The sequence below is a fragment of the Pseudomonas sp. P4795 genome (assembly GCF_048822895.1).
Taxonomy (GTDB): Bacteria; Pseudomonadota; Gammaproteobacteria; order Pseudomonadales; family Pseudomonadaceae; genus Aquipseudomonas.
The window spans coordinates 113485-168968 of record NZ_JBMFBT010000004.1; the positions used below are offsets into that span (position 1 = coordinate 113485).

Here is a 55484-nt window from a genome sequence, read left to right on the forward strand (position 1 = left end):
GCAGACCGCCCAACAGTACCGGATCCATGCCGCCGCCCGCAGCGACTGCACCGGCGATGAACAGCAGGGAATCACCCGGCAAGAACGGCATGACCACCAGTCCGGTTTCGCAGAAGATCACCAGAAACAGGATGGCGTAGATCCATGGCCCGTAGTTGGTTACCAGCATGTCGAGATAGACATCGAGATGCAGGATGAGATCGAGCGGGTTGAAATCCATGGAGGCACACCTGTTTGGCGGCCCGACTCAGCAGGCCTGTGCGGTTGACTTCGTGTAAGCCTACAAGCGGATGTAGTTTTTCTTACAAGCCGGAAAGATCGCGATTATACGGTTTGAGAGGTGAAACGCGCGTTGGTTTTGTAGCGGGGGATGTCGACTGTGAATAAATGTCGGGGATGAACGGTTTGCAGGAAGGGCGTCAGGTCCCTCCCTGCAGACAGCTCCCTGCGATCAGAGCTCGTCGCTGATCGGCAGCACGTAGTTCTTGAACTCGGTGTCTTCCTTGAATCCGATGGATTCGTAGGTTTTCTGCGCCACTTCGTTGTCGGCGCTGGTGGATACGCGCATGCGTACAGCCTGGGTTTCCTTGGCCATGCGCTTGGCGGTGCGGATCAGGTTGTCGGCAACCAACTGCCGGCGAGCGTCTTCGGCTACGTAGATGTCGTTGAGAATCCACACGCGCTTGAGCGACAGCGAGGAAAAGCTCGGGTAGAGCTGGCAGAAGCCCATGAGTTTCTTGTCGTCGTCATCGGCCAAAGCCAGATAGATGACTGACTCCTTGCGCCGCAGGCGTTTTTCGAGAAATGCCCGGGACGAGTCCGGATAGGGCAGGGAACCGTAGAACTCGCGATACTTAACGAACAACGGTGTCAGCAAATCCAGGTGTTCGAGGGTCGCTTGGATAATCCGCATAGTAGGTCTCGTCCTTCAAGTGGCTGTCTTCACGTGCGCTGACGGCGTTGGGAAACCTCTGGCGGCCGTGCGTCGATCCTGCCTCAAACCAGCGCAGAAACGCAATGCGGAAACGGTTCAGGTTGGGGGCGGATCGAGTAGGAAATTACTCTTCATGTCTGCTCCGCTTTCCGATTCCAGCGTGTGAAGCTGTGCCTCGTCCTTCAGATTGACCCCCGACAAGCCTCTGCGACAGGCTTCGCGCATCAGATATAGCAAGCGATGCGCCGCCATGCCGTAGCTCAAACCCTCAAGCCGCACATTCGAGATGCAGTTGCGGTAGGCATCGGTGAGGCCGATCTTGGGATTGTAGGTGAAATATAACCCCAGGCTGTCCGGCGAACTCAGGCCCGGACGCTCTCCGATCAGCATCACCAGCATTTTTGCACCAAGCAACTGGCCGACTTCATCGCCGATGGCCACACGGCCCTGTTCGACCAGAATCACCGGGGCACACGACCAGCCGTCGTCGCTCATCTGTTCTTCCAGGCGGGTGAGAAACGGCAGCGTATGCCGATGCACCGCCAGCGCTGACAAACCGTCAGCCACCACAATCGCCAGATCGACCCCGCCCGGATACGCCGCAGCGTAATCGCGCAACGTCTGCGCCGAATCATCACTCAACTTGCGGCCCAGATCCGGGCGTTGCAGGTAGCTGTTTCGATCCAGCGCCGCGCTGTGCAGCAACAGGCTGTCCCGTCCACGCTCAGTCAGTTGCGCACTGAGCGCGGCGTGATCGAACGGCAAATGCACCGCATCCCGCGCCTGTGCATGGGCGTACTGGAAATCCAGTTGCGCACTGGTCGGCAGGCTGGTGCCGGTGCGCCCCAGCGCAATGCGCGCCGGGGTCAGGCGACGCAACTCAAGCCATGGGTTTTGCGGATCGGCCGGCGGTTTATCCATATCACTCATCCCAATTGCGCCAGCGCCTGGCGGAAGGCCGGCGGCAGGTTGTTGCCGAAGCGGACCTTGCCGTCCGCCTGGGTAAAGATGCCCATGTTCGCCAGCCACGTCTCGAACTCAGGGGCCGGTTTCAGGCCCAGGGTCTGGCGCGCATAGAGCGCGTCGTGGAACGAGGTGGTCTGGTAATTGAGCATGATGTCGTCGGAGCCGGGGATGCCCATGATGAAGTTGATCCCGGCCACGCCGAGCAGGGTAAGGAGGGTGTCCATGTCGTCCTGATCGGCTTCGGCGTGGTTGGTGTAGCAGATGTCGCAGCCCATCGGCACGCCGAGCAACTTGCCGCAAAAGTGGTCTTCGAGGCCGGCGCGGATGATCTGTTTGCCGTTGTACAGGTACTCCGGGCCGATAAATCCTACGACGGTGTTCACCAGAAACGGCTTGAAATGGCGCGCCACGGCGTAGGCCCGGGTCTCGCAGGTCTGTTGATCGACGCCGTGGTGGGCGTTGGCCGACAGCGCGCTGCCCTGACCGGTCTCGAAATACATCAGATTCTGGCCGAGGGTGCCGCGATTCAGGCTCAGCCCGGCCTCGTAGCCTTCCTGAAGGATATTCAGATTGATGCCGAAACTGGCGTTGGCGGCTTCGGTTCCGGCGATCGACTGGAACACCAGATCCAGTGGCACCCCCCGGTTGATTGCTTCTATAGAGGTGGTGACGTGGGTCAGCACGCAGGCCTGGGTCGGGATGTCGTAGCGCTGGATGATCGCGTCGAGCATTTCCAGCATCGCGCAGATCGAGGCGATGCTGTCGGTGGCCGGGTTGATCCCGATCATTGCGTCGCCGTTGCCGTAGAGCAGACCGTCGAGAATGCTTGCGGCGATCCCGGCGGGTTCGTCGGTCGGGTGATTGGGTTGCAGCCTTGTGGACAAGCGTCCGCGCAGGCCGAGGGTGCCGCGAAACTTTGTGACGACACGGATCTTCTGCGCGACCAGCACCAGATCCTGCACGCGCATGATTTTCGACACGGCGGCGACCATTTCCGGGGTCAATCCCGGAGCGAGGGCGCGCAAGCTGTCTTCATCGGCAGCGTCGCTCAACAGCCAGTCACGGAAGCCGCCGACCGTGAGATGGCTAACCACCGCGAAGTCCTGTTTGTCATGGGTATCGATGATCAGTCGGGTGACTTCATCGGCTTCGTAAGGAATCAGCGCTTCCTGCAGGAAATGGCTGAGCGGAATGTCGGCCAGTGCCATTTGCGCAGCGACTCGCTCGCCGTCATTGAGCGCTGCGACGCCGGCCAGAAAGTCTCCGGAACGCGCCGGACTGGCCTTGGCCATCACGTCCTTGAGGCTGTCGAAGCGGTAGGTCTGGCTGCCGACCGTGTGAGCAAAACTCGCCATACAGAATTCTCCGTGACGGCGCAGGGCAGGCCTGCGCCGTGATTTCGGCTGTCAGTGCAGGGCTTCTTCAGCTTTCTGAATCGCCGCGAATTCTTCTTCCGGCGTGCCTGCTACCAAGTGATGTCGACTGTAAAAAGCAAAGTAAGCAATTAACACTCCATAGATCACGGCGGCGCCGATCACCACCCGTGGATCGACCAGGAACCCCGCCACCACGGCGATGCACGCCAGGACCAGCGCGACGCCGGAGGTGAAAATGCCGCCCGGCGTGCGGTATGGCCGGTCCATTTTGGGGCGACGGATGCGCAGGGTGATGTGCGCGGCCATCATCAGCACGTAGGAAATGGTCGCGCCGAACACCGCCACCAGAATCAGCAAATCCCCCTGACCGGTCAACGACAAGCCGAAACCGATGATGCCGGGAATCACCAGCGCCAGCACCGGTGCCTTGCTTTTGTTGGTTTCGGACAACTTGCGCGGCAGGTAGCCAGCGCGCGACAGGGCGAAAATCTGCCGCGAGTAGGCGTAGATGATCGAGAAGAAACTGGCGATCAACCCGGCCAGACCGACCAGATTGACGAAGCTGCCCATCCACGTCGAACCGCCGTAGGCTTTAGTCAGCGCTTCCACCAGTGGATTGCCGGATGTCAGCAGCGAATTGGCACCCGCGCCGCCGGGGCCGACGATCAGAATCAAAAGCGCAAAGGCCAGCAGCACCAGCATGGCGCCGATCAAGCCGCGCGGCAGGTCGCGTTTCGGATTCTTGGTTTCTTCAGCCGCCAGTGGCACGCCTTCGACGGCGAGGAAAAACCAGATCGCATACGGAATCGCGGCCCACACACCGACGTAACCGAACGGCAGGAAACTGCTGGCGCCCACCGCAGTGGTCACGGGAATGTCGAGCAGGTTGGCCACATCGAAGTGCGGCACCATCGCCACTAGAAACACCCCGAGTGCCAGCGCGGCGACAGCAGTGATGACGAACATCAGCTTTAACGCTTCGCCAACCCCGAAAATGTGGATGGCGATAAAAATGATGTAGAACGCCAGGTAAATCACCCAGCCGCCGATACCGAACAACGACTCGCAATAGGCGCCGATGAACACCGCGATAGCGGCGGGGGCGATGGCGTATTCGATGAGGATCGCGGTCCCGGTGAGGAAGCCGCCCCAAGGGCCGAATGCGATGCGGGCAAATCCGTAGCCGCCACCGGCGGTCGGGATCATCGAAGACAGTTCGGCCAGGGAAAAACACATGCACAGGTACATGGTGGCCATGAGCAATGTAGCGAGGAACATGCCGCCCCAGCCACCTTGCGCCAGGCCGAAGTTCCAGCCAGCGTAGTCGCCGGAGATCACATAGGCCACGCCCAGGCCCACCAGCAATATCCAGCCGGCAGCGCCTTTTTTCAATTCGCGTTGTTGGAAGTAGTCCGAGCCGACTTTTTCAAAATCGACGGACGCGCCGGTCGCCGGAGCGCCAACTGGGGATTCGCCAGGCATAAGGTTCACCATTTTTATTGTTTTTTATGGTCCCGGCTGACACTGCCGGGTTGACGCAGATCCCGCAGGACAAACTCGCTCCCCGCAAGAGAGCGAGTTGTCTCCCGGGTTTAGAAGAAGCCCAGCGGATTGATGTCGTAGCTCACCAACAGGTTTTTGGTCTGCTGATAGTGGTCGAGCATCATCTTGTGGGTTTCACGGCCGACGCCGGATTTCTTGTAGCCGCCGAACGCGGCGTGCGCCGGATACAGGTGGTAGCAGTTGGTCCACACACGGCCAGCCTTGATCGCGCGGCCCATGCGGTAGGCGCGGTTGATGTCGCGGGTCCACAGGCCGGCGCCGAGGCCGAACTCGGTGTCGTTGGCGATGGCCAGCGCTTCGGCTTCGTCCTTGAAGGTGGTGATGCTCACCACCGGGCCAAAGATTTCTTCCTGGAACACACGCATTTTGTTGGTGCCCTTGAGCAGGGTCGGCTGGATGTAATAGCCGGTCGCCAGACTGCCCTCGAGTTTTTCCACCTTGCCGCCGGTCAGCAGCTCGGCGCCTTCGCCTTTGGCGATTTCCAGATAGGACAGGATTTTGTCGAATTGCTGCTCGGACGCCTGCGCGCCGACCATAGTGTCGGTGTCCAGCGGGTCGCCACGTTTGATTTGCAGGACTTTCTTCATCACGACGGCCATGAACTCGTCGTAGATCGACTCCTGAACCAGCGCACGCGATGGGCAGGTGCAGACTTCGCCCTGGTTGAAGAATGCCAGTACCAGACCTTCGGCGGCTTTTTCGATGAAGGTCGGCTCGGCTTGCATGATGTCTTCGAAGAAGATGTTCGGCGACTTGCCGCCCAGTTCCACGGTCGACGGAATGATGTTTTCCGCAGCACATTTCATGATGTGTGAACCGACCGGAGTCGAGCCGGTGAAAGCGATTTTGGCGATGCGTTTGCTGGTAGCCAGCGCCTCGCCAGCTTCTTTACCGTAGCCCTGCACGACGTTGAGCACGCCCGGCGGCAGCAGATCGCCGATCAGTTCCATCAGCACGGTGATGCCCAGCGGCGTTTGCTCGGCAGGTTTGAGTACCACGCAGTTACCCGCCGCCAGTGCCGGGGCAAGTTTCCACGCGGCCATCAGAATCGGGAAGTTCCACGGGATGATCTGGCCGACCACGCCCAGCGGTTCATGGATGTGATAAGCCACGGTGTTGCCGTCGATTTCGGCGGCGCTGCCTTCCTGAGCGCGCAGGCACCCGGCGAAGTAGCGGAAGTGGTCAGCGGCCAGCGGAATGTCGGCGTTGAGGGTTTCGCGGATGGCTTTGCCGTTGTCCCAGGTTTCGGTAATCGCCAGCAGTTCGAGGTTCTGTTCGATGCGGTCGGCGATTTTCAGCAGGATCAGCGAACGCGCCTGCACCGAGGTCGAACCCCAGGCATCGGCAGCGGCGTGGGCGGCGTCCAGTGCCTTGTCGATGTCTTCGGCAGTGGAGCGCGGGAATTCGGCAATTGGCTGGCCGTTAACCGGCGAAGTATTGGTGAAGTACTGACCTTTGACCGGCGCGACGAACTCGCCGCCGATGTAGTTGCCGTATTTGCTCTTGAACGAGACTTTGGCGCCTTCAGTACCGGGATGAGCATAAAGCATGATTGTTCTCCTTGGCTTGTTGTACTTATAAGAGAGACGCGCATGAGCGCTTGTTATAAGCGTAGAGCAAAGGCCGGGCCAGTGCCTTGCGGCTCAGGCAAATCAAGGCGTTGCACGATTTCTGTCGGACGGGCGGATTGCGCCTGTGGCGGTTTCGGTACAGTCGGGGTGACAGTTTGTACCGCTTCTGGCACAGGCTGTGACCGGACAGTCTTGCCAGCATTGCAAAGCACCGGATGCTGGAGGATGCTCGGCACACAGCTCCTACAGGGGCCGTGTACCTTTCGGGGAATAATAAGAAATGCACGACAACCATTTGAGTCGCCATGCCCAGCAGGTTCTCACCGCCACTCAGGGCAAACCGCACTTGCACGGGCCCGGTGCCGACCCGTCGATTGCCCGCTCCTGGCTGCGCTGTCTTGAGGACTACCACCTCGACCCGGCCCTGAGCATCGCGCCAACCGTGCTTGAGCATGGGCGCGTACTCGAGAGCCGCGAACGTCTGCAACAGGTTCTGCAGATTGCCGGCAGCGAGATGAGCAGCCTGCATCAACAACTCTCCGGCGCCGGCCACGCGGTACTGCTGACCGACGCGCGCGGGGTGATCCTCAACTGCGTCACTGCCCCCGCCGAACGCAAGATTTTCGAACGCTCCGGCCTGTGGCTGGGTGCTGACTGGAGCGAAGCCTGCGAAGGCACCAACGGCATCGGCACCTGTCTGGTCGAGCGGCAGGCGCTGACCATCCACCAGGATGAACACTTTCGCGGTCGCCACACCGGCCTGACCTGTTCGGCGAGCCCGGTGTTCGACCCGCATGGCGAGCTGCTGGCGGTGCTCGACGTTTCATCTGCCCGGCATGATGTGTCGCGGCAGAGCCAGTTCCACACCATGGCGCTGGTCAATCTTTCGGCGAAGATGATCGAGAGCTGCTATTTCCTGCGTTGTTTCGATAACCAGTGGTTGCTGCGTTTTCACTTACAGGCCGAATCGGTCGGGCTGTTCAGCGAAGGGCTGCTGGCGTTCGACGGGGAAGGGCGGATCAGTGCGGTAAATCAGAGCGCATTGAATTTACTCGGGCACATTCGCGGCGGCTTGCTGGGTAAACCGGTGGAGGCGTTTTTCGATTGTTCGCTGGATGATTTGCTTGGCCGCGCGACTGCCAATGCCAGCGCCAGTTGGCCGCTGCGCACCCGCGATGGGCGGCATTTATTTGCAGTGTTGCGCGGCGAGAGCCGTCGGCCGTTGTCGGTTGCGCCCGTTCCCGTAGTCGTTGAAACACCGCGACTGTCAGGTATTTGCCTGGGCGATGCGGCGCTGCAAGCGGACTTCCGCAAAGCCTTGCGCGTGTTCGAACGCGACGTCCCGCTGCTGATCAACGGCGAAACCGGTTCCGGCAAAGAGGCATTCGCCAAAGCGGTGCATCAAGCCAGTCAGCGCTGCGGTAAAGCCTTCGTCGCGCTCAACTGCGCTGCGATCCCGGAAAGCCTGATCGAGAGTGAACTGTTCGGCTATCGCGGCGGCAGTTTCACCGGCGCACGCAAGGATGGCATGCGCGGCAAGTTGCAGCAGGCTGATGGCGGCACGTTGTTCCTCGACGAGATCGGTGACATGCCGCTGGCCTTGCAGACCCGTTTGTTGCGGGTGCTGGAAGACCGGCAAGTGGTGCCGATTGGCGGCGAACCGGAAGCGGTCAATGTGCGGATCATCAGCGCGACTCACCGCAATCTGTTGGCGCGAGTCGAGGACGGCAGTTTCCGTGAGGATCTGTATTACCGGCTCAATGGGCTGGAAGTAGCGCTGCCGGCGTTGCGTGAGCGCAGTGATAAATCCGAGCTGCTGGATTTTCTGCTGGCCGAAGAGGCCGGCGGGGAAACGGTGGTGATCGACGAGGCGGCGCGTCAGGCGTTGCTGGCGTTCAACTGGCCGGGGAATGTGCGGCAGTTGCGTAATGTGCTGCGCACGCTGGCGGCGTTGTGTGACGAGGGGCGGGTCGGGATTGAGGATTTGCCGGCGATGATTCGGCAGGTGCGCCCGCAAGTGCTGGAAGTTGCTCCCTCTGAGCAGCCGCTGGAAGATGCCGAACGCGTGGCTTTGCTTGATGCGCTCGAGCAGACGCGCTGGCACATGACCCATACGGCGCAACGGTTGGGCGTGAGTCGCAATACGCTTTATAGAAAGCTGCGTAAGCATGGAATTGAGCGGTGTGTCAGTTAGAAGCCCCTCACCCTAGCCCTCTCCCAGGGGAGAGGGGACTGACCGAGTTGTTCTCTAAATCTGCGCCGACCTGACACATCGCAGTGAACGCTGGTTTGCTGAATCCATAATCGACTCGATCATTCAGGTCGACGTATAGCGCAAGACACCTCGGTCAGCTCCCTCTACCTCTGGGAGAGGGCTGGGGTGAGGGCCGCGATCTCAAGCCGGACACAAATTCAGACCACCACCCTCAATCACCTAAAGAGTGCCATTTCCCCCTCCCTGCGCTAACCTGCGGCGATGTTTTACGAGGTCGACTATGCACATTCATATTCTGGGTATCTGCGGGACTTTCATGGGGTCGATGGCGGTTCTGGCCAAAGAGCTGGGCCATCACGTGACCGGCTCCGATGCCAACGTTTATCCGCCGATGAGCACGCAGCTCGAAGCCCAGGGCATTCAGCTGACGCAGGGTTACGACCCGGCGCAGCTTGATCCTACGCCGGATCTGGTGGTGATCGGCAACGCCATGTCCCGCGGCAACCCGGCGGTGGAATACGTGCTGAACAAAGGCCTGCCGTACGTCTCCGGCCCGCAGTGGCTGGCCGATCATGTGCTGCAAGGTCGCTGGGTGCTGGCGGTTGCCGGTACGCATGGCAAAACCACCACCAGCAGCATGCTCGCCTGGGTGCTGGAACATGCCGGCATGAGCCCGGGTTTCCTGATCGGCGGCGTGCCACAGAATTTCTCGGTGTCGGCTCGACTGGGCGGTACGCCGTTCTTCGTGATCGAAGCTGACGAATACGACAGCGCGTTCTTCGACAAACGTTCGAAATTCGTTCACTACCGTCCGCGCACCGCGATCCTCAATAATCTTGAGTTCGATCACGCCGACATCTTCCCCGATCTGCCGGCTATCGAGCGCCAGTTCCACCATTTGGTGCGTACGATTCCGAGCGAAGGTCTGGTGATTCACCCGACCACCGAGCCTGCTCTGCAGCGCGTGATCGAGATGGGTTGCTGGACCCCGGTGCAGACCACCGGTGTCGGCGGCCAGTGGCAGGTCAAGTTGCACAAAGACGACGGCTCGGCATTCGAAGTGATGTTTGAAGGCGTGTCCCAAGGCACGGTCGAGTGGGAATTGACCGGTCTGCACAACGTCGCCAACGCCTTGGCCGCGCTGGCCGCTGCACGTCATGTCGGTGTGGTGCCGTCGATGGGCATAGCCGGGTTGAGCGCGTTCAAAAACGTCAAACGCCGCATGGAAAAAGTCGCGGAAGTGCGCGGCATCACCATCTATGACGATTTTGCTCATCACCCGACCGCGATTGCCACCACCCTTGATGGCTTGCGCAAACGCATCGGCGATGCGCCGCTGATCGCGATCATCGAGCCGCGTTCCAACTCGATGAAACTCGGCGCGCACCGCGACGGTCTGCCGGACAGCGTGGTCGATGCCGATCAGGTGATCTGGTACGCCCCGGCCAACCTCGGTTGGGATCTGGCGGGCACCGCAGCGCTGTGCACCGTGCCGTCGATTGTCAGCGATTCGCTGGAAGGCATCATCGAACGCGTGAAGAGCCAGGCCCAGCCCGGCACCCACGTGGTGATCATGAGCAACGGCGGCTTCGGCGGCCTGCACGGCAAACTCGCCGAGGCGCTGAAATGAGCAACGGCCCGGAACGCATTACGCTGGCGATGACCGGCGCGTCCGGCGCGCAGTACGGTTTGCGCCTGCTCGATTGTCTGGTGCGTGAAGATCGTGAGGTGCATTTCCTCATTTCCAAGGCTGCGCAGTTGGTGATGGCTACCGAGACCGACGTTTCGCTGCCACCCAAGCCGCAGATGATGCAGGCGTTCCTCAGCGAATACACCGGAGCGGCTGCCGGGCAGATTCGTGTGTATGGCAAAGAGGACTGGATGTCGCCGGTGGCTTCCGGCTCCGGTGCGCCGGCGGCGATGGTGGTGGTGCCGTGTTCGACCGGCACGCTGTCGGCGATTGCCACCGGCGCCTGCAACAACCTGATCGAGCGCGCAGCGGATGTGACGCTCAAAGAGCGCCGCCAGTTGATTCTGGTGCCGCGTGAAGCGCCGTATTCGAGTATTCATCTGGAGCACATGCTCAAGCTGTCGAACATGGGCGTGACCATCCTGCCGGCCTCACCAGGGTTCTATCACCAGCCGCAAACCATCGATGACCTGATCGATTTCGTCGTGGCGCGGATTCTCAATCTGCTGGGGATCCCTCAGGACATGCTGCCGCGCTGGGGCGAGCATCACCTGAACAGCAATGAATAAGTGGTTGGTTTTAGTGTTGGCGCTGCAACTGACGGGATGCGCCACGGCGCGCACGCTGGACGCAGCCAAAGCGGGTGCGCCGGTGGTGTACGCCGGGACTCGCCTGGATTTGTATGCGCTGAATGGCGGGTGTTGTGCGATGGATCGCTTCGGGGCTGAGGCGCCGAGTTATCCGGGGGTGGATCTGCCGGCAAGTGCGTTGCTCGATACGCTGCTGTTACCGCTGTCGTTGCTCACCGTTCTAGGCGTGGGATTTCAGGCGACTGGCGGATTGTAAAAGTCAAAAGATCGCAGCCTGCGGCAGCTCCTACATGGGATTGATGTACACCCTGTAGGAGCTGTCGAAGGCTGCGATCTTTTGATCTTATTTACCGAGTTTCCTCAGTTCATCCGATTCAACCACGCGCACCCCATCCTGTTCTTCCAGCGCCAGCCGCCACATCGCCCGCGCCAGCTGACACGCTTCAATCCCGCGATATTTGCCCGGAATCAATTTCGAAAACGGCGCAGCCAGCTGCTCGCCCAGACGCGGCTCGGTACGTTCACCAAGCAACAACGAAGGCCGGCAAATGGTCAGTTGCGGCCAATCCTGCGCGCGCAATGCGTATTCCATCTCGCCTTTGACCCGGTTATAGAAGATCGAGGATCGGCGATCCGCCCCCAGGGCACTGATCACGATCAAATGCCGCGCACCCATTTCCCGTGCGCGCTTGGCGAACGCCACGACCATGTCCAGATCCACTGCGCGGAATGCTTCTTCCGAGCCGGCCTGTTTGATCGTGGTGCCGAGGCAGCAATAGGCGATGTCGACGCGACCGGCCAGTTGCGGCAGAAAAACCTGCGGATCACCGACCGGGTTTTCCAGATGTGGATGCTCGGCCAGTGGCCGGCGTGAAGGGGCGAGAACACGCGTGATCGTAGGCTCGTTGAGCAAGCGGTCGAGTAGATGTTCACCGGTCAAACCGGTGGCTCCGGCAAGCAATACATGCTGAGGCGTCAAGTACATAGTGTTTCTCCCTTGATACTGTTCAGCTTAGTTGCTCTTTGTCACTCCGTCGTTCAACGAAGCACTCTGCAACGCTTTTCGCGCCTGCTGTTTGCGCAGCAGTTGCCAGTGCGAAAGCACGGTTTTCGGGGCCCAGATCTGTGGCTCGGAGGCTTCGAAACTGTCCGCCAGTTCGCGCTCGGCAACAGTGGCTTTGGCCAGTTTGAAGGCTTGCTCCAGATCGTCGGTCTGGTTCAGCGCCTGGGCGAACAGCGCGTCGCCGAAGTAGGTGAAGTTGGCCTCTTCAGAGCAACCGAATGAAACCCGGTCGGCACGCGAGGCGGTCATGATCAGCGTGCGTTCGTCTTTGAGCGCCGGGATGAAACCGCCGGAGTAGCACGAGGAAATCACGATCACTTTGTCGCGGTTTTTCAGTGGCGCGAGCACGGCGGCGAGTTCGTCGGCGGGCAGATCGGCCAGTTCCATGCGCGGCTGATCGAGTACCAGTTCGTGCTCGGCGGTGCCATGGCTGGTCAGGTAGATGAACAGCAAATCTTCCGGGCCGCTGCGTTCGGCCAGGGTCTGGGCGGCACGGCGCAGGTTTTCGCGGGTGGCCATCGGCCGGTCGCCGAGGTGGTCGCGATGGTTGACCAGACGAATCTGGCCGTAGGCGCCAAAACGTGTGGCGAGCATGTTTGAGACGAAGTCAGATTCGCGCAGAAAGACGCTTTGCTTACCGTCGCCGCCCAAGGTCAGGGTGAACAACTCGACAGCCGGAGTCGAGGCCGGAACCGCGGCCAATGCGTCTTCGAGCAGGCGACCCTGGGCCAGCAATCCAAGTTCCAGGGAGTCGGGCAGCAACTTGCCGTCGGCATCGCGTACGCGCTGACCGTTAACCCATGTGCCGCTCAACACGCTACCGTCGGTCAGCACCAAAGTGCCGCGTCCCGAATAGCTGTCGTTGTCGAACTGGCCGATATAGAAGCTGCCATCAGCCAGGTTCAAGCGGCCCTGACCGCTGAAGCGCCAGTCACTGAATGAACCGACATAGTGACTGCCGTCGGCGCCGATCAGCTCGCCTTTGCCGGTCAGCGCGCCTTCCTTGAACTGACCGAGCCAGACATCGCCGTCAGCGTTTTCGTAGCGGCCCTTGCCGTGCAGTTGGTTGTTCTTGAAGCCGCCGACATAGATGTCGCCATCGGCGCTGTTGAACGTGCCGTTGCCTTCCAACTGACCGTTGACGAAATGTCCGCTGAACGTATTGCCGCTGGCATCGCCGCGCTGGCCTTCGCCGTTGGGTTTGCCGTGGGCGAACTGGCCTTGATAAGAACTGCCGTCATCCAGTTCGAGGCGACCGAGCCCGGAATATTGATCCGCCTTGAACTCACCCCGGTAAGTCATGGCGTTTTCTTTGAGGGTGCCTTCTCCGTCACGCCGGCCGAGCTTGAAGCCGCCGGTGTAACTGCTGGAACTGGTGGTCAGGCTGCCTTGACCGTTGAACAGCCCCTGCTGGAACTGGCCGCGATAAACCTCGCCGTTACTGCCGTGCCATTCGCCCTGACCGTGCCATTGGCCCTTGTCGAATTGCCCGGCGTACCAACTGCCGTTCGGGTAGTCGATGCGGCCCTGACCGTGCAGCAAGCCGTCGACCAGTTCACCGCGATAACGCCCGCCGTCGGGCAGGCGCGCATCCGGGGGCAACAGCGATTCGCCGTCGCCGCAAGCGGTGAGCATCAGGGTCAAGGCAAGCGGAACAAGAGCGGCAAGTGAGCGCATAGCGGGATCCGGGCAAGTAGGCGACGGAGTATGCCGCAGCTATGTGACCTTATACAGCCGGGAACGAGGAGGGGATGCGAAACAGCGTGCGCCGGTTCGCATCCGGAGGCTTAAACGAAGCAGAGCGACAGCGGCTCGGCGATGTAGGCCGGTTTGTCCGAGCCTTCTATCTCCAGCGTGGCGGTGGCTTTGAGCAGCCATTGGCCGGGTTTTTTCTCGGTCACTTCAACCATGTCGACCTTGAGCCGCACTTTGGAATTGACCTTGACTGGCTGGATGAAGCGCACGCTGTCCAGACCGTAGTTGACTACCATCTTCACGCCTTCAGGCAGGATCAGGATGTCTTCCATCAGTTTGGGCATCAGCGACAACGACAGGAAACCGTGAGCGATGGTGCTGCCAAATGGCGTTTGCGCGGCTTTGACCGGGTCGACGTGAATGAACTGATAATCCCCGGTGGCTTCGGCGAACAGGTTGATGCGCTCCTGATCGATGGTGAGCCATTCGGAACGTCCGAGTTCCTTGCCGACATAATCTTTGAGCTCTGCAACTGGAACATAGGGCATTGAGACTCTCCTTGGGTTCATCGTTTTATAGTTTTTCTGGTGGGGGATTTGACCGCCCTGCGAACTACTGTAGATCATCATGGCGATTTGCTCCGGTCAACCGACCATGCTTTTGGCGAATGCCGATCCATAGCGCAGGCGTGCTTATAATGCCGGGCGTTTTTTGTAGGAGATGTCAGATGTTGCTACGTGGCCTGACCATGCTGGTGCTGTTCCAATTGCTCGGCACGGCGCTCAATCATTTGCTGTTGCCGGTGCTGCCGGGGCCGATCATCGGCCTGTTGCTGCTGCTGGGGTTCCTGATCATCCGCGGTGAAGTCGGCGAGCCGGTGAGCCTGGCAGCCAGCAGTCTGCTGCGTTATCTGCCATTGCTGCTGGTGCCGCCAGCGGTTGGCGTGATGGTTTACGCCACGGCGATTGCCGCCGATTTCTGGGCGATTGTCGGCGCGCTGGTGTTGTCGCTGTTGCTGTCGATGGCTTTCGCCGGGGTGCTGATGCAGCGCCTGGTCAAGCGCCACGCGCCGCCGGTGGAGGAATCCTGATGCTGTTCGACTGGCACGGCGCCTGGACGTCGGTGATTCACCATCCGCTGTTCGGCATCGGCATCACCCTCGGTGCCTATCAACTGGTGCTGGCGGCGTTCGAGAAAACCCGCTGGATCTTTCTGCAACCGGTGCTGGTCTCGATGCTGGTGCTGATCGGCGTGCTGACGGCGTGCGGCATCACCTATGCCGAGTACCGCAAGAGCACTGAGATCCTGAGTATTCTGCTCGGTCCGGCGACGGTGGCGCTGGCGGTGCCGCTTTATCTGAATCTGCGACGCATCCGGCAATTGTTCTGGCCGATTTTTACTACGCTGGTGATAGGCGGGGTGGTTGCCACGGGTTTGGGCGTGGCGCTCGGTTGGTGGTTTGGTGCCGATCACATGATCTTGATGACCATGGCGCCGAAATCGGTGACTTCACCGATTGCCATGCTGGTGGCCGAGCAGATTGGCGGCGTGGCGGCGCTGGCGGCAGTGTTTGTGTTGATCACCGGGGTGATCGGCGCGATCTTCGGCCCGGCGCTGTTGAACCGTCTCGGCGTGCACAGCCCGGAAGCACGCGGCATGGCGCTGGGCATGACCGCGCATGCGGTCGGCACGGCGGTGGCGATGCAGGAGAGTGATGAGTGCGGCGCCTTCGCGGCGCTGGCGATGAGTCTGATGGGCGTGGCCACGGCGGTATTCCTGCCGTTGGCGGTGTCGATGGTGGTGTAAGGAAATGTCTATGAGCCTGGCGCTTTTTCCGCTGAACACAGTGCTGTTTCCCGGCTGCAATCTGGATTTGCAGATCTTCGAAGCGCGCTACCTCGACATGATCGGCCGCTGCATGAAGCAGGGCGGCGGATTTGGCGTGGTGTGCATCCTCGAAGGTCACGAGGTCGGCGCTGCGCCGGAAGGTTTCGCGATGGTCGGCTGCGAAGCGCGGATTACCGATTTCCAGCAGCAGGACAACGGCCTGCTCGGCATCCGCGTGCAGGGCGGCCGGCGCTTCACGGTGTTGCGCACTGAAGTGCAGCGCGATCAATTGATCGTCGCCGACGTCGAGTGGCTGGACGATGAGCCCGAACAGCCGTTGCAGGATGAAGACGCCGATCTGGTGGCACTGCTCAAGGCCTTGGCCGAACACCCGATGGTCGAAGCGCTGAACATGGGCATCGAAGCGCTCGGCCAGCAATCGCTGGCCAATCAATTGGCCTATCTGCTGCCGTTCGCCGAAGAAGACAAGATCGACCTGTTGCAACTCGACGATCCGCAGCAACGCCTGGATGCGATCCAGGCGCTGCTCGATGAGTTGCAGGGTGAACTCTTCGCTTAGCGACTGGTTATTCGGGCCAGACGATATCGTTGGCGAACCAGTCCTTGCCCGCTGGCAGGTGCAATATCGGCTTGCCTGCCTTGGCGACCGCATCGATCAGGTCGTCATATTCGTGCCGGTTTGAAGCGCCACTGTGGGTTCGTTCCTCGATGTCGTTGCCGATGAAGCCGTTCTGGCCTTCTGCCGCAACATCGTCGACCCTGGCCGCGCGAGTGTAGGTTGAGTCGAGCAGCCACAGACGCTCGGATTCGATCCCGTGCTTCGAAGTCGAAATCAACGCTTCGAACTCGTCGTCGGGGAACCACGCGCCGTTGTCCAGAGCCGCCAGATTGAGCATGCGGTTCTCTTCGTTAAGCACCACTTCCATTTTTCGCGTATCGATGATGTACGAGAATACGAGCTGCTGATCGTGGCGTACCGTCTCGTAGTTACGCTCTAAGTCCAATTCTACGTCCGAGACATCAGACCAGCCGTCGTCGGAGCCCGCGGAGTCATTGTCGGACTCGCCGGGTTTTTTGCCGGGGTATCTGTTTTTCTGGTTGTTGTAGCGCAGATATTCCGGGTCCGGGAATTCGATGCCTTTGCCGGAATAGACATTCTTGAGCAGCTTGAGGCTTACCGTCGCGCTGATCGGTTTGGCCGTCGTGGCGCCGCGCGGGTGTTTCAGGCGAGGCAGCATCCGCGCGTCGTTGTAGAACTCGAAGGGTGTACGCTCATCGGCCCGGAACATCGCGGGGATGTCGGTGCGATACAGGCAGTCGCTGGCGTTGCGCAAATAACCCAGTCTGGCCAGAAACCCGTCGAGATATTCGCGACTGACACTTTTGTCGAAATCCACCAGATTGCTGCGCATTGTGCCGTTCCTTACGGGCAGGAGCAGCGGCTGTATTTCCTCGTAGAGTCGATCAAAGCGGGTCGGATCGTTCGCATCCAGGGATCGCAGTCGATGCTGCTCGGCCCACTCCGGCATCACTTTCGGATTGGCCATCAAGTCGTTGTGCAGTTGCACGTGCTGCCCCGGCGAAAGATTGTAGGAGCGCAGCAGCTCGACGCGTTGGCCATGCGTCATGAGTGGATACATTGCAAGCAGTGAGTCGCCGAGCAGTTGCCTGGTCGCTTCGTGCGCGGAGAGTGGCGCTATATGCAACTGCTTGGCCGGCACCTGTATTGCACCTTCATCGCCCGCAGTGCCTGGGCGTTTTAACGAATCAGCCGACTCGACCTGACGAACCGGGCTCCAGGTGGCTTCGCCCTGGTTTCTGAACAGTGCGGGGCCAGGTGGCAGTTTTTTGTACAGGTCGGTGGCCCGATAGGCGCCAAGCCCCGCATCGAACTCGACGTGCACGGTACCGGAATCTTTGACGTCGACGAATCTGCGCCCAACGACAAAACGAAAGCCGTCAGCGTCGGCGGTTTGCATATTGCGCAGTAGCGCGGCATTCAGCAGGTAGCTGCTCAGTCCGTTGTGCGGTTCAGGCACGACGCCAGGCAGGTCGGAAATTTCGACTCTCGGTACGTCGGCGCCAGCATGGGTGCGAACACTGTTCGTCGCACCCACGTTGACTGCGGGCCGACTCGTGCCAGCCAATGGCGTCTGGTGCAGCACAGGCAGATCGGCGTCTGGCCGGAACCGGTTGGATCCCGGATCAAGCGTCGGCGAATTGACTTTCGGGATATTGGGCGACGCAGGTGGTTTGGGGCGCATGGTGTCATTCCTTGACGATTGCAGAAGTGGGTGAAAAACCATTCAGGCGAGTGCCGGCTCTTTGGCTGGGGACAATTGCTGAATGCTCAGGTGCTCGACGCTTATCAGGCGTGCCGGATCGCTGTCGATCTGCCAGCGGCCGATGTCGGCGTTGTAAAGGATCTTGCCTGGGGCCAAGTCCGCCAGTTGAATGTTCTGAACGTGGATTGCGCCACTCTCGAGTTCATCCCGGGCCTTGTGTGCCTCGATCAACGCGACGATAGCCTGGGGCGATGCGCATGCCGATGCGTTGACTGCATAGAGAGCGATGACTTCGAACAACGCATTGATCCGGTAACGATGTCCACCGGAAACGATGACATCGACACTTTCGAGTGGCAGCGAAGGATCGCTGCTGTCGGGCAAGTGGATGTGAATGCTGCCGATCTTCAACAGGTTGTTGCTGATGGCTAATTTGCTGCGATCGATCGGCTCCTGAAGGTGTTGCGTGTAGATGTCCCAGCTCGAAGAGCCGGACGTGCCAGCATCGGCCGTCGCTGTCGAGAGGCTGATGGACATGTTGCTCGCCGGATGGATTTCGTAGCGTCCCGAGCGGCCTTCCAATGCGTAGGAGGCACTGTGCGGGGCCAATTTGAAGTCGATGCGCTGCGCTGTTTGTTTCAGCGTACGTTTTTCTACCGCAGGTCTGACGAAGGTGTATTTCCCGGCGCGCTCACGCAGCGAGCCGCGACTTTGAATCACGGTGTAACCAGGCTTTTGCGCGTCGTCGCGATAGTTGTTCTGCGGGACATCGAGGTAGTAAGACACGCCATCGCGCATCACCAGGATGAAGTGATGACTGATCTGCCACGGGGACGCGAGAATCCCGGCGCCCATGTCGGTTTTCTTGCCAGGATGTTCGCGCACCCCGCCGTACAGCGAAAGCAGTCCGCCTTTCTTGAAGGTGAGCGTGAAATGCACGCCTTGATGACTCAGCGTCGTGAAAGCGCCATGGCGCGCTGAGTGCACGATATAGACGGCCCTGACCTCGTCGATCTCGCTACTGTCGAAGTCGACATACAGTGTGCTGCGGGCAATCTGCTCGCTCGCTCGCAACGTCGGGTGATGGCTGTCGCGGGAAACGTAATAGAAAGACTGCGCACTCGCCGAGACTGTCTGCACGCGGTCGTGCAACACGAACGGGGACGGTTTGCCGACACCTGCCTTGATCACCACGGCGTTCAGTACTTGTTCGGTCAGGTCGACTGTTTGTGCGGGCCAGTCCGGTTGCAGGTGATAACCGTCCTGCGTGACGAACAGCCATTTGTCGTTGCGCAGCGAGCGTTTGCCATTGATCGTCTGGTACACCGCTTCGATGATCAGCGTGCGCCCGGATGACTGCGGGTCATCGTCGCGTAGAGTTTCGATTACCAGCGCATCTGCGCGAATGCACCAGCGCTGGATGGCCTCGAGCGGCACGCCGAGGTACACGGTGCTTTGCTCCTGATCATCATCGGTGATCGACACTTCAAGGCTCTGCGGGTCGATGTGATAGGTGTCGACACCGCTGCCGCCGTCAACGATGACGTGGCTGCCACGGATCGACACCTGATCGTCGCCAGCGCCGGCACTGATGCGGTCCTGGCCATTGGCGGTAATCATGTCTGCCCGGTCCGAACCGGTCACCCGATTGGCCGCGCCCGCCAGGGTTTCGACTCTTTCGATGCCGTCGAAGGTTGAGTGCGGTTGCGGTTCGGCCGTCGCATCGGCAGTGCGCAAGCCGAGCTTGCCGGTGTTCAAGTCAATGGCATAACCGGTGTAGGGCGCGGTGCCGGGAATGTGATCCTGGCGGACATGCTTGCCTTGCAACCACAACAGATCAGTACCGTCACCGCCACTCAGGTGGCTGACTTGATCCGGCGCTGACGTCAGTGCTGCGGCTGCCGATTGAAAGAGAAAAGAGTCATCCTTGTCGCCGCCGCTCAGGCGTTTTTCACCGGCGCCGTAATTGAAATGATTCGGCTTGTCGCGCACGCCGCTGACCTGATCATTGCCGCCCCCCAGATTCCACAGCACGCCTTTGGCCGGATCAGCTTGTACGGTAATGATGTTGGAGCTGCCAGATGGCAGGCCGTTGCGGGCATCGTAGATATCGTCGGTCTCGTGGATGACCGGCGAGTTGACCGTCTTGTAGGCCGACTCGCCCTTGGTTTCGTCCCACTGGTGCTTGTAGACGCGTGTCGGTTGCAGGCGCACTTCGAAATGCCCGTTGACCACAGCGTCAACACTGTCTTTGAGTTCGTTTTTCAGCCAGCCGAGGCTTTTGCTTTTCAGCGCTTTGTCGTAGTCGCTATACGTCTTGGCGACGGTGAAACGATCCATCACAGCCGCATCCTGATCCACACCCCAAAATGCGAACCAGCCGGCGCGCCAGCGTTCGTTGATGGTCAGTTCGATGTAGTCGTCCATGTCATCGACCACCCGCGCGGCGCCATAGATGCGTGCGCCGACAATCAGGATCGCCGCAGCCGCCAGGCCCACCGGGCCAGCGGCCTGGAAGCCCATCAGCGCCGCGGCGCCGAGCATCAGCGAAAGCCCGGCGCTGAACACGCTCAAGCCGCCGGTGACATACAGATCCTGGGCCGCTTTGCCCTCGGCCTTGGCCGCGTCGCTGAAGGATTTGATCGCGGTATAGATGTCGAACGGCAGCGTCAGCACACTGGCGATCAGCCCTGCGCCGCGCGCCAGCCATTTGCCCATGCTGGTCTTGCCGAACTGCTCGAAGGTCTGCGCGCCCTGGCGCAGCATCTGCTCGCCGGTTTTGCTCAGCGCATATTCCACGCCCAGCGAGCCGATTTCCGCAACGCCGCCGCCGATATTTATCAGTGCTTCGGCTGTATCGCCTTTCTTCAGCGCGTCAATCGTGCCGATGTAGGCACTGTACAAGCCGTAGGCCTGCAATCCCGCGCCCATGCTGGTCATGCCGCGGCTCTTGACCTTGTCCACCCAGCTCGGCAAGTGGTCGGGCAGCGGGCTTCTGTGGATATCCAGGCGTTGGGTCGCGGTCAGCAGTTTGCTGATTTTCTGCATGGGCTCGACAGACGCGCCAGCAGGTATTTCGCGCAGCAGCGGCGGCGCATCGGCAGAGCGCAGCGTGACGATTTCATAAAGTAATTCCGGGACCCGTTGGCGATCTTGTGCATCGACGGATTTGATTCGCTGCTCGACCTGCGCCGAGTCGAGTTCCAGACCGTCAGTAAATGCCTGGTCGGGCTCGGAGAAGTACATGCTGGCCGCTGTAATGGCCTCTCCGTTGATGCGTGCTCCAAGTGCCTGAAGTTCCTGGCGGCTCACGGTCAGCTCGCCAAATCGCAGAGGCCCGAACAATTTGTCCAGATCTCGCAGGTCAGGTGACTTACCCGCAGCGTTGCCAGTTGCGGCAGTCGTTGAAACAGTTTCACTGTTAATGTCGGAAATCGTTATTGGCGCTGTAGGAATAGTTTCAGCGCTTACAGTAAAAAATGGCTTGGCCAAAATCAATGCTCGGTGGTGATATATCGATTTAATCTGCCATGAAGAGCTGCAAGTTTCCGTGGTTAATGTTTTGCTGATTGTATTGTTGTTTTTTGTATTGTGTTCGAAGTGGTCTGTCGGTGGTTTTTCATCTAGCGTAATTCCAGCTCGCAGGAAGCGGGTTTGATCATCAAGGAGAACAATATGACGATTTACGAAGATGAATGGGCGTTTTGGGGTGATATTGCCGGTAAGTATATTTTCAAGCATGCCGGTGTTGATATGAACACCGACATTGTTATCAAGGCCGCAGGGTTTTACGCTGATACGATGGTGCTTGAACGGCGCAAGCGCAAGCGGGTCAAGAATGTGCCGGATCTGCCGCCTTCGACCACTGGCAAGTAAAGCTGCGTCTTAACTTTGATCTGGTTGTTTGATAAACAAGAGAGTTCTTATATGTCTGATGATAAAAACATTACGTTCACAGGGCATTTGTTTGTGGGTGGACTTCCGCTGGTACTCAATTACCAGGTCATGGAACAGCGTTTAAAGCACTCGCGGATCACCACAGGGCAACGACTAAGTGCCGAGATTTCGCTGAATGATGAAATCAGCTCGCGAATTGTGACACTTGCGGATCACGACGATGTTGAACCGCTATTGATTGAGTTTTCTCCGGAAAGTCAGGGGCGTTACACACTCAAGGTCAAAACCGCCGGTCGCTACTTCAATTGGACTGTGCGGCTTGATCAAAACACCCGACATCTTCTGGTGGAAAAAAACTCCAGCAGTTACTTCGAACTGCAAACCTATGCCGGAAAACTCAAAACGCTGGACGACTTTCCGTCCAATCCCGCTTCAGTGGGATTGGTCAGTGTCGAGAAGAAAATCCGCCTGTTCCAACATGAAACCAGGGAAGGCCTGAAGTATTTTCTCGACAGGAATCCGAACGACACCAAGCACAATGCCTACAATCCCGAGCCTGTGTCGTTCATCTTGAAAACCATCCCGCCAGCGCTGACCTCCGCGGCCTAGTAGGCGTAGCGCAGCAACGTATGTGGCAAATGCCGCAACACAAAGAAGCCGAACAAAGCGACCATCGCCGGCAGCACCAGCCACCAGACTCTCTGTGGCATGGCGCCGAGCGGCGTCTGTCGCTGGCTGAGCCACAGGCCGGCGGCGCACACGCAAGCGGCGAGCATCGTGCCGGCCAGTACATCGGTCGGCCAGTGCGCGCCCAGGTACACCCGCGACAGGGCGATCGCCAGCGCTGGCATGCAGGCGATCAGCAGCCAGGTCAGGCGCATGCGCGGCGGTTGTCCGCGCCCGGCCAGTACGGCGAGGGTCAGAAACAGCGCGAACGCGCCGGACGCGTGACCGCTGGGCATGCTGTAGCTGGTCAGCGGATCGGTCAGCACTTCCGGGCGTACACGGGCGAAAAACACCTTGGTGCCCGTGTTGGCCAGCGCGGTGACCAGCAAGGTACCGCCGACGAAAATCGCCTGGCGCCACTGGCGGCACACCAGCAGCAGCACAGTGAACAAGGCGCTGAACAGCAGCATGTTGCGGAATTCACCGATCAGGGTGAGGGTGACGGCCACTTCGTCCAGCCATGAGCTGCGGTGTTCCTGCACCAGAGTCATGACGCCCTGATCGAGCGCATTCAGATGCGGATAGCCGATGAACAGGCCGATCAGGATCAACAGGCTCATGCTGCTGATCCACACCGTCGCGCGGCGATGGCGACGCAGGCTGCTATTGACGCTCAAGCCAACCATTGCCGCAATGCTGCCGGCGACAATCCCGGCTTCCAGCCAGAAACCTTCCGGCAGCGGCAGACGGAACGCCGCGCCGGTGGCCCAGCCCGGCAGCAGGTACGCCAGACTCCAGCCAGCGGCAGCCAACAGGCTGACGGCGGCGAAACGCGGGAACGGCATGTCGCACATTCCGGCGACCATTGGCAGCATCGGTCGCAGCGGCCCGATGAAGCGTCCGACCAGCAGACTGGCGATACCGTAGCGCTGGAAATACGACTCGGCGCCGGCCATCCATTCCGGGTGATGGCGCAGCCCCGGCAAACGCCGGATGTTCTGGTGGAAGTGTCTTCCAACGAAGTACGAGATCAGATCGCCGAGGATCCCGCCGAGAAACCCCAGTACCAGCGTTTCACTCAACGACAAGGCGCCACTGCCCGCGAGGACCGCGACGGCGAACAGCAACACTGTGCCGGGCACGATCAACCCGGCAATCGCCAGGCATTCAACCAAAGCCACAACAAACACCGCGGCGGCCAGCCATTGCGGGTTAGCGGCCAACCAGCCGGTTACGCTATCGAGCCATGGGCCCATACAAACCACTCCATTCCATTAATGTCCCCGGCAGGGGCTTTCATTCACAGCAAAAAATAATCGCGACCTTCGACCTGACCCCGGCGCAGCGGGTTCCGCGTGCACCATTGCGCATACGCGGCGTCGACGAAGCGGTACATCAGGTGTTCATCACGGCCAAGGGGAATCCCCAGGCGCGTGGTTTGAATAATCTGTACGGGCCTCGGCCCCGCGTCTTCCACCAGCAGCAACTCATGATCGAAACGCTTGGCATCCCACATCGGCACTTTCAGACCGAGCGCCTTGCACAGCAGCGTCTGGCCGGCGCAGAGTTTTTGCGGCGGACGTGGCCGGCCTTGGGCATCGGGGTTGTTCAGCAGCATCTGCGCCAGACTCGCCGGGCCGCTGATTTCATCGACCCACGGATACGCAGATTTGATCAAGACGGTAGCGTTTAACCTGTGATTTTTCGGGTTTCGTTTCATGGCTGGGATCATACCGGGAGTAATCGCGGCAAGAAACGCACTTAGGACTTGAAAATCGGGCACTATGCCACCACGTAGACTTGATCACTCAGTCAAGGGATACGACCAGCATGTCTAGCAGAGTTAGCGAAATTCTTGCCAAATTACTAAAGGCGAACCCGACGTCTATCAAAGACATTAATGACCAATACGATTACGAAGATACAAAGGGTGGTGGCAAGCAAGACCCCGCCCTTGTGTCATGCGGTCAATGTGGTGATTACAATGAGCTTCAATATATATACGACACTAAGCTAAAACCGCTGGTCAACAGGTTAAAAATCACCGAAGAGCAAGCACTGGTGGCCTTGGAGGCGTGCTGCTCTGAATTGAAAAATCCCCGCAAGCGTGAAGAATTCTACGAACTGCTGGGCGAAAAGCTAAATTTGGAAATCAAGTAAAAAGACACGGCCCATCTATGCAACTGATTACGTGTGGGTGGGCTCTAATCATAGGAAGAAAAGTATGGCTTACGTTCAGCTAAATCACGACTTTACAAAGTTCATTGATCCAGAATTATACGCAAGTGTTTTGGATAAAAAAGACGATGGAGATTGTGTTCTGCGACTTCAACTGATCTGCGAGCGATTTCTAAGCGTCTATTTAAAGGAACGGATTGCACCCGAAAATATTGAGTTTTTCACCAGTGGAAAAGGCAAGGGAGCTGAAATCCTCCGACATTTTAACGAAAGGCTTACCACCGCTGTCGCATCTGGACTGCCCGCTGAGCTGGCAAGACCGCTTAAACACCTGAACAAAATAAGAAACGAATTCGCCCATAATCTTGATTATGAAATCAAGGATGTGGATATGAATAAGTATTTCGAATTGGTTGATTCATTCACGGTTGACGTTGGAACACCACATGGATTTGAGGGCAATGTAAAGGATTTTCAAATCCACGGTGATGGAAAAATCACAAAAGCCAGCGATAATTTTCAAGCCGGGTTTACGGCGGCAACCTATGCCTTGATGACAAAAGCGGGGATCTGGCTAGTGAATGATTTGAATAAACGCGGGCAGTTGAACGTTGGCAGCCCACTGCAATAGCGTTTGGATCAAGACGATAGCTTTTAAGCTGTGGTTTCTTGGGGTTCGTGTCATCACTGGAATCATACCGAAAGCCCCGGTTACGTGGTGTATGGCCGCTATGCGGTGGCGTGCAGTGGCTCGCCTATTCTGGTGATCGCTTCGCTTTAAAATCACAAGCTTTTTTTAAAGGTTAAATTTGTGCTAAATCAAAAGCAGTCTTTTTTAGACCCATAACTTCATTCTCAGCATGCAACATTAAAATGTTTTTTTCATAAAAAAATCAAAACTTTTTTACAAATTTACATCAAATAATTGAGTTTTCAACTTCATCAAACCCTCTATTTATGGCTTAAATACGGCAAAAAACTCTGTCAATAGCAAAACGAAAATATAATTTATAGTCCGACTTTGTTCCGATTTACCTGTCAACCCTATTTAACTTTTACTTAATTGAGTTTTGCAACTAACTGCTCAAAAAAAGTCATCGGAAAATTTCAAAAATCGCTCCCAGTTTAATTTCAGCATTAAGCGTGTGGGGTAGCCACCCCAAAAAATGAAAATTTTCAAACCCTGCCACTCGATTTCAAAATAATTCACAACTTACAAAAACAAACATAAAACTCATTATCTCAATCAATTGATATTATGGTGGCGTAAAACACTTAACCACTCTAAAAACCTTATTTGCATGAGCTGTATTTTTAAAAACATTTCGTTGCTTTTCTAAAAGCGAAGCTACCAGATGCTTTTGACTTTATTCCCAGTTCAACCCGATAGGCAAGGAGGTTATAATTTTCAAAGTGTCATATACACGGTAGTAAAGCACTGAAAACTTCGTTTTATGATTTGCTTCGCTTCGCTATTCAGATCTACGAACTTCGTTCGCCTTTCCCAGATGCTTTTGACTTTCCGCCCCGAACGGGGCATAGCTTTGGATTTTGATTGTAAAAGTATTTAAGAGTATTTAAGAGTATTTAAGAGGTCCGTTTTGAATTGAGAGTAAGCCAAAATTTAAACCCATAGGGGGTCCGTTATATGTATATAGGGGGTCCGTTATATGCATGTAAGGGGGTTCGTTATATGCATATAGGGGGTTGGTTATATGCAGATGTGTGTGGCGTTCTATGCAGATAAGGGGTTCGTTATATGTAGCATTAAAGTGCTAAATATGTGGCGTTAAAATAATGCAGCCTAAGCATCTTAATACGAGGTGTCGGTACTTCTATTGACTTACATTAAATCCATGCTCTAATATCCTTATACAAACAATAAAAGGAATGCGATGGATTATCTATTTAAGACAGTAGAAACAGATAAAATAGTTTATGCACAGAATGGTTATATGACTATTGCGAAGTCAATTCTTCATCTTCCCATATTTCAGTCTGTGAAGAATGGTGAGCGTAGAAGAATAAACTTACAAATTGATAGCCTTTACGGGTTCAAAAATGTAGAGATGCGTTTTTATCCGTTATCAGTAGATTTTGATTTCGACGTATTTTTCTATATCCTGCAAAAGAAAATAAAGTCTGAAAATTTATCATTTACTATTAACATCAATAAGTTCATGGAGTTCCACAAAGTTCACCCAAGCAACAAGAAAGTTTATATAGAGAAACTTAAAAACTCGCTTGATAACATGCTGGATTTCTATTTGAAATTTTCGTATGGCCCCAAAACATATAAGTGCCACTTGCTTACGCATGTTGAAGAGAATGAAGCATGCAGAGAAGAGATAAAAATAACATTCAGCAGATTCTTTGAGAATTTTTACAAGCATGACCCGGACCTAATATTCAACTTTAAGCTTACTGAATTCAAAGATATTAAAGGAGATTATGCAAAAGCATTGTATATGTTCTATTTAACCAACAGGTTTAATGAGGTAGTAGAGTTCAAAGTATCCGACATTATAAAGCGTTTAAATGCTGAAAAATACAATCGCAAGGATGTGTTAAAGAGAATTGCAAAGGCCCACGGCGAACTTATCAAAATAGGATTTTTAAAAGACGTTGGAACAATTAAAAAAGGGAACGGCTTGGTTGGCTATACGGTTGAATTTGACAAAATAAGAAAATGCCCTTTGCAAGACCACGCAAGTATTCCGGTAGTAAAGCATAAGACTACTATAAAGGATTTATCTCTCTGCGATGAAGAACTGCCATTCTAAAATCTAATAAAGCCCATTAGGGGCTTTATTTGTTACGTGTGTATTTATACTCTGAACGATGTTGGAATCGCTGTTTAATGGCATAATTCATGTCGCTTGCTACATCTGGATTGATTTCTTCAAGCCTGTCTTTAAGTTGGTATATGTTCTGCCTATGCATATATTGACTTTTTTGCTCCTCGTTTAACAGCCTTGGTATATATTGTTTGTCGAATACCCTATGCTCATCAATGCTATGACTTGAATTTCCCGGCAAATGCATTTTTTTCAATGAGTTAACTTCGTGTTCAATATCGCTTATCAAAGCACTTTCTAATCTTTCAATTACAATTGCTTTAAACTCATCATCAACTTCATCAGCTTGGATTTTTTCCAAAATCAATGCATGTATGTCGTTCGGTTCTCCTTCAATTATTTCATCTAACGCCTCAATTACGCTGTCAATAATGCCTGAAACAAAGTAGCTTTCTTTATAGTCGGATATTAAATCATCAATCAAATCAGCATAGCTAGATGTATCAATGGTTTGTGGTTCCGATGATGTTAATTGTTCATTATTAAAATCTTCATTAAGGTAATCAATTAAATCGTCATGTTGATTTTCTTGTTCTTGATTTTCGAACTCATTATCACCATTTTGCCACGCTACCTGTTCAACTGGCTTTGACGTTGTAGGTTCGTCAGTGTCTTGTATCTGTGGCCCAGTATCAGCCATTTCTAGCGGTGTTGGTGCTGCTGGTGTGTCTTTGGTCGGGATAGCTGTTTCTGGTGCTTCTACGGCTTCGTGAACGGCTTCTATGACTGGTTTTTCCACCTTGGCGATAGCTAGCAAGACACCATCAGCTTCCTTGATTTCAATTTCTGTATTGCCTTTTTCACGTAGATAATCATTCAACTGTTTAATATCTTCTGCTGAAAAGTCCTTTACGTTGGACATTTGGTATTGAAAGCCTTCTTTATCAAACAAACCTAATTCCACTGATTGCTTAATGCTTTCAATACAAAAATTCTTATTCGTGGATTCCGTTTTGATTGTCTCGCAAGGTGAATTATTGATTAGCACAATTAAGGCATCACGCACCGTTGATGGAGTTACTTCATAAACAGAAACAGAATGTTTTTCTTTGTCGTATGAAAACTTATCGTATTCATAACCCTTTTTAGATACCGAATAGTAACGAATAATATTTGAATGCTCTTGTGCTTCGTATTTCTTTAATCTCCATTGCACTGTATCCTTTTTGGTTTTAATTCTTGGTTCAAAGTCAATTCGTTCGCCAATCCATGCTAGGCTGTGGGTGATTCTTTGAGGTTTGAATTCTGCCGCTTGCCTTACTATGTCTTTAAGCTGCTCATCATTAAACTCTTTGAATTTCGTCTTTAAAGACTTCATTGAAAGATTAACCTGTGATGCTTTTATTGAATTCTCGTTGCCATCAACAAATGAAAAAGCAAGATTTGCCGCATTGTCATTATTCATGCGGACACCAATATTATTGTCCTGTAAGATTTGGAAAAGCTCTTGTGGTGATTTTGATTTTTTAGCGATTGTCCTGATGAAATCATTCATCGCTGTAAGTTGGTCAACTTTATCAGCATAAGCTTCTGGGTTGTGTTTTTTAAAGCGTTGTAAGTGAGCCGTAGGAGAATATTGGAAGTCATTAAGACGTTGCTGCTCTTCCAATACACATTTTCTATTTTCAACAACTTCAAGGTTAAATTGTTTTTCTAGCTTTGCTGCAATTCTTTCTTTCTTGTCAAAGTCATTGAAAGCTTTTGTTGTGTAGCAATTCCCAAGTTTATCTTTGTTTTTAACGACGATATGATAATGAAGCTTACCATTATCAATGTGATAATCTGCTACGAATGTCCTTGAACCATAGACCTGCCTAACATATGACTTTACTACTGTAAACGCCTTCTGTTTATCTTCTAGTGTTAGATTGTCAACATCGAAGTCATCAGGTGAAAATGAAACAATATCGCATAATGCAGCGAATTTTTGCCCTTTGTTTAAATCATCCATAAAGTAATCAGCAATAAAATTGCTGTATGAATGGTTATCATTGAATTTTTTCACAAAAGGCAGGCTGCATGTATCTGGTTCGTTTTTGTGAAAAGCTTTTTTCAAGAAATAATCAATATTGAAAACTATTTCATTCTTATTGGATAGATTGGCCGATAAATCTCCTTCTGGTTTTTTGATTATCATATATCACCATTGTTGTTGTCCTTTTCTTTGTTGTAGATAATTCTACCTTGAATATTTACACCATCAAGTAAGGTGTTAACCCTGTCCATCAATTGTTCTGCTTGTGTTATTCTTTTGTTCAATGCGTCTAATATGTTATTGAAATCAACTTCTTTGCCGTTATTAAATATTGCAACCCCATTACTGTCTAATCTATCTAATGCTGATGAAATGCCGTTCAGCGTGTTGAAAAGTTTACCAGCACCACAAACCTCGTCGATAATCTTAGCTGCTTCAATTAGTTTAGGGTCTGTATATTCAATGCATGACGTAACTCGTCTTTTAATTATTTTTGTAACGAGGCTGCTCTTGTTGCCTTTAAAATTATTTGAAAATAGTTCTTTCATAAACTTTGCACTATCACCCGAAAAGCGAAGATGGAAACTTTCACCTCTTTTTGATTCGGATAGTTGTGAGTAGATTTTTTTAAACTCTTTCAACTCATTTTCATCTAGTTTGTTTTTTGACTTGCCATTGAAATTCTTACCTAGAATTTCATTTGTGATCTCACCTCTTTTGTTTATATTTGTATTTTTATCTTTTTTCATAATGATTCCTGATGTGGTTTGTTTGTTGTTCGCTCCTATATATTTCAAACGAAGTGCGAAATATCAAGCGTTCTTGGGAACCGAATAAGGAATAAAATGGGAACCATTTTGTTGCTTATTTGGGAACCAAGAACATTGCTTGCCTATATAAGTAGCCTATATATACAGTAACATACATTATAATGTTTTCAAGTGAGTCGAAACTTTAACAAAAGCTTGAAATTTAAAATGTATAGCAATAATGAAAGTGTCAACCATGCGATAGCACTTTAAAAATAAAAATCTTCATTAGGGGTTTCGGGTATGGTTCAAAATTTCGGCCAGTTCAGCATCGCGTTGAATCGGATTTGTGGTTCTATATACGTTCTGGATAGTTCCATCATTGACAAACCGCTTCACGCCATTTTTAAAGATGATGGCATAATCTACTAGCTCGAAATCAATTTGAATGGTTTTAATTATCTCATGTAGCACAAGGTTGATTTTTGCACGGGTTTCATAAGTGCCATTGTTTTTAAGTTCTTCAAGTGCGTTGTCAATGTTAGCGTTATAGACGTTTAATTGTGACATTTGGGCTTGTAGCTCAGTGCGTTCAATATCTAAGGCTTTATTATTGTTTTCTGCATTATTGGCTTCTTCAATCATGAATGATGGAAGATTGCCAGCTTCTAAAAAAGACTTGCGAAAGTTTTCAAGAAGGGTTTTGTTTTTCTCGATTTTAGTTTCAATCGCCCGAATTTGTTTGATTAGTTGTTCAAGCGGGTTATTTTCGTTTAATACGTCCGCAAGGTTGATTTCTTGAATAGCTTTCAACATGGTGGCTTCAAAGTCGTCATATCTCAAACGTTTCAAGATACATTCGCGTGTAAATTTCCCTTTTTTACACACAATGTAATTGACCGACTTGGGAACCTTTGCACGTTTATCAATACCCGGATTGAGTAAATGAACCGGGCCACCACAGTCAGCACATTTCAAAAGGCCAGTGAAAAGGTTCGTGAATAGCTTACCCTTGCGACCTTTACGGGTCGTATTTGCTTCGGTGATACGCTGACACTGTTCAAATGTTTCAACGCTCACAATCTCGGGAAAATAGTCTGGAATGGGTTCACCTGCGGGGATCAGGTCGCGTTTCCCAGTGCCTTGTTTTTTTGGTTGGTAAAAACCATGAGTTGCGGGATTTCTCAGTATTTTTGAAATTATTGAAGGTTCCCAATATTCCGCACTTTTAAAGGTTGGGATATTTCGCTCATTCAAGAAGTTTTTGATTTTCAGCGAACCATTACCATTTTGAAATAATTCGAAGATTAGCCGGACGGTTTCAGCTTTTTCGTGATTGAGAACGTAGCGACGGCGTTTAATCTGTTTACCTATGCTTTCGTCCATTACATACGATGTTTCTGTATCAAGCCAAGCGGGGGCTTGTGCAGTCATTGCTACGCCATGACTGGCGGCAAGCTCTCTTTTAAAAGCCCAGTTTTTTAGACCTTTGTCGCTTTTGTTTTTACTTTCACCGTGTGAACGTGTTGCATCAATTGATAAAGTGATAATTGTATAAGCGTCATTTATGTCTTCAATGATTTTTTGTTCATTGGTGCTAATGATCGCTAGCTTCAACCCTTTTGAAATAATCGTATTGACCTTTAAAATCGCATCAATGGGGCCGCGACGGGTCAGACGGTCGATGTTTTCCAGTGCGAACACATCACCCGGTGCAAATTTTCCGGCTTCTAAATCTTCGAAGAACCGAGCAAGCTGCTTTTGGCTGGCGTCGTCAGAAAATGCAGAATGGCCGATGTCTTCAATTGCATGACTTTCATCGAGCGAAAGCCCATTCCTTAGTGCAAAATCAGCGATTAGTTTTCGCTGACGTTCAAGCGAAAAGCCTTTTAACTGCTCGGTTGTAGACATTCGAAGGTATGAAATTAAACGTGCCATGTGCTGTCGCCTGTAAGATTCGATCTTACAGGTATTATACGCCCGTCTTGATCAGCACTGCATTGCCTGGACCCTGCGCGCTGAAGTTCAGCGAATCGCCGCCACGGGCGTAATACATATAGATGTGCCCGCCATCCAGAAACAAAGCCTTACGCTTTTCTGTGTAGCCGAGAGACGCGTGGCTGCCTTTTTCCGCGCAGTAATAGGCTTCGGTTTCGATGATCCGCGCACTCAGCCACAGATCGCCGACGCGATGGCGAATTACTTTGCCGAGCAGATCGCGCGCAAGCGTCTGGGCGTCACGGTCGAAAAATTCGTCCGTAAGCCCCACGGGCAGGCGCGCAGCTTCGGCGCGAACGGTCAGTCTGGACATGGCAAAGCATATTTTCCGGTCAGAGGAGGGCGCGATGATATCAATTGCCAGCTTAATTACGCCTGAACGTCGGCAAATCGCTGTCCATTTCGACCATCCGCCCGTCACCGCTGTTAGTCAGGGGACGCGACAGCTATAATCTGCCGCTTTCCTCTTTGCCAAGACCCCAGCAGACCATGACTGAGTCCGTTCTTGACTACATGACCCGATTGGGTCGCGCCGCCCGTGAAGCCTCCCGGGTCATCGGCCGTGCCAGCACCGCGCAGAAAAACCGCGCCTTGCAGGCTGCTGCCAATGCGCTGGACGCGGCTCGTGTGGAGCTGGCGGCAGCCAATGAACTGGATCTGGCCGCCGGTCGCGCAAATGGTCTGGAGCCAGCAATGCTGGAGCGTCTGGAGCTGACCCCGGCGCGCATCGACGGCATGATCGTCGGTTTGCGTCAGGTTGCAGCGCTGCCGGATCCGGTCGGCGCGATCCGTGACATGAGCTTCCGTCCGTCGGGGATTCAGGTCGGCAAGATGCGTGTGCCGCTGGGCGTGATCGGGATTATTTACGAATCCCGGCCGAACGTGACCATCGACGCCGCGAGCCTGTGCCTGAAGTCGGGCAATGCGACCATCCTGCGCGGCGGTTCCGAGGCGATTCATTCCAATCGCGCCATTGCTGCGTGCATCCAGCGCGGTCTGGCCGAAGCCGAACTGCCCGCCGCTGTAGTGCAAGTGGTGGAAACCACTGACCGCGCTGCGGTCGGTGCGATGATCACCATGCCGGAATACGTCGACGTGATCGTGCCGCGCGGTGGCCGTGGCCTGATCGAACGCATCAGTCGTGATGCCCGCGTGCCGGTGATCAAACACCTCGATGGCATCTGCCACGTCTACGTCAGCCAGCACGCCGATCTGGCGAAAGCCCAGCGCATCGCCTTCAATGCCAAGACCTACCGTTACGGGATCTGCGGCGCGATGGAGACTTTGCTGGTCGATCAAACTGTTGCCAGGGATTTCCTGCCGTCGATGGCTGCACAGTTCCGCGAAAAAGGCGTCGAACTGCGTGGCTGCGAGCGCACCCGGGCGATCATCGATGCAGTTGCGGCCACTGAAGAAGACTGGAACACCGAGTATCTGGCGCCGATCCTGTCGATTCGCGTGGTCGACGGTCTCGATCAGGCTATTGAACACATCAACCATTACGGCTCGCATCACACTGACTCGATCGTTAGCGAAAACCTCGCCGACACCCGCAGTTTTGTGGCGCAAGTCGACTCGGCGTCGGTGATGATCAACACCCCGACCTGCTTCGCCGATGGATTCGAATACGGATTGGGTGCCGAGATCGGCATTTCTACTGATAAGCTGCACGCCCGTGGCCCGGTGGGCCTCGAAGGACTGACCTGCGAGAAGTACATCGTGGTCGGTGATGGCCAGTTGCGCGGCCAGGCGCCGGTCTGACTTGTCCGACCTCGACCTGACAGCGCCGCACGCCGGCAGCGAGTCCCGCCCCCTGCGCATCGGCGTACTGGGCGGAACCTTCGACCCGGTGCACATCGGCCATTTGCGTGGTGCGCTGGAAGTCGCCGAAGCGCTGGCGCTCGATGAACTGCGTATGATGCCCAGCGCGCGTCCGCCGCATCGCGGTACGCCGCAAGTGTCGGCGCAGGATCGGCTGGCAATGGTCGAGTGCGCGGTGGCCGGTGTGCCGCCGCTGGTGGTGGACGCCCGTGAGTTGCAGCGGGACAAACCGTCCTGGACCATCGATACCCTGGAGTCGCTGCGTGCCGAAATGGCCGCCGAGACCCAGGTTTTTCTGCTTTTGGGCTGGGACGCATTTTGCGGCCTGCCCACTTGGCACCGCTGGGAAGAGTTGCTCCAGCATTGCCACATCCTGGTGCTACAGCGCCCGGACGCCGACAGCGAACCGCCGGATGCCTTGCGCAACCTGCTGGCAGCGCGTTCGGTGAGCGACCCGTTGGCCCTGAAAGGGCCGAGCGGACAGATTGCATTCGTCTGGCAGACACCGCTCGCGGTTTCCGCCACCCAGATCCGTCAACTGCTGGCCAGCGGTAAGTCGGTACGTTTCCTGGTGCCCGACGCGGTCCTGGCCTACATCGATGCGCACGGTCTGTACCGTGCGTCGAACTGAACAAGGCGTGCTCAAGTAACACGATCTACGTGTGACGAGCCGCCGAATACACGAGCAAAACGAGTTTTATATGACTGACAACGTAAAGAAAGTTAAGCGCAAAGGCACATTCAAGAGCGCTCCGCTGCCGGAAGTGGCCAGCACCAACGAGCCGCTGAAGGGTGACGAGCTGGTCAAGGTTGCCGTTGCAGCCCTGGAAGACGTCAAGGCGCAAGACATCCAGATCATCGATGTGCGCGAGAAGCAGAGCATCACTGACTACATGATCATCGCCACCGGTACGTCCAACCGTCAGATCGGCGCGATGCTCGACAAGGTTCGCGAAGCCGTCAAAGCTCTGGGCGTCAAGCCACTGGGCGAAGAAGGCAAGGGCGACAGCGACTGGGTTCTGCTGGATATGGACGATGTCATCGTGCACATGATGACCGCCTCGGCTCGCCAGTTCTATGACCTGGAACGCCTGTGGGCCGGTGCCGAGCAAAGCCGTTCGGCCAGCGCTGCACACCACAGCCCGGAAAACACCCACGAGCATTTCACCAAGCTCAACAAAGACCAGCTGTAAGGGATTGCTGTGCGACTGCGACTGATCGCCGTCGGTTCACGCATGCCCAAATGGGTGGAAGAAGGCTGGCATGAATATGCCAAGCGTCTTCCGTCCGAGCTGGCGCTGGAACTGGTGGAAATTCCGCTCAATACCCGCGGCAAGAACGCCGACGTGGCTCGTTTCATCCGCCAGGAAGGCGAAGCCATGCTGGCCAAGGTCGGGCCGAACGAGCGGGTTGTCACCCTCGAAGTCCACGGCAAGCCCTGGAGCACCGAGCAACTGGCGGTCGAACTGGATCGCTGGCGGCTGGACTCGCGCACGGTGAATTTCATGGTCGGTGGCCCGGAAGGGCTGGCGCCGGAAGTCTGTGCCCGCGCCGATCAGCGCTGGTCGTTATCGCCGCTGACCTTGCCGCACCCGCTGGTGCGGATCCTCATCGGCGAACAGCTGTACCGTGCCTGGACCGTGTTGTCCGGTCACCCTTACCACAAGTAAGCCTGCCCCCATGTCCCAGCCGATCCGCATCAAGGACCACGAAAAAGACGCCCGTCTGGTGCGTGGCCGCGTCGTGTTCGGTGCAATTGCGGTGGTGGCGCTGATCTGTGTGCTGATCGCGCGCCTGTATTTCCTGCAGGTGATTCAGTACGAGTACCACTCGACGCTCTCGGAAAACAATCGGGTGCATGTCCAACCGATTCCGCCGACCCGTGGCCTGATCTTCGATCGCAACGGCGTGGTGGTGGCGGATAACCGCCCGAGTTTCAGCCTGAGCATGACCCGCGAGCGCTCCGGCGACTGGCAGCAAGTGCTCGACGTGATTGTCGAAGTGCTGGAGATGACGCCCGAGGATCGGGTGATCTTCGAGAAGCGCATGCGTCAGGGGCGCCGGCCGTTCGAGCCGGTGCCGATCCTGTTCGAGCTGACCGAAGAGCAGATCGCGCGGATCGCGGTGAACCAGTTCCGGCTGCCCGGCGTTGAAGTGGTTGCGCAGTTGGTGCGTCACTACCCGCAGGGCGCGCACTTTGCGCACTCGGTGGGTTACATGGGGCGGATCAACGAGAAAGAGCTGAAGACTCTCGATCCGGTCAACTACAGCGGCACCCACCACATCGGCAAGACCGGCATCGAGCGCTTCTACGAAGCCGAGTTGCACGGTCAGGTCGGTTACGAGGAAGTCGAGACCAACGCCCGCGGCCGCGTGTTACGGGTACTCAAACGGACCGATCCGGTGCCGGGCAAGGACATCGTCCTCAGTCTCGACATCAAATTGCAGGAAGCCGCCGAAGCCGCACTCGGTGGACGCCGTGGCGCGGTGGTGGCGCTCGATCCGAAGACCGGTGAAGTGTTGGCGATGGTCAGCCAGCCGAGTTTCGACCCGAATCTGTTTGTCACCGGGATCAGCTTCAAGGCCTATGCCGAGTTGCGCGATTCCATCGACCGGCCGCTGTTCAACCGCGTGCTGCGCGGCCTGTACCCGCCGGGTTCGACGATCAAACCGGCGGTGGCCATCGCCGGTCTCGATTCGGGCGTGGTCACTGCATCGAGCCGGGTGTTCGACCCGGGCTATTACATGCTGCCCAACTACGATCACAAATATCGCAACTGGAACCGTACCGGGGACGGCTTCGTCGACCTCGACACGGCGATCATGCGTTCCAACGACACCTACTTCTATGACCTGGCGCACAAGCTCGGCATCGATCGGCTGTCGGCCTACATGAGCAAGTTCGGCATCGGCCAGAAGGTCTCGCTGGACATGTTCGAAGAATCTCCCGGCCTGATGCCGACGCGTGAATGGAAGCGCGCGACCCGGCGTCAGGCGTGGTTCCCCGGCGAAACCCTGATCCTCGGGATCGGCCAGGGCTACATGCAATCCACCCCGCTGCAACTGGCCCAGGCCACAGCGCTGGTGGCGAACAAGGGTGTTTGGAACCGGCCACATCTGGCCAAATCCCTCGAAGGCGTGAAGCCGGTGGATGAGAATCCGATTCCGGACATCATCCTGCGCGATCCGTCGGATTGGGCCAAGGTCAACCACGGCATGCAGCAGGTGATGCACGGTGCGCGCGGCACGGCGCGTAAAGCAGCCATCGGCGCCCAATACCGGATTGCCGGCAAGTCGGGTACGGCGCAGGTCGTGGCGATCAAGCAGGGTGAGAAGTACGACCGCTCGAAAGTCCAGGAACGCCACCGCGACCACGCCTTGTTCGTCGGTTTTGCCCCGGCTGACGATCCGAAAATCGTGGTGTCGGTGATGGTCGAGAACGGTGAATCCGGTTCCGGCGTCGCTGCACCCGTGGTGCGTCAGATCATGGATGCATGGTTGCTCGACCCGCAAGGTCGTTTGAAGGCCGAATACGCCAGCCCTATCAGTGCGGAGGCTACGGCCCGTGATGAATAATTTTGATCGCATGCTCTCCAGTGAGGATGTGATGCGCCGCCGTGCCACGCTGTTGCAGCGTTTGCACATTGATGGCCCGTTGTTGATTCTGCTGCTGATTCTCGCGGCCGGCAGTCTGTTCGTGCTGTATTCGGCGAGTGGCAAGAGCTGGGACCTGCTCGGCAAGCAAGCCACTTCATTTGGCATTGGTCTGGTGTCGATGATCATCATTGCCCAGTTCGAGCCGCGCTTCATGGCCCGCTGGGTGCCGCTGGGTTACGTGATCGGAGTGTTGCTGCTGCTGGTGGTGGACATCATGGGCCACAACGCCATGGGCGCGACCCGCTGGATCAACATTCCCGGGGTGATTCGCTTCCAGCCCTCGGAATTCATGAAGATCCTGATGCCGGCGACCATTGCCTGGTACCTCTCCAAGCGCACGTTGCCACCGCAACTCAAGCACGTCGGCATCAGCCTGATGCTGATTGGCGTGCCGTTCGCCTTGATCGTGCGTCAGCCGGATCTCGGTACTTCGCTGCTGATTCTCGCCGGTGGTGCGTTCGTACTGTTTATGGGCGGGCTGCGCTGGCGCTGGATTCTCAGCGTGCTGGCAGCGGCGATTCCGGTGTCGGTGGCGATGTGGTTTTTCATCATGCACGACTACCAGAAGCAGCGGATCCTGACCTTTCTCGATCCGGAGAGCGATCCGTTGGGCACCGGCTGGAACATCATTCAGTCGAAAGCCGCGATCGGCTCCGGCGGTGTGTTTGGCAAGGGCTGGCTGCTCGGCACCCAGTCGCACCTGGACTTCCTGCCGGAAAGCCACACCGACTTCATCATTGCCGTGCTCGGCGAAGAGTTCGGTCTGGTGGGCATCTGCGCACTGCTGCTGATCTATTTGCTGCTGATCGGTCGCGGGCTGGTGATCACCGCTCAGGCGCAGACGCTGTTCGGCAAATTGCTCGCCGGCGCGTTAACCATGACGTTTTTTGTTTACGTTTTCGTCAACATCGGTATGGTCAGTGGCCTGTTGCCAGTGGTGGGGGTGCCGTTGCCGTTCATTAGCTACGGAGGAACTTCGCTGGTGACATTGCTGTCAGCGTTTGGGGTTTTGATGTCGATCCATACCCATCGCAAGTGGATCGCACAGGTTTGAATAAGGTGAAGAGTTCAATGCAAGTAATGCGTGGCTGGGCGACTCGAAACGCGCCATGGGTCGGCCTGGTAGGCATCCTTGGCAGCGCGCAGGAAGCGCTGGCCGGCGATTACGAAGGCTCGCCTCAGGTGGCCGAATTCGTCGGTGAAATGACCCGCGACTACGGTTTTGCCGGCGAGCAATTGATGAGTGTGTTCCGCGAAGCCGAGCGCAAGCAGTCGATCCTCGATGCCATCTCCAAACCCGCCGAGCGGGTCAAGCAGTGGAAAGAATATCGACCGATGTTCATCACCGACGCGCGCATCGCCCGTGGTGTGGACTTCTGGCGTCAGCACGAGGCCACTTTGGCCCGCGCCGAGCAGGAATATGGCGTGCCGGCACAAGTGATCGTGTCGATCATCGGCGTCGAAACCTTTTTCGGACGCAATACCGGCAATTTCCGGGTAATCGATGCCTTGTCGACCCTCGGATTCGACTATCCTCCGCGTGCCGAATTTTTCCGCAAGGAACTGCGTGAGTTCTTGCTGTTGGCGCGTGAAGAGCAGGTCGATCCGCTGACCCTCAAAGGCTCTTACGCCGGGGCGATGGGGCTGCCGCAGTTCATGCCGAGCAGTTTCCGCGCCTATGCGGTGGATTTCGACGGCGACGGCCACATCAATATCTGGAACAACCCGGACGACGCGATCGGCAGCGTGGCCAGCTACTTCAAGCGTCATGGCTGGGTCGCTGGCGAACCGGTGGTCAGTCGCGCCGATGTGCGTGGCGATCAGGTCGACGAAGGTTTGACCACCGGTATCGAGCCGACGAAAACCGTCGGGGAGTTGCGAGCGTTGGGCTGGTCGAGTCATGATGCGCTGCGCGACGAGATGCCGGTCACCGCATTTCGTCTTGAAGGCGAGAACGGCCCGGAATACTGGATGGGCCTGAAGAATTTTTACGCGATCACGCGATATAACCGCAGCGTGATGTACGCCATGGCCGTACATCAATTGTCTGAACAGCTGGTACAAGCACGGGGCGTCAAGTAATGCAGGCATTGCCTAACAATAAACCCCTGAAGCTGGTGGCTTTCGCTGCGTTGGCAGTGCTGGTTGCCAGTTGCACCACCAGCCGTTCGCCGAGCCCGAAGTCGTCGCCCACCGTCGTCCGCACGCAGCCGAAGCTGGATATCAACCGCGCGCACAAAGATGGCGCGCCGTGGTGGGACGTCGATGTTTCACGCATTCCTGATGCCACCCCGACTCTGCACACCGGTGCCTACAAGGCCAACCCGTATACCGTGCTGGGCAAGACCTATTTCCCGTTGCAGGAATCGAAGACTTACGTCGCTTCGGGCACCGCGTCCTGGTACGGCACCAAGTTTCACGGTCAGAACACCGCCAATGGCGAAGTGTATGACCTGTACGGCATGAGCGCCGCGCACAAGACTCTGCCACTGCCAAGTTACGTGCGGGTGACCAACCTCGACAACAACCGCACGGTGATCCTGCGCGTCAACGACCGTGGCCCGTTCTATTCCGACCGGATCATCGACTTGTCCTACGCTGCCGCGAAAAAACTCGGTTATGCCGAAACCGGTACCGCGCGGGTCAAGGTTGAAGGCATCGATCCCCAGCAATGGTGGGCGGCCAAGGGCCGTCCGGCGCCGCTGATGCTCAATGAGCCGCAAATCGCGCAGAATAGCGCTCCGGTTATCACGGCCTCGGCCGGCACCGTCGAGCAATGGACGCCACCGCCGCAGCAACACGCCGCGGCCGTAGTGCCAGTGCAGATCGATGCAAAAAAAAACGCTTCTGCAACAGCGTCTGGCCAGTTTCTGCAGGTGGGCGCGTTCGCCAACCCGGACGCTGCAGAACTCCTGAGGTCGAAGCTCAGCGGGATGGTGAGCGCTCCGGTGTTCATCAGCTCGATCGTGCGCAATCAGCAGACCCTGCATCGGGTCCGTCTGGGGCCGATCGGCTCGCCGGGTGAAATTGCCCAGGTGCAGAACAGCGTGCGCTCGGCCAATCTTGGTTCGCCAAGCGTGGTCACCGAGTAAGCAATACGTAGGACCTGATTGACGATTCACCAGCGATTGGGGGGTGAATCAGGTTGTTGGCTCGTCGAAGAACAAAAGCCCGGCAAGGGTGACTGGAGTGAGCAACTGAACACGCGATGGCCCGTTAGAAAGCCATCTGATTAAATTTTGCCTTCGGGCAGTTTCCATTAGCGATTTCGAGAGACGGATGAACATCACCACCTTTGCCAAACGCCTGTGTCTGCTAGTCCCGCTGCTCCTCTCGCCAGCCGCTTTCGCGGTCGAGATGATGCCGTCGCCACCTCAACTGGCCGCCAAAGCCTACGTACTCATGGACGCCAGCAGCGGCAACGTGCTGGTCGAGAACAACGGTGACCAGCGTCTGCCGCCAGCCAGCCTGACCAAACTGATGACCGCGTACATCGCTACGCTGGAAATCCGTCGTGGCCAGATCGGTGAAAATGACCCGGTGACCGTCAGCGAAAACGCCTGGCGCACCGGCGGTTCGCGGATGTTCATCAAGGTCGGCTCGCAGGTGACTGTCAGCGATCTGTTGCACGGCATCATCATCCAGTCCGGCAACGACGCCAGCGTGGCACTGTCCGAGCACATCGCCGGCAGCGAAGACGCGTTCGCCGACATGATGAACAAAACTGTCAGCGATCTGGGCATGACCAACAGCCACTTCATGAACCCGACCGGTCTGCCGAACCCGGAGCACTACTCGTCGGCTCACGACATGGCAATCCTGGCTCGCGCGATCATCCACGAAGACCCGGCTCACTACGCGATCTACTCGCAGAAAGAGTTCTTCTGGAACGGAATCAAGCAGCCTAACCGCAACCTGCTGCTGTGGCGCGACAAGACCGTTGACGGTCTGAAAACCGGTCACACCGACGAAGCCGGCTACTGCATGGTGTCCTCGGCCGTACGTGATGGCATGCGCCTGATCGCCGTGGTGTTCGGCACCAACAGCGAAGTAGCCCGTGCTTCCGAGACCCAGAAGCTGCTGACCTACGGTTTCCGCTTCTTCGAAACCCAGACCTTCTATCAGAAGGGCACCGAACTGGCTCAGGCTCCGGTGTGGAAAGGCACCACCAATCAAGTCAAGGCCGGCCTGGCTCAAGACTTGACCATGACCCTGCCAAAAGGCCAGCTGAAGAAGCTCGCTGCGAGCATGACCATGAACCCGCAACTGACCGCGCCAATCGCCAAGGGCGACGTGATCGGTAAAGTCGAAGTCAAACTGGACGACAAGGTCGTGCACAGCGCCGACCTGATCGCCCTCGATGGCGTTGAGGAGGGTGGTATCTTCCGTCGCATGTGGGATAGCATCCGTCTATTCTTCTACGGCTTGTTCAACTGATTTGAGTGTTGACCTGCATGGCCCCGCTTCCACCCGAAGCGGGGCCATGCGCGTTGGCACGGCTCAAGAGGCCGTTACGCCATGACCGATACCGAAGTAAAGGCGCCAAAGATCGAATTCCCTGCCACTGACTACCCGGTTAAGGTGATCAGCGACACGGGTGTCGGCAACAAAGACAAGATTATCGACATCGTCAAAAAGCACGCGACCATCAATGATGAGCGCATCGACGAGCGTCAAAGCACCAACGGCAAGTACACCACCATCCAGCTGCACATCATCGCCACCGGTCAAGACCAGCTGTACGACATCAACAGCGAGCTGCGGGCTACCGGTTTCGTACACATGGTGTTGTGATGTCTGGCACGCTGGGCTTTCGCGAGCTCGGCCAGATGGCTTACGAGCCGGTCTGGCATGCTATGCAACGCTTCACCAACGAGCGTGGCAGCGACGCCGCCGACGAAATCTGGCTGGTCGAACACCCTCCGGTGTTCACCCAGGGCCAGGCCGGCAAGGCCGAACATCTGTTGCTGCCGGGAGATATCCCGGTGGTGCAGGTTGATCGCGGTGGGCAGGTGACTTATCACGGCCCCGGCCAACTGGTGGCGTATCTGCTGCTGGACGTGCGCAAACTCGGGTTTGGCGTGCGTGATCTGGTCAGTCGCATGGAGCAATGCCTGATCGAGCTGCTGGCCAGCTACGGCGTCAGCGCCGCAGCCAAACCGGATGCGCCCGGTGTCTACGTCGATGGGGCGAAAATTGCTTCGCTGGGTTTGCGGATTCGCCACGGTTGTTCTTTTCATGGCCTGGCCCTGAACGTGGACATGAATCTGGAACCGTTTCGACGGATTAATCCCTGCGGCTACGCCGGGCTGGCGATGACCCAGCTGAGCGATCACGCAGGACCGATTGAATTTGCCGAGGTAAGTGCCCGACTGCGCGCGCAGCTCGTCAAACACCTCGACTATGCTGAGCAGACGACCCTGACGGGCGGAATCGACTGATATGACTACTGATGCAGTGCAAACCATGATCCCGACGCTCGACGTGACCGAGCGCCCGGCCCCGCGTCCCAAGGTCGAAGCCGGCGTCAAGCTGCGCGGCGCCGAGAAGGTTGCACGCATCCCGGTAAAGATCATTCCGACCACCGAGCTGCCGAAGAAACCTGACTGGATTCGCGTACGCATCCCGGTTTCGCCGGAAGTCGACCGAATCAAGAGCCTGCTGCGCAAACACAAACTGCACAGCGTCTGCGAAGAAGCGTCCTGCCCGAACCTTGGCGAGTGCTTCTCCGGTGGCACCGCGACCTTCATGATCATGGGCGACATCTGCACCCGTCGCTGCCCGTTCTGCGACGTCGGCCACGGTCGTCCGAAGCCACTCGACGTAAACGAGCCGCAAAGCCTGGCCATCGCCATCGCCGACCTCAAGCTCAAGTACGTGGTGATCACCTCGGTTGACCGCGACGACCTGCGTGACGGCGGTGCCCAGCATTTTGCCGACTGCATCCGCGAAATCCGCAAACTGTCGCCGAACGTGCAGCTGGAGACGTTGGTTCCGGATTATCGTGGCCGCATGGACGTTGCCCTGGAAATCACCGCTGCCGAGCCGCCAGATGTGTTCAACCACAACCTTGAAACCGTGCCGCGCCTGTACAAGGCTGCGCGTCCGGGTTCGGATTACCAGTGGTCGCTGACCCTGCTGCAACGCTTCAAGCAGATGATGCCGCACATTCCGACCAAATCCGGCCTGATGCTGGGCCTGGGCGAGACCGACGAAGAAGTCATCGAAGTCATGAAGCGCATGCGCGAACACGACATCGACATGCTCACTCTCGGCCAGTACCTGCAACCATCGCGCAGCCACTTGCCGGTCCAGCGCTTCGTGCACCCGGACACCTTCGCCTGGTTCGCCGAGGAAGGTTACAAGATGGGCTTCAAGAACGTCGCTTCCGGCCCGCTGGTACGTTCGTCGTACCACGCCGACGAGCAGGCGAAGCTGGTCAAGGCCGAGCTGATGGGTTCTTGATCCGACGTTGATTGCTTCACAAAAATACCCGCCCAGGCGGGTATTTTCATTTGCGGAGCAATCCCTGAACCTGTGGCCTCGGTGCCTCTTTTGTTTACCCGCTTTCCTGACTACTGTGTGTGCACGACTTCACACAGGGAGATCCATGGATGACCGTTCGACCGACCCACACCCTTTGTCCACACAGGCCCGTACCGGCTCTGCCGTCTGAAGGGCTGATCGGCGTGATCGCACCGGCCGGCCCGGCCGCGCTCGACACCGACAAAGCCGTGCAATGGATGCGCGCCCGGGGTTATGGCTTACGGGTGTTTCCCGGCGTTTACGAGAAGGACGGCTATCTGGCCGGCAGCGACGAAGTACGGCTGAATGACCTGCACGCAGCGTTCGCTGATCCAGAGGTCGATGCGATCATCTGCCTGCGCGGCGGATACGGCACGCCACGCTTGCTGGACCAAATCGACTTCGATCTCCTGAGCCGCAATGCCAAGCCCTTTATCGGTTACAGCGACATCACCGCGCTGCACGTGGCGATCAGTCGTTACGCCGGATTCGTGACATTCCACGGGCCGCTGCTCAATGCCGACCTGTTGGGCGACAAGGAGCCGCCGACCGTCACTTCATTCTTCGCCATGCTGCGTGGGCAACTGACGGCGGGCAGCGTGTTGAATCATCCGGTTGCCTGGCCGTTGACCACCGTGGAGCCGGGCATTGCCCACGGGCGCTTGCTCGGCGGCAATCTGGCGATGCTCACCGCGGTCATGGGCACGCCATACGAAATGGACGCAGAAGGCGTGATTCTGTTTATCGAAGATATTAACGAGCCGCTGTATCGCATCGACCGCATGCTCACGCATTTACGGCTGGCTGGTGTGTTAGGCAAGTTACGTGGTGTGTTGGTGGGGGATGTGGCGGGGGTTGATACTGATGCGCTGAACCGCTTGCTCAAGCAGACGTTTGCGCCATTGCGGATTCCGGTGTTGTCGGGATGGCGCAGCGGACATTGCAATCCGAACCTGACGCTGCCGATGGGCGCGCTGGTTCGGCTGGATGCTGGCAAGAAGGAATTGATGTTGGAACAGGATGTAGTCACCCGATAAAGCAAAAGATCGCAGCGTGCCGCAGCTCCTACATTGGAATACGTTTCCTGTAGGAGCAGCGTGCCGCAGCTCCTACAGGGGAATGTGGTCCGTGTAGGAGCTGCGGCACGCTGCGATCTTTTGATCTTGCTATTTAACGACGGCGTTCGAGGGAGTACACAAACGGCGCAACAATTTCGATCGAGCCGTTGGTCAGCATGTCGGCCGGTGGCTTGGGCAGCGGTTGTGCGCGGCGGATCATTTCCAGGGTGGCCCGGTCCAGATCGGCGTTGCCGGAGCGGCCCACCAGTTCGAATGACAATACGTTGCCTTCAGCATCGACCACGAAACGCAGTCGGTTCAAACCTTCCTTGCCTCGTGCCTGTGCGCTTTGCGGGTACTTCTTGTACTTCTGCAAATGCGCGAGCAGGGTGCCTTGCCAACTGGCCTTGGCCGCCAACTGTGCGGGCGACGGACCGGGTGCCGGCTGCGCGGACTTCTCCGTTGGCGCCTGGGTCGGTTGAGTGTCGGCTGGCTTTTCCTCGGAAGGTTTTTCCTTCGGTGGATCGGGCAGCTTCTTCTCGACTGGCTTCGGCGGTTTAGGCTTTGGCTTGGGTTTAGGTTTCTGCACCGCGATTTCGGCTTTCGGTGCTTCGGCCAGTTTCGGAATCGGCAGTTCTTCCACCGGAGCCGGTGGCTGCGGTGGCGTGACGACTTTCGGCGGTGCCGGCGGTGGCGGGGCCGGAAGCGGTGCCAGCTCGACCATCATTGCCTGCGGCGGCAATTCGATGGGCGGGCGGGCGGTCCAGTTCAGGGCCAGCGCGATGGCCAGCGCATGCACGCCCAGCACCACGGCCAGGCTACCGCCGTAACGCGTCAGCTTATGGCGCGTTGTGATCATTTTTTGACTGCGCTCTCAAGACCGACCAGGCCAACCTTCAGATAACCGGCGGCGCGCAGACTATCCATCACGCTCATCAGGTCGCCGTAATCCACGCCTTTATCGGCCTGGAAGAAGATCGTCGTGTCCTTCTTGCCCTTGGTTTTCGCGTCGAGGGTGGCGCCGAGCGATGCGGCGGTCACTTCGTCTTCGCCGAGGAACAGGCGCTGGTCAGCTTTCACGCTGAGGAACACCGGTTTCTCTGGCCGCGGCGCCGGTTTGGCGGTCGAGGCGGGCAGGTCGACTTTGATGTCCACAGTGGCCAACGGCGCGGCCACCATGAAGATGATCAACAGCACCAGCATCACGTCGATGAACGGCGTGACGTTGATTTCGTGGTTCTCGGCCAGATCGTCGTCTGCGCCTTCTTTCAAATGCAGGCCCATGGCCGATTACCCCACTTTGACCATGTGCGGCTGCGAGCTGCTGCGCTCAGGCTGGTGGTCGAGGTCGCGGCTGACCAGCAGCAGCACTTCTGCCGACGCATCGGACACCTGCGCCTTGTAACCGGCGATGGAGCGGGCGAACACGTTGTAAATGACTACCGCAGGAATCGCGGCAACCAGCCCCAGTGCGGTGGCCAGCAGTGCTTCAGCAATGCCCGGCGCAACGACGGCGAGGTTGGTGGTCTGGGTTTTGGCGATGCCGATGAAGCTGTTCATGATGCCCCACACGGTACCGAACAAGCCTACAAACGGCGCAGTCGAACCGATGGTCGCGAGCACGCCGGTGCCGCTGCTCATGTTGCGGCCACAGGCAGCAACCAGGCGCTCGAGACGGAAGCTGACGCGTTCCTTGATGCCTTCTTTCTCGCGGGCGTTGGTCGACAGGTGCATTTCTTCCAGCGCATCGTGCACCAGCAGATTGGCCAGGGTGCCTGGCTTCGCCGCCGTGGCGCTGGCTTCTTTAAGGGTGGTGGCTTTCTTCAGTGCGGCGATTTCGCCACGCAGACGACGCTTGGCGCCCATCAGCTCGAAGCCTTTGGCAATCCAGATGGTCCAGGTGATGATCGAGGCGATGGCCAGACCGATCATCACGATTTTCACGATGATGTCGGCGTTCTGGTACATGCCCCATGGCGACAGGTCGTGGGCCATGCCCAGCGAGTTGTCGGCTTCAAGGACTTCAGGTGCGCTGGCGTCGACGGCTTGCACGGGATCGGTGGCGGCCGGCGCAGCGGCAGGAGCGGTTTGCTCCTGAGCTGGCGGAGCGGCAGGTGCCTGGGCGTCAGCGAAAGCGGCGACGGGCGTCAGCATCAAGCTGAGCAACAGGGCAGCCACGGCGCTCCAGGCGCGAGGTCGGGTGGTAGGCGAAGCGGTGTTTTGATTACGTGTCATGCTGGCCGGACCTGAGATAGAAAAACGGTAATGCTCTTCCAGGCCTCGTGAGGCCGAGAACAAAAGTGGCGTGCATTATTGCAAGTAATTCTTGTTAACAAAAGTAATAGAGTATCTTTTTTTCCTTGATTGCTAGCCGCTCGTCCTGTGCCGAGGCTAGTCTGTCGCTTTGAAATGGGAGTTTATTGATGTCCGCGCCTTCTGTTCTGATTGCCGGTTGTGGCGATGTCGGCAGCCGCCTGGCCAAGCAATTGCTGGCTGAAGGCTGGGAGGTTCATGGCCTGCGCCGTGATATTTCACGTCTGCCCGATGGCGTCATCGGTGTGGCCGGTGACTTGTTCAATGAAGACTGCCCAGCGACCTGGCCGGTCGGTGCGGTGGATTATCTGGTGTATTGCGCGGCAGCCACCGAGCACGATGAGGCCGGTTATCGCGCGGCGTATGTGCAGGGTCTGCAGAACGTTTTGAGCTGGCTGGACGATTACGGGCAAGTGCCGGATCGACTGTTGTTCGTTTCCAGCAGCAGCGTTTATGGGCAGCAGGAAGGCGAGTGGGTCGATGAGGCATCCGCAACTGTCGCTGCCGGGTATTCCGGGCAGGTGATGCTTGAGGCCGAGCAGGTGGCGCTCAAGAGCGGCATCCCCGCGAGCATCGTGCGCCTGACCGGCATCTATGGCCCAGGCCGTGAATGGCTGCTGACTCAGGTGCGGCGTGGTTATCGCGTGGCGGTCGATCCGCCGCTGTACGGCAATCGCATTCATGCGGATGACGCGGCCGGGCTGATGGCGTTTCTGCTGGAAGCGGATCGCAAAGGTGTGACGCTGGAAGATATCTACATCGGCGTCGATGATGCGCCGGCACCGTTGGCCGAGGTGGTGGGGTGGTTGCGCGAGTACTTGGGTGTTACCGAGTGGTCGGAAGACGCAAGCGTGCGTCGCACCGGCAGTAAGCGTTGCAGCAATGCACGGGCGAAAGCGCTGGGCTGGACGCCGAAATACCCAAGCTACCGCGAAGGCTACGCGGCGATCCTCGAAGGTAAATGCTGACTCCCAGACACCACAAACCACTGTGGGAGCGGGCTTGCCCGCGATGACGCCCTGGCAGTCAACACAAGTGTTGAGTCTGATGGCCTCATCGCGGGCAAGCCCGCTCCCACAGGGTTAAGTGTTGTTCTCAGGTATGGTTACTGCTTCTCAAGCAACCACTTGCGATCGCCGGGAGTAAACGCCGGCATTTCATCCGCCAGTGCCGTGTTCACGGTCTGAAAGATTTCCAGCTCCTTGCCCTTGCGCGCAAAGATCCAGGTATTGCCCTGGCCGTTGAGCTGCAGCCACATGTTGTCGTTGCCGTTGCTCATCGACGCGCAATCACCCGCCAGGCACAAGGCGTAACGATCAGCACCCGGCAGGCCGGTAACCTGGCCATCCGCCTGGAATTGCACGGTGGCGCCTTCACCCTCGCCGCTGGCGATTTTCCAGCTGCCGCCCAGGTAGGCCGAGTACAACGCGCGTTCGAAACTGGCACCAATCGGCGCACCTTCCGGAACGGGAATCTGCGCGCGGTCGAACAGCTGTTGTGGTTCGTTTTCGCTGGCAGCCTGCTGCAATTGGTCGCCATCGCGCTTCAGTTCGCTGGCGGAGCTGCCATAGAAGTCGACTTTCCAGGCACCGGACTGTTCGCCCAGCAGCCGTCCTTCGACTTTCTCAAAACCGTTGGTGTAGCGGGCCTGACTGGCCTTGGTGTTGACGTCCCATTCCAGATTCGGGCCGTAGGCCTGAAGCGCTTCGCGCAGGGGGCCGCCCTTGGATGCGGCATCGATGGCCACCTGATTGATCCAGGTGCCGCTGATGTCACGGTCGGCAGGGTCGCTGGCGCAACCGCCGAGGAAAATGGCGAGCAGCGAGAGAGCAAGCGCTTTGCGCATGGTGGAATCCTTTCAAAACCTTTTTGTTACCGCAGAGCAGTCGGCGCAGCGTTTGAAGGCTGCGCCGTGCGCATTACTCGATGACCAGAATGGCATCCATTTCAACCTGCGAACCCTTTGGCAGGGCTGCAACGCCGATGGCGGCGCGAGCCGGGTATGGCTGGTCGAAGTACTTGCCCATGATCTCGTTGACCTTGGCGAAGTGGCTCAGGTCGGTGAGGAAGATGTTCAGTTTAACGATGTCTTTGAACGAACCGCCGGCCGCTTCGGCCACGGCTTTGAGGTTTTCGAAGACCTGAACGGTCTGGGCTTCGAAGCCTTCAACCAGTTCCATGGTTTTCGGGTCCAGAGGAATCTGGCCGGACATGTACACGGTGTTGCCAGCCTTGATTGCCTGGGAGTAGGTGCCGATGGCAGCCGGGGCCTTGTCGCTGGTGATAACAGTCTTGGTCATGTATGACTCCTTGTAATGTTGAATTTATGCACGCATGCGGGTGATGCGGATCACCCCGGTCAGTGCGCGCAGTTTCTTGATCACGCGGGCCAGGTGCACACGGTCGTGGACGCTGACCACCAACTGGACAACGCTGATGCGACCATCGCGTTCGTCCATGCTGATTTTCTCGATATTGCCGTCGGCCGCATTGACGCTGCTGGCCAGCAGGGCGATCAGGCCGCGCTGGTGTTCCAGCTCGACGCGCAGTTCGACGTTGAATTCGCCGGTGACATCCTTGGCCCACGAGAGCTGGATGCATTTTTCCGGGTTGTGCCGGATTTCGCTGATGTTGCGGCAGTTGTCCAAGTGCACGACCATGCCTTTGCCCGCTGACAGGTGGCCGACAATCGGGTCGCCCGGGATCGGCGTGCAGCATTTGGCGTAGCTGAGTACCAAGCCTTCGGTGCCGCGAATCGCCAGCGGACCTTCCGGACTTGGCAACTGTTCGCCTTCGCCGAGCAGGCGTCGCGCCACAACATAGGCCATGCGGTTGCCCAGACCAATGTCTTCAAGCAAGTCTTCGATCAGTTCAAGGCGGTACTCGCTGAGCATGGCTTTGACGCGTTCGGCCGGGATGTTCTCCAGCGCGCTGTCGAAACCGTTGAGCACCTTGTTCAGCAAGCGTTCGCCGAGGCTGATGGACTCGGAGCGGCGTTGCAGCTTAAGCGCGTGGCGAATGTGCGTACGCGCCTTGCCGGTGACCACGAAGTTGAGCCACGCCGGGTTCGGCCGTGCGCCGGGGGCGCTGACGATCTCGACCGTGGAGCCACTTTGCAGCGGTTCCGACAGCGGCGCGAGACGTCGGTTGATCCGGCAGGCGATGCAGCTGTTGCCGACGTCGGTGTGCACCGCGTAGGCAAAGTCGACCGCCGTGGAGCCTTTGGGCAGCTCCATGATCCGGCCTTTGGGCGTGAATACGTAGACCTCGTCCGGGAACAGGTCGATCTTCACGCTCTCGATGAATTCCAGCGAGTTGCCGGCACGTTGCTGCATTTCCAGCACGCCTTTGACCCACTGGCGCGCGCGGGCGTGAGTGCCTTTCGGCTGCTCGTCGCCGCTGGATTTGTACAGCCAATGAGCGGCGATGCCGTTGTTGGCCATCTCTTCCATTTCACGGGTGCGGATCTGGATCTCGATCGGTACACCGTGCATGCCGAACAGCGTGGTGTGCAGCGACTGATAGCCGTTGGCCTTGGGGATTGCGATGTAATCCTTGAAGCGCCCCGGCAACGGTTTGTACAAATTATGAACAGCGCCCAGCACGCGGTAGCAGGTATCGACCTTGTCGACGATGATCCGGAACGCGTAGACGTCCATGATCTCGTTGAAGGCCCGACGCTTGCCGCGCATTTTCTTGTAGATGCCGTAGAGGTGTTTCTGGCGGCCACTGACTTCGCCCTGGATCTCGTCGATCGCCAGGCAATGGCTCAGCGACTCTTCGATCTTGTTGACGATTTCCTTGCGGTTGCCCCGGGCGCGTTTGACCGCCTGGTAGATCCGCGCGGAACGCATCGGGTGCATGGCCTTGAAGCCGAGGTCTTCGAACTCTATGCGAATGGCGTGCATGCCCAGCCGGTTGGCGATGGGGGCATAGATCTCGAGGGTTTCCTTGGCGATGCGTCGGCGTTTTTCGCCGGACAGCACTTCCAGCGTGCGCATGTTGTGCAGGCGGTCGGCAAGCTTGACCAGGATCACGCGAATGTCGCGGGCCATGGCCATGGCCATTTTCTGGAAGTTTTCGGCCTGGGCTTCGGCTTTGGTCTCGAAATTCATCTGGGTCAGTTTGCTGACCCCGTCGACCAGTTCGGCCACGGTTTCACCGAACTGCGCTTGCAGCGCTTCTTTGGCGATCCCGGTGTCTTCGATCACGTCATGCAGCATCGCAGCCATCAGGCTCTGATGGTCCATGTGCATGTCGGCAAGAATATTTGCCACGGCAAGAGGATGCGTGACATACGCCTCGCCACTGCGGCGGCGTTGGCCGTCGTGGGCTTGTTCGGCGTAGAAATACGCTCGGCGGACCAGGTTGACCTGGTCTTTGCCGAGGTAGGCCGATAAGCGATCGGCGAGGGCGTCTATGCTCGGCATGATGACTCCTGCCGTACGTTGTGACCCTGCGCCGTGCTACGTCGACCAGGCATAGGCTTAGACGGCCTCGTTGGACTCGTCCTCGAACGCTGCGAACAGCGGTTCGTCTTCGACGATTTCAGCGTTGGCGATGAACTCGTAGCTCATCAGGCCTTCAGCGATTTCACGCAGCGCTACAACGGTAGGCTTGTCGTTTTCCCACTGAACCAGTGGCTCTTTGCCGCCGGTGGCCAGTTGACGGGCACGTTTGGTGGACAGCATGACCAGCTCAAAACGGTTTTCCACGTGGTTCAGGCAGTCTTCAACGGTTACGCGGGCCATGGTATTCCTCGGAGCGAATGCAAGATGCGCGCTGCCCGGTTGGGCGAGCGGACTGAGCAGTTTAAAAAAACACCAGCGATTAGGGAAGCGCTGATTTTTTGACCAGCCTCTTCAACGCGCTGCAAGTGCCAATTTAAAGCCCTTGCAGCGGTTTTGGGAAGTGCTGTTTCAGCCGAGTAATTCGGCCAGCAGTTTGCCGAAACGCACCTGTTGGCGCTTTTGTTGCAGCTGATTGGCGCGGAAAATCGCCTTCAGGTCGTCCAGCGCATGGGCGAAATCGTCGTTGATGATCAGGTAGTCGTATTCGACGTAGTGGCTCATCTCGTTCACCGCTTCGCGCATCCGTCCGTCGATGATCTCGTCACTGTCCTGGCCGCGATTGGTCAGGCGCTGATGCAATGCTTGCAGCGACGGCGGCAGAATGAACACCGAGCGGGCCTGCGGCATCAGCTTGCGCACTTGCTTGGCGCCCTGCCAGTCGATTTCCAGAATCAGGTCGTGGCCTTCGTCCAGGGTCTGTTGCAGATGGCTTTGCGAGGTGCCGTAGAAGTTGCCGAACACTTCGGCGCGCTCGAGAAAATCACCGTGCTCGCCCATCTTTACAAAGTCTTCGCGGGTCACGAAGTGGTAGTTCACGCCGTCGACTTCACCAGGGCGCATGGCGCGCGTGGTGTGCGAGACCGAAACGCGGATCTCCGGAATGGCGTCAGTCAGGGCCTTGACCAGACTGCTCTTGCCCGCACCCGATGGGGCGGAAATGATGTACAGGGTGCCGGTGCTGTGGGTCATGTCGGGGTAGCCTTACTCAATGTTCTGCACTTGTTCGCGCATCTGTTCGATCAACACTTTGAGGTTGACCGCTGCCTGGGTGCTGCGCGGATCGAAGGCTTTGGAGCCCAGTGTGTTGGCTTCGCGGTTGAGCTCCTGCATCAGGAAGTCCAGCCGGCGACCGGCCGCACCGCCGGATTTGAGCACCCGGCGCACTTCGATGATGTGGGTGCTCAGGCGATCCAGTTCTTCGGCCACGTCGCTCTTTTGCGCGAGGATGACCATTTCCTGTTCCAGGCGCTGCGGGTCGAGCTCGGCCTTCATGTCGGCGAAGCGGTCGAGGACCTTCTGGCGCTGGGTGGCGAGCATCTGCGGTACCAGTTCGCGCAAGGTCGTCACGTCTTCTTCAATCGAGGTCAGGCGCTCGTTGATCAAGCGCGCCAGCTCCGCGCCTTCGCGCTCGCGGCCGGCCTTGAGTTCTTTCAGGCCTTGATTGAACAGCGCCAGCGCTTCGGCGTTGAGCGCTTGTGGATCAGTTGCGTCGCCCACCAGCACGCCGGGCCACGCCAGCACTTCCAGCGGATTCAGCGCGGCCGGATTCTTGATCAGGCCGGCGATGGTTTCAGCGGCAGCGACCAGTTGCGCGGCGCGTTCGCGATCCACTTGCAGGGCTTTGCCAGTGCTTTCTTCGGTGAAACGCAGGGTGCATTCGAGTTTGCCGCGCGACAAACCCTGACGCAGCGCTTCACGGACGGCGCCTTCGAGGTCGCGAAACGACTCCGGCAGACGCAGATGGGGTTCCAGGTAGCGGCTGTTGACCGAGCGCAGTTCCCAGCTCAGGGTGCCCTGGACGCCGGCTTTCTCGACGCGGGCGAAGGCGGTCATGCTGTGCACCATGGTGGTACCTCGCAATGCAGATCGGCGCAGAACCGAGGTTCTGCGGCCACGATCTCAATGAATGTAAGCCGACTGGCAGCAAAGGCGCAGGATTGTAGCGCAGTGCAGCGAATGCGCCCAAACACACGGTGTGACAAAGGGCTGCAGGCCGTCGGTAATCTGCGTTTCACGGGCTTCAACCGTCGGGCCGAATTTTTAACCCGTGCCCAGGCGCGGTGCACGGCTCTATAATGCTCGGCAGTTTTCCGTCCCCAGTACAGGTATCTCCTATGAAACGTCCAAGTGGTCGCGTTGCCGATCAGCTCCGCTCGATCCGCATTACCCGCAACTACACCAAGCACGCCGAAGGATCGGTACTGGTCGAATTCGGCGATACCAAAGTCATCTGCACCGTCAGCGTCGAAAATGGCGTGCCGCGTTTCCTCAAAGGTCAGGGCCAAGGCTGGTTGACTGCTGAATACGGCATGCTGCCGCGCGCTACTGGCGAGCGTAATCAGCGTGAAGCGAGCCGTGGCAAGCAGGGCGGCCGTACTCTGGAGATCCAGCGTCTGATCGGTCGCTCGCTGCGCGCTGCGCTGGACATGTCCAAACTGGGCGACGTGACCCTCTACGTCGATTGCGACGTGATCCAGGCTGACGGCGGCACCCGCACCGCGTCGATCACCGGCGCCATGGTTGCACTGGTTGATGCGCTGAAAGTGATCAAGAAGCGTGGCGGTCTGAAGGGCGGCGACCCGCTCAAGCAAATGATCGCCGCCGTGTCCGTGGGCATGTACCAGGGCGAGCCAGTGTTGGATCTCGACTACCTTGAAGACTCCGCAGCCGAGACCGACCTCAACGTCGTGATGACCAGCACCGGTGGCTTCATCGAAGTGCAGGGTACCGCCGAAGGCGCGCCGTTCCAGCCTGAAGAGCTGAACGCCATGCTCGAACTGGCCAAGAAAGGCATGAACGAAATCTTCGAACTGCAGACCGCCGCACTGGCTGACTGATTCGGTTCACAACCGCAAGGAGAATGCGATGAGTGATGAGCAACAGTTGCTGCCCAAGCCGAGCCAGGAGGTTCGTCAGTGGGCGATGTTTTGCCACTTGTCGGCCTTGTTGGGGTTCTGGATTCCATTCGGCAACCTGATCGGGCCGCTGATTCTCTGGCAGATGAAACGCGAGAAGGATCCGTTTATCGATGCTCAGGGCAAGGAAGCGCTGAATTTTCAGATCACCGTGGCGATTGCTTCGATGATCAGCTTCTTCCTGATGCTGTTGGTGATCGGTTTCTTCCTGCTCGGGCTGGTGGCCATTGGCGCGCTGGTGCTGACGATCATTGCCGGGGTCAAGGCTAACGAGGGTGTGCCTTATCGTTATCCGTTTACCTGGCGGGTGATCAAATAGCGATCAGTCGCCCACAAAAAACCGACATCACTGTCGGTTTTTTTGTGTCTGCGAAAAGACGCTTCAGATCGTCAGCGTCCAGTCGTAGTCCACGATCAGCGGCGCATGCTGCGAGAAGCGTGGCTGACGCGGCAGGCGCGCGCTGCGTACAAAGCGACGCAGGCCCGGGGTCAGCAGCTGGTAATCGA

53 protein-coding genes and 2 pseudogenes (2 of these 55 only partly in view) are annotated in these 55484 nt (G+C 56.9%); 28 read left to right on the forward strand and 27 right to left on the reverse strand.

Annotated elements, in window-relative coordinates; genetic code table 11:
• From ACOI8A_RS12590 to ACOI8A_RS12615, 6 genes are all read right to left on the reverse strand, one after another.
• Window positions 1-220 carry the start of a DedA family protein gene (locus tag ACOI8A_RS12590; protein ID WP_420648557.1) on the reverse strand. 431 nt of this gene lie to the left of the window's left edge, so the window shows 220 of its 651 coding nt (coding positions 1-220); the start codon lies at window positions 218-220; its stop codon lies off the left edge, out of view.
• A gap of 231 nt (window positions 221-451) precedes the next feature.
• On the reverse strand, window positions 452-913 hold the full coding sequence (locus ACOI8A_RS12595) for a GNAT family N-acetyltransferase (RefSeq protein ID WP_007968150.1): 462 nt from the start codon (window positions 911-913) through the stop codon (window positions 452-454).
• Between the two features lie 117 nt (window positions 914-1030).
• A complete protein-coding gene (gene eutC / locus ACOI8A_RS12600) occupies window positions 1031-1864 on the reverse strand; it encodes an ethanolamine ammonia-lyase subunit EutC (protein WP_420648556.1) in 834 nt (277 codons plus the stop codon).
• Window positions 1861-3255 (reverse strand): ethanolamine ammonia-lyase subunit EutB, encoded by a 1395-nt coding sequence (locus tag ACOI8A_RS12605; RefSeq protein WP_420648555.1) that lies wholly within the window; start codon window positions 3253-3255, stop codon window positions 1861-1863. Before ACOI8A_RS12605 ends, eutC begins: the two co-directional genes overlap by 4 nt.
• Before the next feature lie 51 nt (window positions 3256-3306).
• The gene (eat, locus tag ACOI8A_RS12610; protein WP_420648554.1) at window positions 3307-4758 is read right to left on the reverse strand and encodes an ethanolamine permease; all 1452 of its coding nucleotides are present in this window, start codon (window positions 4756-4758) and stop codon (window positions 3307-3309) included.
• A 110-nt stretch (window positions 4759-4868) separates the two neighbouring features.
• On the reverse strand, window positions 4869-6389 hold the full coding sequence (locus tag ACOI8A_RS12615; RefSeq protein ID WP_420648553.1) for an aldehyde dehydrogenase family protein: 1521 nt from the start codon (window positions 6387-6389) through the stop codon (window positions 4869-4871).
• A 301-nt stretch (window positions 6390-6690) separates the two neighbouring features.
• Between ACOI8A_RS12615 and ACOI8A_RS12620 the strand changes: the two genes are divergently transcribed.
• The 4 genes from ACOI8A_RS12620 to ACOI8A_RS12635 all read left to right on the forward strand — a co-directional run bounded on the left by ACOI8A_RS12620 (window position 6691) and on the right by ACOI8A_RS12635 (window position 11161).
• Window positions 6691-8604, forward strand: a complete 1914-nt coding sequence (locus ACOI8A_RS12620; RefSeq protein ID WP_420648552.1) for a sigma-54-dependent Fis family transcriptional regulator — start codon at window positions 6691-6693, stop codon at window positions 8602-8604.
• A gap of 301 nt (window positions 8605-8905) precedes the next feature.
• Entirely contained in the window at window positions 8906-10255 is a 1350-nt protein-coding gene (gene mpl, locus ACOI8A_RS12625; protein ID WP_420648551.1) for a UDP-N-acetylmuramate:L-alanyl-gamma-D-glutamyl-meso-diaminopimelate ligase, read from the forward strand.
• Window positions 10252-10884 (forward strand): flavin prenyltransferase UbiX, encoded by a 633-nt coding sequence (gene ubiX, locus ACOI8A_RS12630; protein WP_420648550.1) that lies wholly within the window; start codon window positions 10252-10254, stop codon window positions 10882-10884. The genes mpl and ubiX overlap by 4 nt, the downstream gene beginning before the upstream one ends.
• A complete protein-coding gene (locus ACOI8A_RS12635) occupies window positions 10877-11161 on the forward strand; it encodes a YceK/YidQ family lipoprotein (RefSeq protein WP_420648549.1) in 285 nt (94 codons plus the stop codon). Before ubiX ends, ACOI8A_RS12635 begins: the two co-directional genes overlap by 8 nt.
• A gap of 87 nt (window positions 11162-11248) precedes the next feature.
• On the opposite strand, the gene ACOI8A_RS12640 is transcribed toward ACOI8A_RS12635, so the two are convergent.
• The 3 genes from ACOI8A_RS12640 to ACOI8A_RS12650 form a co-directional block, all read right to left on the reverse strand.
• A complete protein-coding gene (locus ACOI8A_RS12640; protein ID WP_420648548.1) occupies window positions 11249-11890 on the reverse strand; it encodes an oxidoreductase in 642 nt (213 codons plus the stop codon).
• Window positions 11891-11917: 27 nt separating this feature from the next.
• Window positions 11918-13645 (reverse strand): C13 family peptidase, encoded by a 1728-nt coding sequence (locus ACOI8A_RS12645; RefSeq protein ID WP_420648547.1) that lies wholly within the window; start codon window positions 13643-13645, stop codon window positions 11918-11920.
• Window positions 13646-13755: 110 nt separating this feature from the next.
• Window positions 13756-14211, reverse strand: coding sequence for a MaoC family dehydratase (locus ACOI8A_RS12650; RefSeq protein WP_420648546.1), 456 nt, complete (start codon window positions 14209-14211; stop codon window positions 13756-13758).
• Between the two features lie 179 nt (window positions 14212-14390).
• Here ACOI8A_RS12650 and ACOI8A_RS12655 point away from each other — a divergent pair, with 179 nt between their 5' ends.
• From ACOI8A_RS12655 to ACOI8A_RS12665, 3 genes are read left to right on the forward strand one after another with little or no spacing between them, the layout of a single operon-like run.
• Window positions 14391-14753 (forward strand): CidA/LrgA family protein, encoded by a 363-nt coding sequence (locus ACOI8A_RS12655; protein WP_420648545.1) that lies wholly within the window; start codon window positions 14391-14393, stop codon window positions 14751-14753.
• Entirely contained in the window at window positions 14753-15469 is a 717-nt protein-coding gene (locus ACOI8A_RS12660; protein ID WP_420648544.1) for an LrgB family protein, read from the forward strand. Before ACOI8A_RS12655 ends, ACOI8A_RS12660 begins: the two co-directional genes overlap by 1 nt.
• Window positions 15470-15479: 10 nt before the next feature.
• Window positions 15480-16070 (forward strand): LON peptidase substrate-binding domain-containing protein, encoded by a 591-nt coding sequence (locus tag ACOI8A_RS12665; protein WP_420648543.1) that lies wholly within the window; start codon window positions 15480-15482, stop codon window positions 16068-16070.
• A 7-nt stretch (window positions 16071-16077) separates the two neighbouring features.
• On the opposite strand, the gene ACOI8A_RS12670 is transcribed toward ACOI8A_RS12665, so the two are convergent.
• Window positions 16078-17775 (reverse strand): hypothetical protein, encoded by a 1698-nt coding sequence (locus ACOI8A_RS12670; RefSeq protein ID WP_420648542.1) that lies wholly within the window; start codon window positions 17773-17775, stop codon window positions 16078-16080.
• Between the two features lie 42 nt (window positions 17776-17817).
• On the reverse strand, window positions 17818-21108 hold the full coding sequence (locus tag ACOI8A_RS12675) for a calcium-binding protein (protein WP_420648541.1): 3291 nt from the start codon (window positions 21106-21108) through the stop codon (window positions 17818-17820).
• Between the two features lie 363 nt (window positions 21109-21471).
• Here ACOI8A_RS12675 and ACOI8A_RS12680 point away from each other — a divergent pair, with 363 nt between their 5' ends.
• Window positions 21472-21672 carry a hypothetical protein gene (locus ACOI8A_RS12680; RefSeq protein ID WP_420657757.1) on the forward strand — a complete coding sequence of 67 codons (201 nt, stop codon included), beginning with the start codon at window positions 21472-21474 and terminating at the stop codon, window positions 21670-21672.
• Between the two features lie 51 nt (window positions 21673-21723).
• Window positions 21724-22302, forward strand: a complete 579-nt coding sequence (locus ACOI8A_RS12685; protein ID WP_420648539.1) for a hypothetical protein — start codon at window positions 21724-21726, stop codon at window positions 22300-22302.
• On the opposite strand, the gene ACOI8A_RS12690 is transcribed toward ACOI8A_RS12685, so the two are convergent.
• Window positions 22299-23615, reverse strand: a complete 1317-nt coding sequence (locus tag ACOI8A_RS12690; RefSeq protein WP_420657759.1) for a bifunctional DedA family/phosphatase PAP2 family protein — start codon at window positions 23613-23615, stop codon at window positions 22299-22301. The two genes, ACOI8A_RS12685 and ACOI8A_RS12690, sit on opposite strands and share 4 nt — an antisense overlap.
• Window positions 23616-23659: 44 nt before the next feature.
• A pseudogene (locus ACOI8A_RS12695) lies at window positions 23660-24040 on the reverse strand (DNA-3-methyladenine glycosylase); the annotation flags it as partial.
• Window positions 24041-24189: 149 nt separating this feature from the next.
• Between ACOI8A_RS12695 and ACOI8A_RS12700 the strand changes: the two are divergent.
• The 3 genes from ACOI8A_RS12700 (at window position 24190) to ACOI8A_RS12710 (ending at window position 27320) form a co-directional block, all read left to right on the forward strand.
• On the forward strand, window positions 24190-24519 hold the full coding sequence (locus ACOI8A_RS12700) for a hypothetical protein (RefSeq protein WP_420651368.1): 330 nt from the start codon (window positions 24190-24192) through the stop codon (window positions 24517-24519).
• 64 nt (window positions 24520-24583) lie between these two features.
• Entirely contained in the window at window positions 24584-25168 is a 585-nt protein-coding gene (locus ACOI8A_RS12705; RefSeq protein WP_420651369.1) for a hypothetical protein, read from the forward strand.
• A gap of 1264 nt (window positions 25169-26432) precedes the next feature.
• Window positions 26433-27320 carry a RepB family plasmid replication initiator protein gene (locus tag ACOI8A_RS12710; RefSeq protein ID WP_420651370.1) on the forward strand — a complete coding sequence of 296 codons (888 nt, stop codon included), beginning with the start codon at window positions 26433-26435 and terminating at the stop codon, window positions 27318-27320.
• 25 nt (window positions 27321-27345) lie between these two features.
• Here the strand turns inward: ACOI8A_RS12710 and ACOI8A_RS12715 are convergent, their stop codons facing one another.
• The 4 genes and pseudogenes from ACOI8A_RS12715 to ACOI8A_RS12730 form a co-directional block, all read right to left on the reverse strand.
• On the reverse strand, window positions 27346-29532 hold the full coding sequence (locus ACOI8A_RS12715) for a relaxase/mobilization nuclease domain-containing protein (RefSeq protein WP_420651371.1): 2187 nt from the start codon (window positions 29530-29532) through the stop codon (window positions 27346-27348).
• Entirely contained in the window at window positions 29529-30119 is a 591-nt protein-coding gene (locus tag ACOI8A_RS12720; RefSeq protein ID WP_420651372.1) for a hypothetical protein, read from the reverse strand. Before ACOI8A_RS12720 ends, ACOI8A_RS12715 begins: the two co-directional genes overlap by 4 nt.
• Window positions 30120-30407: 288 nt before the next feature.
• Window positions 30408-32057, reverse strand: a complete 1650-nt coding sequence (locus tag ACOI8A_RS12725; protein WP_420651373.1) for a recombinase family protein — start codon at window positions 32055-32057, stop codon at window positions 30408-30410.
• Between the two features lie 40 nt (window positions 32058-32097).
• Window positions 32098-32430 (reverse strand): annotated as a pseudogene (locus ACOI8A_RS12730) (DNA-3-methyladenine glycosylase); the annotation flags it as partial.
• 176 nt (window positions 32431-32606) lie between these two features.
• On the opposite strand from ACOI8A_RS12730, the gene ACOI8A_RS12735 reads away from it, so the two are divergent.
• The 13 genes from ACOI8A_RS12735 (at window position 32607) to ACOI8A_RS12795 (ending at window position 45157) form a co-directional block, all read left to right on the forward strand.
• Window positions 32607-33878 (forward strand): glutamate-5-semialdehyde dehydrogenase, encoded by a 1272-nt coding sequence (locus tag ACOI8A_RS12735; protein ID WP_420648536.1) that lies wholly within the window; start codon window positions 32607-32609, stop codon window positions 33876-33878.
• Window positions 33847-34569, forward strand: a complete 723-nt coding sequence (gene nadD, locus ACOI8A_RS12740; protein WP_420648535.1) for a nicotinate-nucleotide adenylyltransferase — start codon at window positions 33847-33849, stop codon at window positions 34567-34569. The genes ACOI8A_RS12735 and nadD overlap by 32 nt, the downstream gene beginning before the upstream one ends.
• Window positions 34570-34639: 70 nt before the next feature.
• A complete protein-coding gene (rsfS, locus tag ACOI8A_RS12745; RefSeq protein ID WP_420648534.1) occupies window positions 34640-35131 on the forward strand; it encodes a ribosome silencing factor in 492 nt (163 codons plus the stop codon).
• A gap of 9 nt (window positions 35132-35140) precedes the next feature.
• Entirely contained in the window at window positions 35141-35608 is a 468-nt protein-coding gene (gene rlmH / locus ACOI8A_RS12750) for a 23S rRNA (pseudouridine(1915)-N(3))-methyltransferase RlmH (RefSeq protein ID WP_007937439.1), read from the forward strand.
• A 10-nt stretch (window positions 35609-35618) separates the two neighbouring features.
• Window positions 35619-37514 carry a penicillin-binding protein 2 gene (gene mrdA / locus ACOI8A_RS12755; protein WP_420648533.1) on the forward strand — a complete coding sequence of 632 codons (1896 nt, stop codon included), beginning with the start codon at window positions 35619-35621 and terminating at the stop codon, window positions 37512-37514.
• Window positions 37515-37545: 31 nt separating this feature from the next.
• Complete coding sequence (rodA, locus tag ACOI8A_RS12760; protein WP_420648623.1) at window positions 37546-38649, forward strand: rod shape-determining protein RodA; 1104 nt, start codon at window positions 37546-37548, stop codon at window positions 38647-38649.
• A gap of 17 nt (window positions 38650-38666) precedes the next feature.
• Window positions 38667-39677: a lytic murein transglycosylase B gene (mltB, locus tag ACOI8A_RS12765; RefSeq protein WP_420648532.1), complete on the forward strand. Its 1011-nt coding sequence runs from the start codon at window positions 38667-38669 to the stop codon at window positions 39675-39677.
• The gene (locus ACOI8A_RS12770; RefSeq protein WP_420648531.1) at window positions 39677-40687 is read left to right on the forward strand and encodes a septal ring lytic transglycosylase RlpA family protein; all 1011 of its coding nucleotides are present in this window, start codon (window positions 39677-39679) and stop codon (window positions 40685-40687) included. Before mltB ends, ACOI8A_RS12770 begins: the two co-directional genes overlap by 1 nt.
• A gap of 187 nt (window positions 40688-40874) precedes the next feature.
• Entirely contained in the window at window positions 40875-42032 is a 1158-nt protein-coding gene (locus ACOI8A_RS12775) for a D-alanyl-D-alanine carboxypeptidase family protein (protein ID WP_420648530.1), read from the forward strand.
• Window positions 42033-42113: 81 nt separating this feature from the next.
• Entirely contained in the window at window positions 42114-42389 is a 276-nt protein-coding gene (locus tag ACOI8A_RS12780) for a DUF493 domain-containing protein (protein ID WP_401269017.1), read from the forward strand.
• Window positions 42389-43036 (forward strand): lipoyl(octanoyl) transferase LipB, encoded by a 648-nt coding sequence (gene lipB, locus ACOI8A_RS12785; protein ID WP_420648529.1) that lies wholly within the window; start codon window positions 42389-42391, stop codon window positions 43034-43036. Before ACOI8A_RS12780 ends, lipB begins: the two co-directional genes overlap by 1 nt.
• A 25-nt stretch (window positions 43037-43061) precedes the next feature.
• Window positions 43062-44060, forward strand: coding sequence for a lipoyl synthase (lipA, locus tag ACOI8A_RS12790; protein WP_162184605.1), 999 nt, complete (start codon window positions 43062-43064; stop codon window positions 44058-44060).
• Between the two features lie 149 nt (window positions 44061-44209).
• Entirely contained in the window at window positions 44210-45157 is a 948-nt protein-coding gene (locus tag ACOI8A_RS12795; protein WP_420648528.1) for a S66 peptidase family protein, read from the forward strand.
• 133 nt (window positions 45158-45290) lie between these two features.
• Here the strand turns inward: ACOI8A_RS12795 and ACOI8A_RS12800 are convergent, their stop codons facing one another.
• From ACOI8A_RS12800 to exbB, 3 genes are read right to left on the reverse strand one after another with little or no spacing between them, the layout of a single operon-like run.
• Complete coding sequence (locus ACOI8A_RS12800; RefSeq protein ID WP_420649265.1) at window positions 45291-46037, reverse strand: TonB family protein; 747 nt, start codon at window positions 46035-46037, stop codon at window positions 45291-45293.
• Window positions 46034-46462 carry a TonB system transport protein ExbD gene (exbD, locus tag ACOI8A_RS12805; protein WP_420649264.1) on the reverse strand — a complete coding sequence of 143 codons (429 nt, stop codon included), beginning with the start codon at window positions 46460-46462 and terminating at the stop codon, window positions 46034-46036. The genes ACOI8A_RS12800 and exbD overlap by 4 nt, the downstream gene beginning before the upstream one ends.
• Window positions 46463-46468: 6 nt before the next feature.
• Window positions 46469-47413 carry a tonB-system energizer ExbB gene (exbB, locus tag ACOI8A_RS12810; protein ID WP_420649263.1) on the reverse strand — a complete coding sequence of 315 codons (945 nt, stop codon included), beginning with the start codon at window positions 47411-47413 and terminating at the stop codon, window positions 46469-46471.
• A gap of 188 nt (window positions 47414-47601) precedes the next feature.
• On the opposite strand from exbB, the gene ACOI8A_RS12815 reads away from it, so the two are divergent.
• Entirely contained in the window at window positions 47602-48459 is an 858-nt protein-coding gene (locus ACOI8A_RS12815) for an SDR family oxidoreductase (RefSeq protein ID WP_420649262.1), read from the forward strand.
• A gap of 137 nt (window positions 48460-48596) precedes the next feature.
• Here ACOI8A_RS12815 and ACOI8A_RS12820 read toward each other — a convergent pair whose 3' ends face one another.
• The 6 genes from ACOI8A_RS12820 to ACOI8A_RS12845 all read right to left on the reverse strand — a co-directional run bounded on the left by ACOI8A_RS12820 (window position 48597) and on the right by ACOI8A_RS12845 (window position 53907).
• The gene (locus ACOI8A_RS12820; protein WP_420649261.1) at window positions 48597-49337 is read right to left on the reverse strand and encodes a hypothetical protein; all 741 of its coding nucleotides are present in this window, start codon (window positions 49335-49337) and stop codon (window positions 48597-48599) included.
• Window positions 49338-49410: 73 nt separating this feature from the next.
• Window positions 49411-49791 carry a RidA family protein gene (locus ACOI8A_RS12825; RefSeq protein ID WP_003229509.1) on the reverse strand — a complete coding sequence of 127 codons (381 nt, stop codon included), beginning with the start codon at window positions 49789-49791 and terminating at the stop codon, window positions 49411-49413.
• Between the two features lie 24 nt (window positions 49792-49815).
• Window positions 49816-51921: a bifunctional GTP diphosphokinase/guanosine-3',5'-bis pyrophosphate 3'-pyrophosphohydrolase gene (spoT, locus tag ACOI8A_RS12830; RefSeq protein ID WP_420649260.1), complete on the reverse strand. Its 2106-nt coding sequence runs from the start codon at window positions 51919-51921 to the stop codon at window positions 49816-49818.
• Window positions 51922-51978: 57 nt separating this feature from the next.
• Window positions 51979-52242: a DNA-directed RNA polymerase subunit omega gene (rpoZ, locus tag ACOI8A_RS12835; protein WP_007894670.1), complete on the reverse strand. Its 264-nt coding sequence runs from the start codon at window positions 52240-52242 to the stop codon at window positions 51979-51981.
• A gap of 168 nt (window positions 52243-52410) precedes the next feature.
• The gene (gene gmk, locus ACOI8A_RS12840) at window positions 52411-53031 is read right to left on the reverse strand and encodes a guanylate kinase (RefSeq protein ID WP_420651318.1); all 621 of its coding nucleotides are present in this window, start codon (window positions 53029-53031) and stop codon (window positions 52411-52413) included.
• Between the two features lie 12 nt (window positions 53032-53043).
• Window positions 53044-53907: a YicC/YloC family endoribonuclease gene (locus ACOI8A_RS12845; RefSeq protein WP_420649258.1), complete on the reverse strand. Its 864-nt coding sequence runs from the start codon at window positions 53905-53907 to the stop codon at window positions 53044-53046.
• A 269-nt stretch (window positions 53908-54176) separates the two neighbouring features.
• On the opposite strand from ACOI8A_RS12845, the gene rph reads away from it, so the two are divergent.
• Both rph and ACOI8A_RS12855 read left to right on the forward strand, forming a co-directional pair.
• Complete coding sequence (gene rph / locus ACOI8A_RS12850) at window positions 54177-54899, forward strand: ribonuclease PH (RefSeq protein ID WP_420649257.1); 723 nt, start codon at window positions 54177-54179, stop codon at window positions 54897-54899.
• Between the two features lie 28 nt (window positions 54900-54927).
• Window positions 54928-55296 carry a DUF4870 domain-containing protein gene (locus ACOI8A_RS12855; RefSeq protein WP_420649256.1) on the forward strand — a complete coding sequence of 123 codons (369 nt, stop codon included), beginning with the start codon at window positions 54928-54930 and terminating at the stop codon, window positions 55294-55296.
• A 63-nt stretch (window positions 55297-55359) separates the two neighbouring features.
• On the opposite strand, the gene ACOI8A_RS12860 is transcribed toward ACOI8A_RS12855, so the two are convergent.
• On the reverse strand, window positions 55360-55484 hold the 3' portion of the coding sequence (locus tag ACOI8A_RS12860) for an exodeoxyribonuclease III (RefSeq protein ID WP_003229491.1). 655 nt of this gene lie beyond the right edge of the window; only the last 125 of its 780 coding nucleotides appear in the window; the start codon falls outside the window, past its right edge — the gene reads right to left on this strand; the stop codon is at window positions 55360-55362.

What these genes read in the sequence shown, in the direction of transcription:
- exbB (WP_420649263.1), bottom strand. Translation starts at nt 47,413, where the DNA reads ATGACACGTAATCAAAACACCGCTTCGCCTACCACCCGACCTCGCGCC.
- mltB (WP_420648532.1), top strand. Translation starts at nt 38,667, where the DNA reads ATGCAAGTAATGCGTGGCTGGGCGACTCGAAACGCGCCATGGGTCGGC.
- ACOI8A_RS12700 (WP_420651368.1), top strand. Translation starts at nt 24,190, where the DNA reads ATGTCTAGCAGAGTTAGCGAAATTCTTGCCAAATTACTAAAGGCGAAC.
- ACOI8A_RS12770 (WP_420648531.1), top strand. Translation starts at nt 39,677, where the DNA reads ATGCAGGCATTGCCTAACAATAAACCCCTGAAGCTGGTGGCTTTCGCT.
- ACOI8A_RS12720 (WP_420651372.1), bottom strand. Translation starts at nt 30,119, where the DNA reads ATGAAAAAAGATAAAAATACAAATATAAACAAAAGAGGTGAGATCACA.
- rph (WP_420649257.1), top strand. Translation starts at nt 54,177, where the DNA reads ATGAAACGTCCAAGTGGTCGCGTTGCCGATCAGCTCCGCTCGATCCGC.
- ACOI8A_RS12710 (WP_420651370.1), top strand. Translation starts at nt 26,433, where the DNA reads ATGGATTATCTATTTAAGACAGTAGAAACAGATAAAATAGTTTATGCA.
- ACOI8A_RS12605 (WP_420648555.1), bottom strand. Translation starts at nt 3,255, where the DNA reads ATGGCGAGTTTTGCTCACACGGTCGGCAGCCAGACCTACCGCTTCGAC.
- ACOI8A_RS12640 (WP_420648548.1), bottom strand. Translation starts at nt 11,890, where the DNA reads ATGTACTTGACGCCTCAGCATGTATTGCTTGCCGGAGCCACCGGTTTG.
- eutC (WP_420648556.1), bottom strand. Translation starts at nt 1,864, where the DNA reads ATGAGTGATATGGATAAACCGCCGGCCGATCCGCAAAACCCATGGCTT.
- ACOI8A_RS12655 (WP_420648545.1), top strand. Translation starts at nt 14,391, where the DNA reads ATGTTGCTACGTGGCCTGACCATGCTGGTGCTGTTCCAATTGCTCGGC.
- ACOI8A_RS12815 (WP_420649262.1), top strand. Translation starts at nt 47,602, where the DNA reads ATGTCCGCGCCTTCTGTTCTGATTGCCGGTTGTGGCGATGTCGGCAGC.
- ACOI8A_RS12595 (WP_007968150.1), bottom strand. Translation starts at nt 913, where the DNA reads ATGCGGATTATCCAAGCGACCCTCGAACACCTGGATTTGCTGACACCG.
- spoT (WP_420649260.1), bottom strand. Translation starts at nt 51,921, where the DNA reads ATGCCGAGCATAGACGCCCTCGCCGATCGCTTATCGGCCTACCTCGGC.
- ACOI8A_RS12635 (WP_420648549.1), top strand. Translation starts at nt 10,877, where the DNA reads ATGAATAAGTGGTTGGTTTTAGTGTTGGCGCTGCAACTGACGGGATGC.
- nadD (WP_420648535.1), top strand. Translation starts at nt 33,847, where the DNA reads ATGGCCAGTTGCGCGGCCAGGCGCCGGTCTGACTTGTCCGACCTCGAC.
- ACOI8A_RS12615 (WP_420648553.1), bottom strand. Translation starts at nt 6,389, where the DNA reads ATGCTTTATGCTCATCCCGGTACTGAAGGCGCCAAAGTCTCGTTCAAG.
- ACOI8A_RS12685 (WP_420648539.1), top strand. Translation starts at nt 21,724, where the DNA reads ATGTCTGATGATAAAAACATTACGTTCACAGGGCATTTGTTTGTGGGT.
- ACOI8A_RS12825 (WP_003229509.1), bottom strand. Translation starts at nt 49,791, where the DNA reads ATGACCAAGACTGTTATCACCAGCGACAAGGCCCCGGCTGCCATCGGC.
- ACOI8A_RS12820 (WP_420649261.1), bottom strand. Translation starts at nt 49,337, where the DNA reads ATGCGCAAAGCGCTTGCTCTCTCGCTGCTCGCCATTTTCCTCGGCGGT.
- ACOI8A_RS12735 (WP_420648536.1), top strand. Translation starts at nt 32,607, where the DNA reads ATGACTGAGTCCGTTCTTGACTACATGACCCGATTGGGTCGCGCCGCC.
- rpoZ (WP_007894670.1), bottom strand. Translation starts at nt 52,242, where the DNA reads ATGGCCCGCGTAACCGTTGAAGACTGCCTGAACCACGTGGAAAACCGT.
- ACOI8A_RS12845 (WP_420649258.1), bottom strand. Translation starts at nt 53,907, where the DNA reads ATGGTGCACAGCATGACCGCCTTCGCCCGCGTCGAGAAAGCCGGCGTC.
- rodA (WP_420648623.1), top strand. Translation starts at nt 37,546, where the DNA reads ATGCGCCGCCGTGCCACGCTGTTGCAGCGTTTGCACATTGATGGCCCG.
- exbD (WP_420649264.1), bottom strand. Translation starts at nt 46,462, where the DNA reads ATGGGCCTGCATTTGAAAGAAGGCGCAGACGACGATCTGGCCGAGAAC.
- ACOI8A_RS12795 (WP_420648528.1), top strand. Translation starts at nt 44,210, where the DNA reads ATGACCGTTCGACCGACCCACACCCTTTGTCCACACAGGCCCGTACCG.
- ACOI8A_RS12690 (WP_420657759.1), bottom strand. Translation starts at nt 23,615, where the DNA reads ATGGGCCCATGGCTCGATAGCGTAACCGGCTGGTTGGCCGCTAACCCG.
- ACOI8A_RS12780 (WP_401269017.1), top strand. Translation starts at nt 42,114, where the DNA reads ATGACCGATACCGAAGTAAAGGCGCCAAAGATCGAATTCCCTGCCACT.
- ACOI8A_RS12705 (WP_420651369.1), top strand. Translation starts at nt 24,584, where the DNA reads ATGGCTTACGTTCAGCTAAATCACGACTTTACAAAGTTCATTGATCCA.
- ACOI8A_RS12650 (WP_420648546.1), bottom strand. Translation starts at nt 14,211, where the DNA reads ATGCCCTATGTTCCAGTTGCAGAGCTCAAAGATTATGTCGGCAAGGAA.
- ACOI8A_RS12715 (WP_420651371.1), bottom strand. Translation starts at nt 29,532, where the DNA reads ATGATAATCAAAAAACCAGAAGGAGATTTATCGGCCAATCTATCCAAT.
- eat (WP_420648554.1), bottom strand. Translation starts at nt 4,758, where the DNA reads ATGCCTGGCGAATCCCCAGTTGGCGCTCCGGCGACCGGCGCGTCCGTC.
- ACOI8A_RS12620 (WP_420648552.1), top strand. Translation starts at nt 6,691, where the DNA reads ATGCACGACAACCATTTGAGTCGCCATGCCCAGCAGGTTCTCACCGCC.
- mpl (WP_420648551.1), top strand. Translation starts at nt 8,906, where the DNA reads ATGCACATTCATATTCTGGGTATCTGCGGGACTTTCATGGGGTCGATG.
- ubiX (WP_420648550.1), top strand. Translation starts at nt 10,252, where the DNA reads ATGAGCAACGGCCCGGAACGCATTACGCTGGCGATGACCGGCGCGTCC.
- ACOI8A_RS12775 (WP_420648530.1), top strand. Translation starts at nt 40,875, where the DNA reads ATGAACATCACCACCTTTGCCAAACGCCTGTGTCTGCTAGTCCCGCTG.
- lipB (WP_420648529.1), top strand. Translation starts at nt 42,389, where the DNA reads ATGTCTGGCACGCTGGGCTTTCGCGAGCTCGGCCAGATGGCTTACGAG.
- mrdA (WP_420648533.1), top strand. Translation starts at nt 35,619, where the DNA reads ATGTCCCAGCCGATCCGCATCAAGGACCACGAAAAAGACGCCCGTCTG.
- rsfS (WP_420648534.1), top strand. Translation starts at nt 34,640, where the DNA reads ATGACTGACAACGTAAAGAAAGTTAAGCGCAAAGGCACATTCAAGAGC.
- ACOI8A_RS12645 (WP_420648547.1), bottom strand. Translation starts at nt 13,645, where the DNA reads ATGCGCTCACTTGCCGCTCTTGTTCCGCTTGCCTTGACCCTGATGCTC.
- ACOI8A_RS12725 (WP_420651373.1), bottom strand. Translation starts at nt 32,057, where the DNA reads ATGGCACGTTTAATTTCATACCTTCGAATGTCTACAACCGAGCAGTTA.
- lipA (WP_162184605.1), top strand. Translation starts at nt 43,062, where the DNA reads ATGATCCCGACGCTCGACGTGACCGAGCGCCCGGCCCCGCGTCCCAAG.
- ACOI8A_RS12665 (WP_420648543.1), top strand. Translation starts at nt 15,480, where the DNA reads ATGAGCCTGGCGCTTTTTCCGCTGAACACAGTGCTGTTTCCCGGCTGC.
- ACOI8A_RS12660 (WP_420648544.1), top strand. Translation starts at nt 14,753, where the DNA reads ATGCTGTTCGACTGGCACGGCGCCTGGACGTCGGTGATTCACCATCCG.
- ACOI8A_RS12855 (WP_420649256.1), top strand. Translation starts at nt 54,928, where the DNA reads ATGAGTGATGAGCAACAGTTGCTGCCCAAGCCGAGCCAGGAGGTTCGT.
- ACOI8A_RS12800 (WP_420649265.1), bottom strand. Translation starts at nt 46,037, where the DNA reads ATGATCACAACGCGCCATAAGCTGACGCGTTACGGCGGTAGCCTGGCC.
- ACOI8A_RS12680 (WP_420657757.1), top strand. Translation starts at nt 21,472, where the DNA reads ATGACGATTTACGAAGATGAATGGGCGTTTTGGGGTGATATTGCCGGT.
- ACOI8A_RS12670 (WP_420648542.1), bottom strand. Translation starts at nt 17,775, where the DNA reads ATGCGCCCCAAACCACCTGCGTCGCCCAATATCCCGAAAGTCAATTCG.
- gmk (WP_420651318.1), bottom strand. Translation starts at nt 53,031, where the DNA reads ATGACCCACAGCACCGGCACCCTGTACATCATTTCCGCCCCATCGGGT.